Genomic DNA, 57,671 nt, shown 5'->3' with positions numbered 1-57,671 from the left:
TGTTTTGATAATTTTTAAGGTAAGGTTTTACAAAAGGTGCGTCATCACAAGAAAAATGGGAGGTTAAAAAAACTTTTGGTTAAGTAGAAATTTTTAAAAACTATTATTGGCTGTTCGAGAAATTATTCGTTACTTTGCACCCTGTTTTGAAATAACACCAAAATTAAGAAGAAATGTCAAGAGTTTGCGAGCTTACAGGAAAAAAAGCAATGGTGGGAAATAACGTTTCTCACGCGATGAATAAAACGAAACGTAAATTCAATGCGAATTTGATCAAGAAGCGTTTTTACATTCCAGAAGAAGATCGTTGGATAACGCTAAAGGTGTCTACTGCGGCATTAAAAAATATAAACAAGAACGGGATCTCTGCTGTACTTAAAGAAGCTAGAGAAAAAGGTTTCTTAAATAAATAATTCTCCTTTTATAAAAGATATTAGAAATGGCGAAGAAAGGTAACAGAGTACAGGTAATCTTAGAATGTACAGAGCACAAAGCTTCTGGTCAGCCAGGTACATCAAGATACATCACGACCAAGAACAAAAAGAATACACCAGATAGAATGGAGTTAAAGAAATTTAACCCTATTCTTAAGAAAATGACGGTTCATAAAGAAATTAAATAATAAGACATGGCAAAGAAATCAGTAGCATCGTTACAAACAGGGTCAAAAAGATTGACTAAAGCCATCAAAATGGTAAAATCTCCAAAAACAGGAGCATATACCTTTGTAGAATCTATTATGGCTCCAGAACTTGTAAATGACTTTTTAAAGAAAAAGTAATTTCCTGTTAAAAGATATTTAAAAGAAGCCGTTTCAATTGCATTGAAATGGCTCTTTCTTTTTATATTTAGGCGGTCTTTGTGCTAAGGCAAAAGATTTTTAGAAATCATGATATAGAATTTAAGAAATGGCACTTTTTAAAAATATATTTTCCTCTGAAAAGAAAGAGACTCTAGATAAAGGATTAGAAAAAACCAAAACTAGTTTTTTTCTAAGCTTGGTAAAGCAGTTGCGGGTAAGTCCAAAGTTGATGATGATGTTTTGGATGAGCTTGAAGAAGTTTTGGTAACTAGTGATGTTGGTGTAAAGACAACTATAAAGATTATAGAGAGAATCGAAAATCGTGTAGCAAAAGATAAATATCTAGGTACAGATGAGTTGAATAAGATACTGCGAGAAGAGATTGCAGGGCTACTATCCGAAACAAATGTTGGTGAGGCTACAGATTATGAAATTCCAGAAGGTAAAAAGCCTTATGTGCTGATGGTCGTTGGAGTAAATGGAGTAGGTAAAACCACCACAATTGGAAAATTAGCATATCAGTTCAATAAAAAAGGTTTAAAAGTAGTACTAGGGGCAGCAGATACTTTTAGAGCCGCAGCAATAGATCAACTTCAGGTTTGGGCAGATCGAGTAGATATACCGATTGTAAAACAAGAGATGGGAAGTGATCCCGCCTCTGTAGCATTCGATACGTTACAATCTGGGGTAAATCAGGATGCAGATGTCATCATAATTGATACTGCGGGTCGATTGCATAATAAGATCAACTTGATGAATGAGCTGACCAAAGTAAAACGAGTAATGCAAAAGGTGATAGGCGATGCTCCTCATGATGTGTTACTGGTTTTGGATGGTTCTACAGGACAAAATGCTTTTGAACAAGCAAAACAATTTACTGCCGCAACAGAGGTGACTTCGATGGCAGTTACCAAATTAGATGGAACCGCCAAAGGTGGTGTAGTGATTGGAATTAGTGATCAATTTCAAATTCCTGTAAAATATATTGGTGTAGGAGAAGGCATAGAAGATCTTCAGGTTTTTAATAAATACGAATTTGTAGATTCTTTCTTTAAATAAAAGAATCTCTCTCAATAGTTAAAAAGGCATTTTGAACTCTTCAAAATGCCTTTTTTCGTTAATTTACTTTGGTATATAAGAAGAAGGCGTTGCAAAGTGAATCCGCTAAATGATACCAAATACACTAATTTCACTTCAATATCATACTTAAATAGTAGAAGTATACTCACTAAAATGCCTGTATAGATTAAATATGGTGAAAATGAAGAAGCAAGCTGTTTTGCATTGAGTCATTTTCTTATTGTTAGGTCGAGAATTATAACATTTATAAATAGAGAAATAAACATCACAAGGTTAAAAATTAAAAATCAGTGTAACATTTCAATTCGTCAAAACATAAATATAAGATGTCGCAACTATAGTTTAACCCTTAGCACGTAAATTTCATATGATGATTTTTAAAAAAGTAATCTAATAGGTATAGTAGTTTTTGTTACTCTTTTATCATGTATTCATATTCAAGCTCAATCCGAAAGTGATCAATTGCTGTGTAGAGTTTTGGATTCAAAAACAAAATACCCTGTCTATTATGCTACTATTAGGTTTTCAGGAACTAATAAAGGACTAATTGCTGATGACAAAGGGGAGTTTAGACTTTTGCCATACTCCAAAACAAATGAATCAGCCAAGATTACTATATCATCTATTGGGTATAGAACAAAAGAAATCTACTTGAGTGAGCTTCGCAAGGATCAAGTAAACATCATTCAACTATTGCCAGACGTTGAAGAATTGGAACAGGTGATGTTGGTCTCTAAAAAAAATGCCAAAAACAAAAAGGAGAAACGACCTAATGCAGAAGCGATTGTTGTAGAAGCCTTAAAAAAACTATCCGCCAATCATACCAGAAAGCCCTCTTCGTATATCGCCTATTACAGAGATTACCAACAACCTATAGATGACTCTTATGAAAAGGTGCGTAAGAAAAACGAAGGTGTGGAGTATCTCAATCTTAACGAAGGGATTGTAGAAGTGTTCGATGCTGGTTTTGGTACCGATTATTTTAACAATCAACAAAATCAGACTCTGGTCTATAAATATCATAAAAATGAAACTTTTGCCAGGGATAATACACTGTCGATTCCTTACGACAATAAAAGAAAAAAATATCTTGAGAACGTGAAAATTCCACCGTTTGGAGGAAATGAGTTAAGTGTGCTTAATGTAACCAATGCCATTCGGAATCATAATAAGGTGTCATTCTCTTTTGTGAATGTGTTTAGGGCGAATTTTATTCAAAATCACTTTTTTGAAGTAAATGGGATTAGTTACCGCAATGGACAGCCAATTTATGAGATTATTTTTAAAGCGCAAGAAAGTGTAGCAGGAAGAAAATACTTAGCTAAAGGAACTATTTTTATCGCTAAAGAAAACTATGCCATTCATAAACTCAATTATCAGGTGTATGAAAAAAGATTTAAAAAAATGCTGTATGGAGTTACTATGGAATACACCCCTATTGGCGAAAAAATGTATTTAAATTACATCACTTTTAATAATCGATTTCAGGTGAAAAGTGATGATTATTTCAAAGTGAAAGAAAAAAAGTTAAATGTCAAGGATCTATATTTCAATAATGAGTATTTCTATGTAGAAGATATTTTTTATGATGTTTATTTCAATAGAAAAGTAGATGAAGCATCAATTGCTCCGATTCATAAAAAATTTAAAGCGACTTATTCCTATAAAGAAGAGAAGATAGTGGTAAAAGAAGTGGTGGTTTTGGATGATCGGGTAAGAGTGTATTTGGATAAAAAACAATTGTTTTCTTTGCCTAATTTTAATGAAAAGACTTTCCCTGATGAGATCAGATTAAAAATTAAGAATATTAAAGATGTCGATGGGAATGTGTTGAACAAAACTCCTGATATTAAACTAAATCAGTATCGAGAAATGTTTGTGCAAGAGGTGTTTCCGGAAAAAGATTTACCTGAAGATGTTAAAGTGATGAACAAACATACACCCTTGGCAACTTCTGAAATCAATGAATTCGAAAGGAAAAATGAATATTGGTTGAACACCCCATTAAAGAAAAATAAGACTCAATAGATCGTCCCAATGTGTGGTTGATCCTATTTTGTAAGGATATTGTTATTAAAGCGTTAAAAGAAAGAGTGTTAAGAGTATTTCTTAACCTCTTTTTTTATTTTAAGGTGAGTAATTAAAGATTTGGTTATGAACAGTAGGGGAGTACTCTTGGTTATTTTCTATTCAGTATTTTTTTTATCACTTGTCCATGCTCAAAATATCAGTACAGATCAGTTGATATGTAAAATAATAAATCAGGATTCCAAAACTCCGGTCTACTATGCTACGATAAAATTAGTAGGGACTAATCTAGGAGTTGTGGCAGATGATAAAGGACAATTTAGGTTGCCCGGGGATTTGGAAATGTCCAGTAAAATTAAGGTGTCTTCTATTGGATATGTTTCAAGAGAAATTTCAATTTCCGAATTGAACAAAAAAAATACGAATATCATCTATCTTACTCCAAGTATCGATCAGTTAGAAACAGTAACCCTTAAATCAAAGAAAAAAAGGAAGAAACTCTTATCCGCAAAACAGATAGTAAAAAAGGCAATAGCTAATATTGATAATAACTACCCACTAACCCCATTTTCCTATATTGCCTATTACAGGGATTACCAACAACCAGCAGATAGTTCGTATATCTCTCGGTCAAATAGGCAGTACATACCTGAGTATATTAACCTTAATGAAAGTGTAGTTCAAGTATATGATGCTGGTTTTGCCACAGACAATATGACTCATCAAAGAAATCAAACTGTGTTGTATAGTTATGTGGAGAATAAAGATTTTGAAAGGGACAATTCTTTATCTATTCCGTATGATAATCACAGTAAAAAGTATTTAGAGAATACAATTATCCCTGCCTTTGGAGGAAATGAGTTTAATATCTTACTACTAACTGATGCTTTGAGAAACCACGACAAACCATCGTTCTCATTTGTTGAAAATTTAAGAGAAGATTTTGTTGCAAACCATAGATTCGAATTGAATCAAATTCGCTTTTTAGACACTATTCCGATTTATGAAATAGACTTCTTTACTAACGCATATGCTTCAGGACCGCAACACTATGCTACAGGAAAGATATTCGTAAATACAGAGAGTTTTGCGATCCATAAATTGAGCTATACGGTGTTTGAATCCTTCAAAGATGCTCCGTTATATGCGATAACCATCGCCTACAAAAGTGTAGAGGAGAAGATGTATTTGAATTATATCACGTTCAATAATAGGTTTGAAGTATTTAAAGACCCCGAGTTTAAAATTGAGAATGTAGTATACAGTCCGCAAGAAAATATTCTAGATGTTTTCTTTAATAATGAATTGAATATCGACTTTATCACTAGTCGTTTAAAACGCCCTAAATTGAAACACAACGGAAAGGATGTTGGTATCACTAGTCTTTTGGTACTCGATCGACAAATTCAAATCAAATTAGACGATGTATCAAGATTAGGCATGACGGATGAAGAATCCAAGCATTTATCTAGAAGTATAGGTTTGATGTTGAAAGGAGTCAAAGATATACACGGTAATGTATTGCATGATATCCATAAATTGCTTTTGAATCAATACAGAGAGATATTTGTTCAGGAAGTTTTTCCAAACATGGAAATCCAGGAAGGATATGAAGTGATGGATAAGTATACTCCTTTGTCTAAGGCTGAAATCAATGATTTTGAGGATAAAAGTAAGTATTGGATCAATACTCCGTTAAAAAAAATAAAAAACATTGATTACTTTTCGTAAACGCCTATTTTTAGAAACCATAAGGTAAACACAAAAAGCATAAACTCTCTACTAATGAAAAAGATTGGTCTTCTATTAATTGTATTTTTTAGTTTTTTAGCATGTAAACAACAAAAGGAAACTAAACCTGTTGTCGAAAAGCAGCCTACGGTAACTTGGCAATCCTACGATGAAACAGCAGACCTGGCAAAAACTCTTGAGTTAGAGCAGGAACGAATGCATTTAAAATTGGTCAACTCTAAAGTTTATGATAAGAACAATATTTGGAAGGGAGTTGAACAGGAACTGGACTATTTTACTCCAGAAAAATATAATGCGCTGAAGGATGTAATTCTGGAAAAAGACATTCCAACATTACAGCAAAGTGTAATCGACGGTAAACTCACCTATGAAGACCTCACATTGTTTTATATCTATAGAATACGCAAATACGAAAGTGATAATAACTTGTCTCTTAATGGGGTGATTTTGCTGAATCCCAAGGTGGTAGCACAAGCTAGGGCTTTGGATCAAGTAGATAAATCGACTATCGATATTCATTCTGTGCATGGTATGCCGATATTACTGAAGGATAATATCAATACCGAAGGAATGATTACTACAGCAGGGGCTGTTGCTTTGCAAAATAATACAACGGGTGATGCTTTTATTACCAAAAGGCTATTGGATCAAAAAGCTTTGATTTTGGGGAAAGCTAATCTAAGTGAATGGGCGTATTTTATGTGTTCTGGATGTCCAGTTGGCTATAGTGCAGTAGGAGGACAAACCATGAATCCTTATGGTAGAATGGTTTTTGAATCCGGAGGGTCTAGTTCTGGTAGTGGAGTTACTGTAGCGGCAAACTATTGTGTAGCTGCTGTGGGGACAGAGACTAGTGGGTCTATCTTGTCACCTTCAAGTCAAAACTCGGTAGTGGGACTAAAACCTACGATTGGGGTATTGAGTAGATCGGGAATAGTTCCTATTTCCAGTACTTTGGACACCCCTGGGCCTATGACGAAAAACGTAATTGATAATGCCATTCTTTTTGATGCCTTGGTAGGGAAAGATGATCAAGATGAAGCTTCTGTAGCCGTAGAGGCCTCTTTTGTTGATCAGCTTAAGAATGCAACGATAAAAGGAAAGCGCTTTGGAGTGATAAAAGGATTATTGGAGGACTCTATCTATAACATCGCTGTAGAAAAACTGAAAAAAGCAGGTAGTGAGATTGTGGTGTTAGAACCAGAACAAACTCCGTTACCGGGTTTTTTGAGTATTCTGAATATTGATATGAAAAATGACTTGCCTAAGTATATCAGTCAAAATACAGGAGATCAGGTAACTATTAAAAATATTGAAGATGCTATTGCATTTAACAGAGAAGATTCTATAATCAGAATTCCTTATGGACAGCAATTGTTTGAAGGTATTATGCAGGATCCAACTACAGCAGAAGAGTTAGAAGAGATCAAAGCAAATCTTAAAAAAATGGCACGAGCTTATTTTGATGTGCATATAGATAAACATCAACTGGATGCCGTACTTTCTATTAATAATTACCATGCAGGATATGCTGCTGTTGCAAAATATCCAGCATTAACCGTTCCTATGGGGTATTCTGAAAAAGGAGAGCCAAAAGGACTTACTTTTATAGCCAAAGAATTTTCTGAAGGTCCATTGCTTCAGTATGGATATGGGTATGAGCAAGTTTCTAAAGAGAGAAAAATGCCGTCAAATTATGTAGAATAAGCCAAAGTACATTTTCAATAAATATTTATAAAGGGGATATCAATTATCCCCTTTGTACTCTCAAAAAATTAAAATTAGATCTCCAATCCCAAACAGGATGATATTACGTATGAAAAAAATATCTATCTATTTTTAGAGATTTATGTAAACCATGCTTCACACACAAATCAGTATTTCACTTTCTTGCACCTTACCCCCTTTTTTCAAACTCAAAAAAAATGGTGCCATGATGAAAGTATTATGTAACATATTACTGCAAAGGTTTCATAAATAAGAATTCTATTTTTTGAGATTATCTTTTTTGATTATTATGTCCTGGTAGTCTACCAATTCATTCGTATTCTGATTATCTTATTTGTTGAAAAAACAATTCATCTTTACTAACTCCTGGTCCTGTTCGTTCGTCCAGCATGATTCGTGTATCTTGTACCTTTTTTACATTCCAGTTATTACCCAACTTGTCGAGTGGAGGAGTACTGCCAAAATCTAATATAGCATTAAGCCCACCATCAGCACGAGTAACCACCGACCAGGTTCCGTCAAATACTTCACCTGTTGATGAATCTTCTATAGAAATCGAACCATCTGCTAAAAAGGTGAAGACAAAGTCTCTATAGTTTTGAGTTTCGTTACTCTCATTGTCTTTGTATTTTTGAACTTCCCAAGTGCCTTGAGTAATAGCTTTACTAAAATCATCGATAGTGCTATCATCTTCATCACAATCTTCCAAAGAATCCTCAATTACCTCTTCTAATTCATCAGTTCCGTCAATAGTAATTTCCGTATCATTGGTAAACACAATAGTAATCGGAAAGTTAATGTTAGCTACATCTCCTTCTTTCAGATCTTCTAGAAATCCAAACAATTCTCGGTCATTATTCATAGTCAATATTTGGGCAATTTCATTTTCCGAATCAAAATAGGAGATCTCAAAAGGATATTTAAAATCAACACATTCGATATTGGTGTCGTCTGCAGTGCAGGTGGTTGTCACAGATTCTAATTCCGAATTACTGGTAATTACTTGTTCTGTATAGTCGCTAAAAACAATGGTAATCGGATAAATGATTTCCAAGGTATCCGTATCATCACTTGACCCTGAGAAAATATCTTCAATGATCTGAAAATCTTCCTCAGAGCTTATGATCTGTTGAGTGCCATTTGCAATTACGGTAAGGGGCAATTTTACGGTAAAGCAGGTAGAATTGTCAATTATATTATCAATTGATCCATCATTAGCACTAACTTTAGACATTAAATCAGCAACTTTAGAATTTGCTTCTATAATTTGATTAGGGTTAGCTTCTACCAATAAATCAGACTCATTCCTGCAAGAAACGAGTATCGTAAATACAATTGAGGGCAAAAAAAGTAAAATGATTTTGGTTTTAGTTGTCATGCGCTAGTTTTAAAGCGTTACATCTATATAACAACTTACTCCCGAAAATCCCTTTCTATTTTTGGTTTTTTTCTTTTACGTTTAGATTTTTTATTTTTAGAAAAACGATTTACCCCTAATTATGCAAAAACAACTACTAGATAATGTTTGTAATGATTCGGTGTTTTCGGATATTTATAAAAAATATTCTAAGGATTTATTCGATTTTCTTTATTATAAATTTGGAGAAACATTTTCTCCGGAAGATAAGATGCAGGATGCATTTTTGAAACTATTAGATAAGTGTAAAGAGGTTACTCCCGAAAAGGCGAAAAGTTTTTTATTTACTGTCGCCAATAATACGATGCTTAATGCTATTAAGCATCAAAAAGTAGTACTGAAGTATAGACAAATAAAACCTAAAGAGTATACTAATGAATGCCCGGAATTTATTTTAGAACAGGAACAATTTCTTCAAAATTATCAGAAAGCTTTAGGTACTCTTACTGAGGATCAACGAGTTGCTTTTTTGTTGAATAAGGTGGAGGGTAAAACACAGTCAGAGATTGCTGAAATGCAAGGAACCACACGAAAGGCAATTGAAAATAGAATTTATGTTGCGTACAAAAAATTGAAAGCAAGTCTTGATGGTTTTCAATAATTTGAGTGTAATGAAAGGGAAATCAAGAACTTAGTTGTTATATTATAAAAAGAAAGAGATTTTGATATGGATAGAGAGTATCTTATTAAAAAGTGGTTGGCAGATGAATTAACACCAGAAGAGCTTCAGGCTTTTAAGGAGTTGGATGATTATGACTCTCATGTCAGAGTAATGAAAGGAGCAAAATCATTTAAGGCTTCAGATCATACAACTATTCCTGCTGCAGATGTTTTTCTGTCAAAAGCAAAATTAGAAAAGAGAAAAAGGAAATTCAAAAATTTCAGATACGATCGTGTTTTGAATATCGCCGCTGTCCTGGCGTTATTTATTGGTATAGGAAGCGTTTTCTTTTTGTCGAGAAGTAATACCGTGGAAACTGAAATCGGTGAAAAAGAAAATATTGAACTCCCCGATGGATCCTCCATAATGTTGAACTCAGGATCGTCTGTTACCTACAAACCTGGGAAATGGAGCGCAGAACGGATGGTAGAGTTAGAGGGTGAAGCTTTTTTTAAAGTAGGAAAAGGAAAAAGGTTTGACGTAGTAACACCGTCAGGAATTGTTACTGTACTAGGGACCGAATTTAATATCAAAAACAGAGAAGGTTATCTGGAAGTTACTTGTTATAAAGGTTTGATTAGACTAAAAAGTGGAGATTTGGACCTTAACATTAGAGCTGGTAGTACTTTTACAATGATCAAAGGAAAAACCAAGTTTGAAGAAATTGAAGAAGTATCCCCGGATTGGACAAATAATATCAGTGTCTTTGATAGTGTTACTTTTGAAGAGGTTTTAAAAGAGTTTGAAAGACAATACGAAGTAACCTTTTCTCTAGAAAATGTTGACGTTAATCGAATATTTACAGGTGGTTTTGTCCATAATGATTTAGAAGATGGTTTAAAATCAATAACTTTACCTTTAGATTTAATCTATTCTATTGATAAAAAAGGTACAATTACACTCAAAACGGCCAAGGAATAATACTGCAAATATATTTTGCCTTGGGGTTCTATTGTTTTTTTTAGGGAGTTTTATAATCAGTGGCCAGGAGGATAGTAATACAGAACCACTCTCTACTGTATTTACTGTCTTAGAAAAGAGATTTGAGTACAGATTTACCTTTGCCAATGAAATTATTGAAGGTGTTCGTTTGGTACCACCTGCTGAAAACCTTTCTTTTGAGGAAACATTAAGTTATTTAAAAGCAAATACTAATCTTACATTTACAATTATTAATCAAACGTTTGTTTCCGTTAATAAAGACCGTACATCTTTAATTACAATTTGTGGACAAATACGAGATATCGAGACGGGAAAAGGAATAGAAGGAGCCGAAATTATAGGAACACAACGATCTACCATAAGTAACGAAAATGGCTTTTTTCAAATCGAAGTAAGTGTGAGTAATGTAGTTTTCTTAATTAATCATATAGGATATCAACCATTAAATTTTGTACCAGATCAAAAACAGGATGAAAATTGCGAGGAGATACTTTTGACTCCTCAAACATTTAACCTGCAAGAAGTTATTCTTAAAAACTATATTACAAAAGGAATAGGGAAAACTGATACTGGAGCGTTAACAATCGATTATTCTAATTTTGGAAGCTTACCAGGGCTCATAGAAGCAGATGTTCTACAAACCATTCAAGCTTTGCCAGGTGTCCAAAGTGTAGATGAAACGGTGTCTAACATTAATGTAAGAGGAGGAACTCATGATCAAAACCTTATTCTATGGGATGGGATCAAAATGTATCAGTCTGGACATTTTTTCGGTTTGATTTCAGTATTTAATCCCAATATTACCGCAAAAGCTTCCTTGCTAAAGAATGGAACTTCACCCGAACATTCCGGAGCAGTATCTAGTACTATTGTTATGAATTCTCAGAAAAATATCAATGACACACTTTCTTTTGGATTTGGAGCTAACTTGATTAATGTAGATGGCTTTATTGATATTCCTACAGGTAAGAAATCCTCGTTACAAATTTCCGCCAGAAAATCCATCAGTAATCTCTACGAAACACCAACCTATTCTAGGTATTTTGATCGTATTGCACAGGATAATGAATTGGATAATAATGATCAAAATGTGATGAATTCTGATTTTGAATTCGATTTTTACGATACAAATCTGAGATGGAATTATCATATTTCTGAAAATGACAAGGTAAGACTCAATTTTTTGCTGATCAATAATGATTTAGTGTTTTCAGAAAACGCTACAATCAATAATATAGAGGCTTCTAGGCAGAGTAATATATCTCAAAACAGTATCGCTGGTGGAATATGGTATCATAGAAAGTGGAGTGATAAATTCGAATCGTCAATTCAATTGTATGAGACAAACTATGAGTTAAAAGCAACCGATGTGAATCTCCTACAAACCCAAAGATTTTTGCAAAAAAATGTGGTTTCCGAAACTGGTGTTACTCTTAAAACTATATACAAGCTAAATCAAAATTTATCCTTATTAAACGGATATCAGTTTGTAGAAACAGGAATTACAAATTTGAATGATATTGATACGCCTATTTTTGTTGATCAGGAGGTTAGGGTGGTTAGAAATCATGGTGTTTTCTCTGAATTAATTTACAAACCCCAACAGAAATCTAAAACTATACATTTAGGAGTTCGATATAGTTTTATAGATAAATTTAATAAACATATTATCGAACCTAGATTAAGCTATAATCAAAAACTAAATTCATATTGGAGTCTCGAGATTTTGGGTGAAATGAAACATCAAACAAGTTCTCAAATCATCAATTTTCAGAACGATTTTTTAGGGATAGAAAACAGGAGATGGTTTTTAAGTGATGAAGAAGAAATTCCTATTGTAACCAGTAATCAAGTTTCTATTGGCCTACAGTATAATAAAAAAGGATGGTTGATTGCCGGAGAAACGTATTACAAAAAAGTTAATGATATCACAGCGAGAAGTCAGGGATTTCAAAATAAATTCGAGTTTCAAAGAGGAATAGGGGATTATGCCGTAAGTGGATTGGATGTACTGGTTAATAAGCGTTTTGAAAATATAAGCGCTTGGTTAAGTTATAGTTTTGCAGATAATAATTATACCTTCAATACTTTTGAAGATACTAATTTTCCTAACAATACGGATATTACTCATGCCATTACCTTTGGGAGTTCTTATGCTTTAAGAGGGTTTAAGTTGTCGGCAGGGATCAACTGGAACTCTGGTTTGCCAACTACTCAACCTTTGACAGCAGATCCGGTTTTGGATGGAAATATTGATTTTGGAGAAGCTAATGCTGATCGCCTTAAAAACTACTTTCGTTTTGATATATCTGCCATATATGATTTTCAGTTAACTAAGAATATTAAAGCCCATGCAGGTGCGTCTATATGGAATTTGACAAACAACCGAAACGTTATTGGAAACTACTACAGGCTGAATGATCAAAATATTCCGTTGGAAATGACAAAAAACGCTTTGCGATTAACTCCAAATGCGGTGTTTCGTATATCTTTTTGATCTAGTTAATCAGTAAATTAATTTTTTGCCATAGTTCATTATCAAAGCTAGAAGGGCCAAGAAATGATGCACCTGCATTGTCGCCCAAACGTACAATAACTAGATTTTGACTAGGGACTACGTAGAGTTTCTGGTCATCTTTACCCAAGCCTGCAATTAAGTCCTGCGGAGCATCAGGAATAAGTTCTCCGTTGAACTGAGTTTCAGAAGCAGGGACTCTGTAGCTGGATGATCCGTTAAGCCACCACAGATAACCGTAGGCAGCGTTCAAGTCTTGGGATATTGAAGTCATGTCTTCAAAATATTGAGTGTCAGTCAGAATGTTGGTATTCTCCCAGCTACCTTCATTTAGGCTCAATAGTCCAAATCTTGCCATGCTCCTTGCTGTACTGTAAAATACATGAGCATATCCTAATCGAAGCCAGGTACCATCCATACCAATAGGACTACCTATTTTTGAATTAAAGTAATTATTGTAACTCGTATTTACAGCCGAAGAAACAATATCGGTGAGCAAAGTATATGCAGCGTTGTGATAGTACCAAAATGTTCCTGCCTCATTCAAATAAGTAAGGCAATCTGCATCTGTGCAATTGGTGTTCACAACATTATAATCCAAGCCAGTAGTCATGGTCAAATGATTTCGGATGCTGATTTGTGATTCTTGAGTGTCTGTAATATTGGCCCACCCACTTCCCAGATATAACGAAGAGGGTTCATCAATTTGTAAAAGCCCCTCTTGCTGAGCAATCCCGGTGAGGGTGGCAGTTAAGGTTTTTCCTGCAGAATACCAGGGGTAATTTTCAGAAGCAGAACCACCATTAAAGTATTTTTCGACAACAATCCTTCCGTTTTTCAAAATAATGAAAGCTTTGGTGTTGTTATTTTCTAAAAAGTCATACAAAGACTGTTCTTCATCTCCATTCCATCCCAAATCAGATATGGAAGCTTTTTCCCATTCCTGGGTGGTAACTGGCGGAAAATACATTTGACTTAAATCCGGAGAATCTGGCGGGAGCTCGCTGGTATTATCATCTTCAGAACATGATAGTATACCAAAACCAACCAAGGCTAATAATAGGTAGACCTTTTTCATAGGGTAGTAATGTTTGTAGATTTGGACTCAGTAATATACAAAAGGTTTAATTAGCCTAATAATCTTTAACATATTGTGCTCCAATTTGTATTCAAACTTGGTTTAATCATTGTATCTTTGCACACCTTTATCTGAAAGATATGAGAACAAAGACATTAAAAAAGAATAAGATCAATGTTGTAACACTTGGTTGTAGCAAGAATGTATATGATAGTGAAGTGTTGATGGGTCAACTAAAAGCAAACAACAAAGAAGTAGTTCATGAAGAGGAAGGAAATATTGTGGTGATCAATACTTGTGGTTTTATTGCAAATGCCAAAGAAGAATCTGTAAATACGATTTTGGAGTATGTGCAGAAAAAAGAAGATGGAGTTGTTGATAAAGTGTTTGTTACTGGTTGTCTTTCAGAAAGATACAAACCCGATCTAGAAGAGGAAATTCCAGATGTAGATCAATATTTCGGAACTACCGAATTGCCCGGTCTGTTAAAAGCACTTGGTGCAGATTACAAACACGAGTTGATAGGGGAGCGGCTTACCACAACGCCAAAAAACTATGCGTATCTCAAAATTGCTGAAGGATGTGATCGTCCTTGTTCTTTTTGTGCGATCCCTTTGATGAGAGGAAAGCATAAGTCTACTCCAATTGAGGATCTGGTAATAGAGACCGAAAAACTGGCAGCAGATGGAGTAAAAGAGCTGATTTTGATCGCTCAAGACCTTACCTATTACGGTTTGGATTTATATAAAGAACGAAAGTTAGCCGATTTGCTTAAAGTGTTGGTTAAGGTAGAAGGAATCGAATGGATTCGTTTGCATTATGCTTTTCCAACTGGTTTCCCGATGGAAGTTCTTGAGGTAATGAAGCAAGAACCTAAGATTTGTAATTATATCGATATTCCGTTACAGCATATTGCGGATCCGATACTAAAATCCATGCGTAGAGGCACTACCAAAGCCAAAACCACCAAACTGCTGCAAGAATTTAGAACGGCAGTTCCAGAAATGGCTATAAGAACAACGCTTATCGTAGGGTATCCGGGAGAGACCCAAGAAGACTTTGAAACCCTAAGAGATTGGGTGAAAGAAATGCGTTTTGAACGCCTGGGTTGTTTTACCTATTCGCATGAAGAAAATACCCATGCGTATTCGCTTGAAGATGATGTCCCGGAAGAAGTGAAAATGGAAAGGGCGAACGCAATTATGGAAATTCAGTCTCAGATTTCCTGGGAGTTAAATCAACAAAAGATAGGACAGGAATTCAAAATTGTCGTAGATCGTAAAGAAGGAAATTACTTTGTAGGAAGAACAGAGTTTGATTCTCCTGATGTTGATAATGAAGTGCTCATTGATGCTTCAAAACAATATCTAAAGGTAGGAGAGTTTGCTACGGTTAAAATTTATGAAGCCGAAGATTTTGATTTATACGGTGAGATCGTTTAATCTTCTTGTTCCTTATCAAAATATATCTTGTAAATAAAAAGAAGCTCTTTTTTGAGCTTCTTTTTATTTGATATTTATATGAAATGAGATTATAGTACCTCAAACAATTCACTTATCGGTTTGCGTACTTTTTTGCTGTTTTGTGTACCATCTTCACTAGAGCGATATCCTATAGTTGCGATTACTGCTGCCGATAATCCTTTTTCTTCCAGCCCTAAGATTTGTTCGTATTGTTCGGCCTCAAAACCTTCCATAGGACAAGCGTCAATTTTTAGTTCGGCACAGGCGGCAAGTAAATTTCCAAGTCCAATATAGGTCTGTTTTGCAGTCCAGGCTTTGACAACATCTTCTGGTAAACTACCTATTTTGGATTTCATAAAATCTCCATATCCAGATAGGTCGTCAACATTTAATCCTTGAGTATCTGCTTTCAACTTTAAGTATTCGTCGATTACTTCAGGTTGTACTTTGGTGTAGTTGCAAAATACAATCAAATGTGAAGCATCTACTATTTGTGATTGCCCCCAAGATGCCGGTTGTAACTTCTTTCGTAATTCCAAGTCCTCTATGATCAATACCTTATAGGCTTGTAGTCCATAAGATGAAGCAGATAATGAAATAGCTTCTTTTATATTGTCAAGGTCTGTTGCTGAAACTTTTTTAGTATCATCAAACTTTTTTGTGGCATAACGCCATTTTAAATTTTCTACTAGTTGCATGTTAATATGTTTTAAATAGACATTGGTACTTCTATTAGTAATAATTTTGATGTGCTGTTGGATTGGAATTCAACTTGATCCGTATCCCAAATACCGTATCCATCGCGTTGATTTAGCTGTTCTCCTTCTACGGTTATATCTCCTTCCAAAACAAAAACATAAACTCCGTTTTCTCCATTTTTAAGAGGATATGAAAAAGTATCTCCTTTTTCAAAAGTCCCCATATGAAACCAGGCGTTTTGATGTATCCATACCCCTTGATCATCTTTGTTGGGAGAGAGAATCTGTTGTAAGTTTCCTTGTAAATTCCTTTGATCAAGTGTTATTTGATCATATCTGGGGGCTACGTTTTTTTTGTCTGGAAACACCCAAATTTGAAGAAACTTGACCTCTTTGTCTTTGTTTTTATTGTATTCGCTATGGAAAACACCGGTTCCTGCACTCATCACCTGAATGTCTCCTTCTTTGATCACCGTAGTATTCCCCATGCTATCCTGATGTTCGAGATCGCCTTCTAATGGAATAGAAATAATTTCCATATTGTCGTGAGGGTGTTTCCCAAAACCCATTCCTGGAGCTACAGTGTCATCATTAAGAACACGTAGTGCTCCAAAGTTGGTTCGTTCGGGATTGTAGTAATTAGCAAAACTAAAAGAGTGGTAGGAATTCAACCATCCATGATTTGCTTTTCCTCTTGTTTCTGCTTTGTGCAATGTTGTTTTCATTGTGTCACCTTTCTTTTATAAATTAGTTTGCAGTACAAAGTTGGTGATACTATAGTAAAGAAGAAATGCGAGAACACTGGATAGGCATATAAAAATCCGATATATATCCTATTTTCCATATTGAGAAGGAGATATACCGGTGATTTTCTTGAAAAAATTGCTGAAGTTAGAAGGTTCAGAAAATCCTAATTCATATGAAATTTCTTTGGTGGTAAGATCCGAGAAGTACAGCATTCTCTTGGCTGCAATTATGATTCTGGATTGCAAGTATTCTTTGGCGGTTTTACTAATTAAAAGCTTAATAGTGCGGTTCAAATGATCGGGAGTAACATGTAACTCTTCTGCATATTGATGTACCTTGTGCCATTCAGAAAAATGATTTTCGACCAGATTTTTATAGGCTTTAAGGATAGTGGTGCCGGCATGTACCTGTTGTGGATTTTTTTGTTCCAAAGTACATATGTTGTTACAGGTGATTAGAAAAAGTTTCAAAAGAGCTCCTATCGCAGACATCTTAAATTTGGTTTCCGAGCTTAAGGTAGTTAGCATCTGATGGCTGTACTGATTCAAAATATCAATTTCTTGTTCATCAAGAGGTAATGGGGGCGATTGCCCGTAATCAGTAAATAAGTTAATGTCTTCTATAAAACAATAGTCGATATGATTCTCTTCCAGAAATTCTCTTGAGAAAGTAATAACCCATCCATTGGATTGCTCTTTTTCTATAATTTGGTGTACTTGTCCGGGACTTACGAAAAAAATAAGGTTATCGGAGAGTTGATATTCATTAAAATCGATAAGATGAATACCAGAAGCTTTTTTTGCGAAAATTATGGTGTAAAAATCATGACGATGTGGTTGATCGGTATTTCCTTTTTGTTGATCATAAATATCCTCCATTCTCCGGATATTAAATAAGAGTTTATTATTGGAGTGATCAATAAGCTCGTATGTTGGGATAGATGAAGGTTGCGTCATAAATATAAAAATGAAACAAAAATTTAGTTTCAAGATACGCGTTTTTTGCTTTGTTGATTGTTAGGAGTATGTTATTTGTATAAGGAAATGTTTGTTCTTGTAAAAATGATGAGGTCATGATCATCCTAGTAAGGACTGTAAGAATAGTAACGAAATACTATTAAATGTGAAAGGAGGTCAATATTGACCTCCTTTTTATGTGTATACTACTTATATTTTTTTTGGCTAATTCAAATAGTACTGTAGTATTGTATTATAAAGTTGTGATTAATAAAGAACTACTCCACTTGCTAAATTCTGTGTCAGAACATTTAGTTCTTACAATCACGATGTACTCTGTAGAAGATTTTAGGTTGTTGATAGTTACTGTATTTGTTTGAGTTGATATCAATTCAGAATCGTTAATGATAGCTGTAAATGTGTCATCTAATGATACTGGCTTCTCAGCATATCGGATTTCCCATGTAAGACTTTGAGAATTTTCAGCATCCCAAGTTACATTTACTTTTTCTGTAGTAACTTCTCCAGCAGTAAGCCTTTGTGGTACGATACATAAATCGGTTACATCTTCATTATTTGGATCAACACCAATAGTATCTGTTTCTTCTGTATTTGTTTGATCAGTTTGCAAAGGTGCAATATCAAAATCTTCTGTTTCGCATGAGATGAATACAGAAATAGCAGCTAGTAGAATGGGTAATTTTTTTAACATGATTGAGATTTTTTCGTTTAGTTTTTGTTTTTGAAATCGGGGACAAAATTATCTAAAAATAGTATTCAAAATACCCTTTGAAATTGTGGCTAATGTTTTGCGATCAAATTGTAAATTGAAGTATTTTTATAAGAAAATTGATAGGAATTAGAAAACGATAATGGTTCTCTTGACGATATTAAAAATATGATTAAAAAAGCTTCATTTTAATAAAAAATAGACAACTTGAAAAAAACGCAAAAAGGATTAAAATTAACAATAGTTTAATATTGGAGCCTTTTTTGAGGTTTAAATTATTGTTTTTTCAATGAAATATTGAATTTAATGATAATTATTCAAAACCGACTGTATTTCTTTATTTGTATAAATTGTTTTGATTAAAAGGAATGTGTACTTGATAAAAAACAACACAGAAATACGGTGTTTTTTACCTAAAATTTATCGTGTAATGGGGGTTCAATAAAACAAATTTTACACTTGGGTTTAATAAAAATGTAACTGTGTATCGTTCGTGGTTTTGAAATGCTTATTAATTGTTCAGAATGATTAGTTTTTGCCAAATCTTTCTACTTAATCCTGTTGTCAGTGTTTCTATCTCATTTACTGCGCTTACTACGGCTTCTTCTGGTAAACTTTGAGAATATAGTGCGGCTACTTTTCCTACCAAAGCGGTTGCTTCGGAACAGTAGTCCAGATATCGTTGTAACTCAAACTTGGTAAGTGTTCGTTTTGGAGAATGTTCGGTAGCAGATTCTGGATTATCATTTACATAAGGATCTTTGGTAAGCTGGTGCATATCGATAACATGAGCAATTACTCTAAGTTCATTTAGAGATTTTAAAGCTTTCCTGGTTTTAAGGCGGGATTCTAAAGACACTAAAAAGAAAATAGCTGCACCTACAAGTATGATGTCATTGAAAATAGCCTCAGAGACGGTGACCACATTAGCCAATGTGGTATTTTCAATTTTGAGGTCAATTAACGTAATACTATACAGTAACCCGGCTATACCTATTAGTATAATAAGGTAGGAAAAAAATCGTAACGAAATATTGGGCCTCGATATCCAGTGAATATTATGTTGACTTTGCTGGGCAATGGTCAAAAACTGAAGACATATCTTTCTTAGGTTCGAATTTGGAAATCGATCGGCAACTCTTTTTCAAGTTGGTCAATAGTGTTTATTATTTTTTCCGACTCGAGTCGTACCGTATCATTCATATGTCAAATTGATCTTGTTTTGGTAAATATAAAAAAAGCCGAAACAAATAGTTTCGGCTTTACAATTTGTATATGAGTTTTAAGACTTAGGAACCGGAAAACCTCTGTCCTTCATCAATGCCTCTATATTTGCATCACGACCTCTAAACTTTCTATAAGCTTCAGCAGGATCCATAGCATTTCTTGGAGCGAATAAATATTTAACTAATTTATCGGCTACTTCTTTGTCATAAAATCCTTCTGGAGCTTCTGCAAATGCTTCGGCAGCATCAGACGTAAGTACATCTGCCCACATATAGCCATAGTAAGCTGTTGCATATCCTTCTCCAGAAAAAACATGTCCAAAATGAGGAGTGCGATGACGCATCACCAATTCTTTAGGCATTTTTAGTTCGGCTAGAGTTTCTCTTTCAAATTTATCTACATCAATATTAGATGGATCTGCAAGATGAAATTTCATATCCATTAAGGCAGATGCTAAATATTCTGTAGTAGCAAAACCTTGATTAAAAGTTGCTGCTTTTTTAATTTTCTCTACTAATGCTTTTGGGATAGGCTCTCCCGTCTTGTAATGCATCAAGTAATTATCAATCACTTTGTCTGTAGATAACCATCTTTCTAGTAACTGAGATTGAAATTCTGTATAATCTCTAACTCCACCATTTAGTGTAGGATATCTCACTTCGGAGGCAAAGAAATGTAGTGCATGACCAAACTCATGGAAAAATGTTTCTGCATCATCCCAAGATACCAAAACAGGCTCGCCGGGAGCGGGTTTTACAAAATTGGAGTTGTTCGATCCAAGAACTGTCTTTTTACCATCAAAGGTCGTGTGGCTTCTATAAGTAGTCGCCCAGGCACCAGAACGTTTTCCTTTTCTTGCAAATGGATCCAAATACCATAATCCAATGTGTTCTCCTGTAGTCTTGTCATTTACTTCCCAAACTTTTACATCAGGATGAAAAACAGGAACTTTTCCTTCTGCGATTTCTGAGAATTTGAAATTAAACAACTCTCCAGCCACAAAGAACATGGCTTCACGTAGTTTATCTAATTGTAAATATTGTTTTACCTCGTCTGAGTCTAGGTCGTATTTTTTTACGCACTTTTTCGGCATAGTAGCGGTAGTCCCAAGGTTCAATAGTAATCTTATCCCCATTAGCATCGGCAACGGCTTGCATATCTGCTACTTCTTCTTTTACACGTGCAATCGAAGCAGGCCAAACGGCATTCATAAGCGTCATTGCATTTTCTGGATTTTTGGCCATTCTGTTTTGTAATCTCCAATCGGCATAATTGTCATATCCCAAAAGGCCTACGCGTTCTTTTCTAAGTTTAAGAATTTTAGAAATATTTTCATTGTTATCATGATCATCTCCATTGTCTCCTCTAGAGTAGTAATTTTTCCATACTTTCTCTCTGAGGTCTCGTTCGTCTGAGTAGGTTAAAAAAGGATCCATAGACGATCTGGTATTTGTAACCGCGTATTTACCTTCTTCACCACGATCTGTAGCTGCTTTGGCATACGCCTTAATCAAAGGCTCTGATAATCCACTAAGTTGATCCTTGGTAAGATAGGTAACATACCCTTCCTCATCTGCCAAAATATTATTAGAGAAATTAGTATATAGTCCAGACAATTCTTTATTAATTTCGGCATACCTTTTTTCTTTTCGGCGTCTAGTTCTGCTCCATTCATAGCAAACTGCTCGTATACCAGTTGTACCACTCTCTGTTGATCTGCTTCCAAAGGTGTCTTTTGTGAGCTTTCGTATACCGCTTTGATTCTTTGAAATAATTTCTCGTTTTGCGAAATTTTAGATCTGAAATCAGATATTTTTGGAGCCATTTCTTTTTGTACCTCTCTAAATTCTGTAGAGGACATATTACTGCTTAGAATACCGTAATAAGTAAAAGCTCTACTTAATTCTTGACCAGAACGTTCCATAGCTTCAATGGTGTTTTTGAAGGTTGGAGGCTCTGTGTTGTTCGCTATTTTTTCGATTTCCTGTAGATTGATTTCCATTCCTTTTTCAAGGGCGGGTTTGATATCAGCTACCTTCATTTTATCAAAGGCAGGAGTACCTCCATAATCTCCAGTCCACTCTTCTAATAAGAGATTTTTTGTTTCTTCGGTTTTCATGCTTTCTGCTGTCTCCTTCTTTTTATCACAACTCGATAGCAATACTGCGGTTAGCAGTAGCATCGATGCTGCTTTTTTAGGAATGTGTTGGATATTCATTGAGTTATATTTAATTGATAATATGTTAAAGTCTAAATTTATTATTATTGGCAAAGAAAATAGCATTGACAAAGAATAACTTTCCATTTTCCCAGAACGATCTAAACAAAGGATCGTCTACCATATAGATCATACTACCGTCACCAATTCGAGCTTCGCCAAAAACCAAGGAATTGTCCAATGTTTTTAATGCATCTTCTCCTGCAAATCCCGAAACATTTTCTGGCTTTTCTATATATGAAATGTTGTACCCATCTTGTAGTAATTGATAAGAAGAACTTCCAAGTTTTAGACTAAAATAAGTATCATCATATCCAAAAGCCATAGGATGAGAGGTGTCTACTTTTGTTTTAAAAATACTTCCGGTGATAAAGCCTTTTACACTTTCATTTTCTCTTTGATCATAAGGGATTAGGTTACCAGTAGTTTCCGCCTTCTTGTCTTCAGATGTGTTCTTTTTGAGATCAAATCCATCTTGGTTAGAAAAAGCATCTACTGCACTGGCAATTGCAATCACTTTACCTCCTGATTGTACCCATTTTTTGATTTTAGCAAGGGTGCTTTTATCTAGGTATCCGTTGTAATACCCGTTAGGCATAATCAAGACATCAAATTGCCTCAAATCCACATCTTTAAAGTAATTTGTGTTTATTGAGGTAACCGGAAATTCTAATTGCTGTTCGAAAAAATGCCAAATAGCTCCATAACTCAAAGAAGAAGTGTACTTACCTTTTAATAAAGCAATTCTTTGATTGTTGATTAGTTTCACATCAGGAGATCCAAAATCCACACCTTTATTGGCAAAACTGGTTGATGCTGCGTGCAACTTACGTTGGTGTTTATTGGCAATATCCACAACAATTTGATCATAGTTGACAACCGTTTTATTATCACTTTTGGTAATGATTAAGCTCCCTTTTTTAAATGCGTTGCCATTATTTGAAAAGTCTTTTTCCGTAAATCGTACTTTAATCTTTTTTTGAAGTAAATCAGCCAAAAACTGAGCATCATCTATACTATTCCATTTTGCAATATACCCAGCACCCGATGTATTTGTAGTGTTTGCAGTATTGAGTGGTTTTGAAGTACCATTTGCAGGAACGAATGAAGTAGAAGCCACTGCATTCAAACCATAGGCATGGGGAATACTCCAGGCGGTAATGTCATAAGTAAGAGGGGTACTTAATTTTGCATTAGGCTCAAAAAGAACTTTTACCATAGTGCCTTTAGGCTGATTGGTGCTCACTACCAATGCGCCACTCGCATTGATACTGCTCTGGTTGTTTGTATAGAAATTAAAACCAGATACTTTTGTAGCATTGGTGAAACCATATTTTATTTGGTGTTTGTCCAAAAGTTTGGTAAGTGCTTGAATTTTATCTTGCTCACCAGTTAAGACATAGCTTTTGTACTTGAAATTAGTATTAGCAAAAAACTTTTTGAACTCGGTGTTTAGTTGTTCTGCATTTTTTGACGCCATTTCGATGGTGGATAGACCCGTGGTGGTATGGTGTAACGCCCTATCCTTAAGAGTAAGTACAAACCCTTCATCAGTTTGTATCCCAAGTCCTGCACGACCATGTCCTGCCTGCTCATAGGTCATACCAATTGCCCCCATAAAAGTAGGGTAGGTGTCTCCATAACTCGGATATAACAAATCAAAACGTTCTCTGGTAAAAAATAACCATCCTTCTGCGTCAAAATACTTAGCATTATTCTTACCAATTTGTGTCTGAAAATCTCTTTGCCATGGGGTAATCACTTCGTGAAATGGTTCTGCCGCTGGAGCAAAGTAATACGGTTCGTTGATCCCCTGCTCATGAAAATCTACATGTATATGAGGCAGCCATTGATTGTAAACCTTTAATCGCTGTTGTGTTTCAACTTGTGTAGCCCATGCCCAATCTCTGTTCAGATCAAATAGATAGTGATTAGGTCTTCCTCCTGGCCATCTTTCGTTATGTTCTACAGCTACCTGATTGGTGTTGTATGGGGTTGCTTTTACCTCATTATACCAATTTACATATCGATCACGACCATCGGGATTAATACAAGGGTCGATGATCACTATTGTGTTTTGAAGCCAATCGGTTTTAGTAGTAATCAATTCATAAATGGTCTGCATTGCAGCTTCAGTACTCGACGCTTCATTTCCATGTACATTATAACTCAACCAAACAATAGCTTTTTTTGATGAGGAGACACCTTCAACTATACCGGTGTTTTTTAGATGATCTTTGCGTAAAGTTTCTAGATTATTCAGGTTTTCTTGAGACGATACAATGGCATAGGCTAATGCTCTTCGTTCATTGGTTTTTCCATACGATTGAAAAGTAACCAAATTAGAATTGTCTGCAACATGTCGAAAGTAATTTACAACATCAGCATGACGTGTAAATTGTTCTCCTATCTCGTATCCAAGAAACTCTTTTGGAGATTGTAATTTATTTTGAGAGTAAGTTATTAATGCTGAAACGACAAATAGCGCGAAGAATGTTTTTTTCATTGATGATTTGATAATTAGAAATTGTAAAATACCGAGTTAAATTTAGGATATAATCTGTATTAACTAAAATTTAGGATTTACCATTACAATCTAATGTATATTTAACCTCTCAAAAAAAGTTTTCTATGCCTAGTGAGTGTATTCCGTTTAAAGAAACGAATTACTTTTCAACATTAATTTGTGATTATCTGGATCAAAAACCCGAATTGCAATCGCTGTACCACCGTTTTCCGAAAATTTCAGAATTTGAAGATCAGATCAAAGAAAAACAAGATTCTTTTTCTTCTCAGCATAGAGCGGTGTTGGTAAATGCACTCCAAAGACAATATCAAGGGTATGATTGTTCTGAGGAAACCAAAGAAAACTTGGAATTACTTACAAGATCAACCACATTTACGGTTACGACCGGTCATCAGCTTAATCTTTTTACAGGACCACTGTATTTTTTATATAAGATTGTTTCCGCAATTAATCTTGCTAAAGAATTAAAAGAAAAGTATCAAAACTATGATTTTGTACCCGTGTATTGGATGGCTACAGAAGATCATGATTTTGATGAAATCAATTATTTCAATCTATTTGGTAAAAAAATACAATGGAATCGAAAAGACGGAGGAGCAGTTGGTGTTTTTGATACCAAAGGTTTGGACAAAGTGTTTGAGGTTTTTGCTTCAGAAATAGGGACAAGTATCAATGCCGATTATCTAAAATCACTTTTCAAAAAAGCATATTTAGAGCATGAAACATTGACCCAAGCCACTCGATTTTTAGCGAATGAACTTTTTGCTGCCTATGGATTGGTAATTATCGATGGAAACGATAGTGAACTAAAGCAACTTTTTGTTCCCTATATGGAAAAGGAATTAATCGAAAAGACCGTTTATGAGCAAGTAACTCCTCAAACAGAAACGTTGAAAGAACTAGGGTATAAAGTACAGGTTAATCCTAGAGAAATTAATCTGTTTTATCTCGATAAGAGCATTCGAGAACGTATTGTTGAAGAAGAGGGGGCTTATGTGGTTAATGAGACAGATATCAAATGGACACAGAAAGAACTTTTACAAGAACTTAAGGATTACCCCGAACGATTTAGCCCTAATGTGATGATGCGTCCTTTGTATCAGGAGGTGATTTTACCTAATTTGTGTTATATAGGTGGAGGAGGAGAGTTAGCGTACTGGATGGAATTGAAAAAATATTTTGAAACTGTAGCTATTCCTTTTCCTATGTTGCTGTTGCGTAATTCAGTACTTATTCAGACCGAAAAACAAGCCGCAAAAATTAAAAAACTGGATGTCTCTGATAAAGAACTGTTTTTGAAGCAACATGAGTTGATTAATAGAAAGGTGCGTAGGATATCAAATATCGATATCAATTTTGATCCACAGCGCCAACATCTTAAAGCACAGTTCGAAGAGATGTATGCTTTGGCAAAACAAACCGATGTTACTTTTTTGAATGCTGTAAAAGCTCAGGAAATTAAGCAGCTCAAGGGGTTGGATGTACTAGAAAATAGATTGTTAAAAGCACAAAAACGTAAACTAAGTGATCAAGTTAAACGAGTAACGGTGTTGCAAAATGAGTTGTTCCCTAATCAGAGTTTACAAGAACGAACGGTCAACTTTTCAGAAATGTACCTAGAATACGGAGCCCAATTAATACCTACACTAATAACACATTTACATCCTTTGGATGGAGAATTTACCATTTTGAAATGTTAGATGGTTAATCGTCGATTAAGGAACCAAATATGAGTCCTTCCATTCCCCTTTTTCTTTACGGAATAAGATACGAAGATGGTTAGGGCGTTTAAGTCGTAAATATTCAATTTTACTAGGAATAAGTCGAATAGCAGTAAAAAAGTTGTCTTTATCCAGAAACTCTATGTTTTGTGGATTGTTGATAGCTTCGCCGGGGGCATGTTTTGATCGGTAATCTTTTCGTGATTTTTCTGGAATTTGTTCCCAGATGCTTTTCAGGATTTGGGGATCTTCTACAATTTCGGCTTTTGCTTTTATCGATAATTGAATCAAACGATCCGAATCCAAAAAAAGTAAACTTACAATATCATGTTCTCTGATATGGGTTATTTTTTTAGATCTTTTGTCGGTATAAATCACCATATTGAGATCATTATCTGTCTCCCGTAATACAACGGTTCTTAATCTTGGTGTTCCATTAATACTACATGTGCCGAGGGTAAAATATCGAAAAGGATGACCAACCGTTTTGGAAGCTTCCTGTAGATCTCGTAGTATAGAAGAAAAGATAATTGGTGTCATGGGAGTGCGTCAAGATTCTGTACTATAAAATTAACTAAAATCATAGAACATAAAAAGACATCTTGGTTAAGATGTCTTTATTAAATGAATATTCTATTTTTTATTAGTTGTCACAGGCTCCTTCTATGTCTTTTGAGATGGTTTCAGTTTCGATTAATCGGTTGATGAGGTTGGTTCCTCTTACAGTTACTTCGATATAATCACTTTGCACATCTGTGATCACTCCCGTAAAGCTGTTAAATGCAAATTGCGTGGTTATTTCTTCTCCAGATAATGCTTTGCCGTCTTCTTGATAGTTTCCTTTAATTCTAAAGCGTTGCACATACGGGATTCTTACATTTTCATAGGTTTGATATACATCTGCTACTGTAATAGCAGTTCCCGGGGGTACTTCCTGAGTGCGTTCTGTAGAAATTTCTGTGGTTCTGGTTTCTTCAAAAGAACCGGATCTGGTGCTCGTAGTTGTTCGAGATTTACTGAATGAGTAGCTGCCTGTCACCGAACTTCGTACAGAGCCTCCTGCACCAAAGAATTTTGTAGAAACTTCTGCTTCTATGGTTACCGAAACCGAATACTCTTGTGTAGTGCTTACAGACATCGATTCTTCCCATCCTAGAACTTCTTTGGTTTCTAGCGATTCTGATCGCCCGATAGTTTGTTGTAAGGTTCCACTACTACAATTTCGTAAGGTACTGTTATAGGCTTCCGAGGTTGCCGATGGAGGAAGAATGGGATGCATGAACTTTGATTCAATAGGCTGTATGTCCCAATCAATATCAAATGATAGAATTCTGAAATATGCGGGTTCGGAGTTGGTGTTGCCTGCATTAAGGCGGTCGTTAATCAAAAATAATGGATTGCCCGTAAATGTTGGAGTTATGGTATATAAACCCGCTTCTACTTTTTCAATTCTGAATTTATAATTTGGAGGAGCGCCAGTGTTGTTGCCTCCATTTCGAATTAAATTAGCTTTGCTTTGAATACGAAGTTCAGAATTTGCCGGGACGATATATAAATAATGGATATCGTCCCCATTGTGAACAGCAATAGTAAACACTCCTTCTTCTCCAGGAATTTCAGCAAATCTGTAAGTGGTAAAGGTTTCTGTGTTTTCAGAATTGTAGTCCAAATCATCTAGCTTGCTGGCAACTATTGGCGTGTTAAGTAGGACAGTATTTGGAAAAAAATGGAGTTAGGCGCCCCGTAAATTTCATTAGAGTCCTGGTTTACGATTTGAACATAATGTCTCACGTCCTCTCGAAGATTTACTTTTGCATAACGATCTTCTAAGTTGTCTGCGGGAATATGTTCTTCAGATGGGCTAGAAGTAAATGAGAGTTTTGTAATGGATTTTGTGGCTAGTTCATTCTCATTTTCATCAAGAACACGAACAGAAATAGGAACCCCGTCTTTGAGTTCGGCCTGGGCTTCTTCAGATAAATCTTCGTTTTTTAGCGATAAAGTAGCTAGATTGTTAAACTCATCAAAGGATATCTTTTGGCTGTAATCGCCAGTGGTTGCAGTTACTGTAATATCTGCAAAGGTAGGTCGATATCCTTTTCTGGCAATGTCTCGTGCATTAATGCTGATACCAATTGCTCCAAGATCTGTCTCAAATTCTTCTAAATCTATTCCCGGTAGTTCTTCTACTCCAATGGTTGGAGGTGGTAGTTCGTTTCCATCATCTTTACTGCACCCCAATATTAATAGGGATAACAAGGTAAGTAGTAATACTTTTTTTGTGTGATTTTTCATAATACGTCTATTATTAATTACTGTGTTTTGACATTTATGTGTTTTATGTATGGAAGTCTTTAAACAGATCACCTATACGACATTCCAAAATTGCTTTAGATAAGTGCTATTTAAAAGACCATAAATACCGAAAATGTAAAACCGTGGAAAATACTTGTTTTGTAATGGTTACTACGTGTTAATGGTTTGATAGTTAGTTGGTAAGGTTTTTTTGAGTAGCTTTAATGTTGAAAAATGTTAACTCCTAATAATCACACAAATGGAAAATGCAATCACACAACAAAAAGAAAAAAGTACTGCCACATATTTCAAAGATTGTCGAAATAATTGGTGTAAAGAAGATGTGCTAAAATTAGCGAGACATTTTCATAAATGGGATAAGCTTACCGGACAGCATTATAGAGTGGATCATTTTATTTTGAGTAAAGAAGATATTAAAAGGTTGAATAAGATAAAAGCTAATCAACCCATTGAGAATGTCAAGATTTGTTTAGCGCTACAGGATGATAATGTTGAGGAAGTTACGTTTTGCCCTTTTTTGATGATTAACGACAAAGAAGATCTTGTTTTTGAATTTATACCGATCGTAAAAGTTGGATTGACAGCAGAGTATGTTCCGGAAACTTTTAAGAAAATGATTGGTGATAACTGGAACGAAATAGACATGCACTTGATCGATGATTTGTTTCATTGCAATGATGTCAATGCCAGAGTGAGGGTATTACATTATTCAATAGGAAACGAAGATGAAACAGATCAAAAAATTATGAGATACATAAATGAGATTCTTGGTAATATCACAGGAATCACATTGTATCCAGGAGTGGATATGAACAAGTTTTCTAAAAAAGATATGATTTCTTTTACGCCAACATTAGGATTTAATGCCAAAGGAATTAAAGAAAATCATATGGGACTCAAAGGAGTGATAGAAACAATGTCCGGCCCCGATGAGACATTGGTAGAGTATCTTACACCATGTCCTCCTACCTGTACTTAATACTTGGTATTTCATGATATATGAATTTTAATTGTTGATTAGATGAGTGAACAAATGTTTAAGAACCTAACCCTGGTTGCCTTTGTATTGTTGTTTGTTCCAGCAGTAATATTTTTGGCGAGATCCAAAGTTTTGGCAGCTGTGCAAAAAAAGTTAGCCATCCTGGTTTTGGTGACACTTTTGGTTGAGGTAGTTTCAAGGATATTATGGTATAAAAAAATAAATAACCTACCTATTTATCATTTTTATACGGTCATCGAATTTCTTCTAATTCTCAATATATACAAAGAACCTTTACGTAAAGTGTTTGATGTAAAATACCTTGTCATAATTGGTGTTGGTTTTACCGGGTTTGCGATACTGAACACAATTTTTTTCCAGGATTTGTTTACCTTTAATTCTAATGTAACCACCCTTATGGGATTGCTCGTTGTTGTTTTTGCTTTGAGTTACTTTTATGCTTTACTTAAAGAGGTTAAGTATAGTGCCTTGGAGACGAATCCTATGTTCTGGATCAACTCTGGTTTTTTGATCTATTTTTCTAGCAATTTAATACTGTTTTATATGAATAACAGCTTGTTCAAAGAAGTGTCTGAGGCTAGTTTGATTCTTTGGGGATTGCATGCCATCGTGAATATCGTATTAACCATTTTTTATACCATTGCGCTATGGGTGCGTCCGAAGAAGCTATTACACTGAAGATTATCATCATTGGTATGGGTGTGATTTTTATGTTGTCTTTATCTGTAATAATATTTTTTATTATTTATCAAAGACGTTTGCTTGCGCAGCAGAAGAAACATCAAAAAATCGAGTCAGATTATCAAAAAGAACTACTAGAGACTGCCATCCTAAGCCAGGAAGAAGAACGGAGTAGAGTAGCCAAAGAGCTTCATGATGAAGTTGGAGCCATGCTCACTACAACAAAGTTGTATTTTGGGCAGATCACACCGTCCTTGCCTGCAAAAGAGTTAGAGGAGATCACCAATAAGATGGCGGCTTTTTTGGATGATATGATTCAAAGTGTTCGAGGGATTTCTCAGGATTTGCGACCAGTAATTTTAGAAAAACTTGGGTTGATCGAGGCTTTACAGAGTTTGGTACAAACCATTAATGATACAGGGAAAATTCGTATAGATTTCAAAGATAATACCAGTAAAATAGTACCTAAACCAAAAGAGCTTAATTTATATAGAATTGTTCAAGAATTGATTAATAATACCCTAAAACATGCAAAAGCCAAGAACATTGGTATAGAAATCAAACACGAAAATGACGCTCTGGTTCTATTGTATCAGGATGATGGTGTTGGTTTGAATCATAAAGGCCTTTCAAATAAAAAAGGGTTGGGCCTTAAGAATATAGAAAGTCGACTTTCGGTTTTGTCAGGTACCATGAATTTTTTGAAACCCAAAAATGGAATGGCAATTAGAATAGTATGTTAGTGTATTTTGAAATTTAACACCACCGTAAAAATGGCAACAATAAAACTTGGTTTGATAGATGATCATAACCTTTTTCGAGAAGGGATAAAATCATTGTTGAATAAAATCTCAGACATTCAGTTGGTATTGGAAGCTGTGAGTGGTAAAGATCTTCTTGAGCAACTGGATCACATAGTTCCTAATGTGATTCTACTAGATCTGGAAATGGAAGAAATGAATGGTGTGGATACCACAATAGCGTTGAAGAAGACATTTCCAGACATAAAGATAATTATCCTCACCATGCATAAAGAAGAACGTATGACTTCTTATCTCATGGAAATAGGAGCCAATGGGTATCTTTTAAAAGATACGAACCAAAAAGAATTAGAAGAAGCAATTCGATCGGTATATGAGAAAGGAGTTTATTTTAATTCCTTTGTGTCTCAAGCATTGCTGAAAGGACTTAAGAATAAGGCTAATAAACCACCTGCCATAGGGAAAAATTACCAACTCACATCCAGGGAGTTAGAAGTGCTGGAATTGATTACCAAAGAATACACTACTACCGAAATTGCGGAGCAATTGTTTTTAAGTACTCGTACCGTAGAAGGGCATAGAAAAAACCTAATCAGCAAACTTGGGGTGAAGAATACTGCGGGTTTGATAATGAAAGCAATAAAAGATAAAATTATTTCTGTTTAACGTTGTGAATAGTGTAGCCAAGATCTAAAATATTTGTAGCTTTTCTAAAATTACTAGTTGGACATAAAATTATACCGATTAGGATTTCAAGGTTATCAATTTAATTTTATTTTTGCCTATGCAAAACAACAAGGTACTTATTCTGGACTTCGGTTCACAGGTTACACAACTTATTGGGCGTCGTGTGAGAGAGCTCAATATCTACTCAGAAATACATCCATATAACAAACCTCCAAAAGATATTGACGCATATAGCGCAGTGATATTATCCGGGAGTCCTCTTTCTGTTAGAGGAGACGATGTTGCACATCCTGATCTTTCCGAAATAAAAGGTAAAAAACCATTACTTGGTATTTGTTATGGTGCGCAATACCTCGCTCATTTTGGGGGCGGACAAGTAGCCGCTTCGAATACTCGTGAATACGGTCGAGCAAATTTATCGTATATCAATGGAAATGAACTATTTGAAAATATTTCCGAAGGTTCACAGGTTTGGATGAGCCACAGTGATACCATCAAAGAATTACCAACAAATAGTGTGCTTTTGGCAAGTACCCATGATGTGAAGAATGCCGCATTCAAAATAAACGAAGAAGATACTTATGCAATTCAGTTTCATCCAGAAGTGTATCATTCTAAAGATGGAACACAGTTATTAAAGAACTTTTTGGTAGATATTGCTGGTGTAGCTCAGGATTGGACTCCAGATTCATTTGTAGATGAAACGGTAAGTAAGTTAAAAGAACAGCTGGGTAATGATAAAGTAGTATTAGGACTTTCTGGAGGGGTAGATTCTTCAGTAGCTGCAATGCTACTGCATAAGGCTATAGGAAAAAACCTGTATTGCATTTTTGTGAACAATGGATTACTTCGTAAAAATGAATTTACAGATGTATTGGCGCAGTATAAAGGAATGGGACTTAACGTAAAAGGAGTAGATGCTTCGGCACGCTTTTTGGAAGCCCTAGCTGGTGAAAAAGATCCTGAGAAAAAACGCAAAGCTATTGGGCGCGTATTTATAGAAGTTTTTGATGATGAAGCTCATGCTATTGAAGATGTAAAATGGTTGGCACAAGGAACAATATATCCAGATGTAATAGAGAGTGTTTCTGTCTCTGGAGGCCCTAGTGCGACGATCAAAAGTCATCACAATGTAGGAGGATTGCCAGATTATATGAAGCTAAAAATAGTAGAGCCTTTAAAGATGTTATTCAAAGATGAGGTAAGACGAGTAGGAGCTTCTATGGGAATGAATAAGGAACTATTAGGGAGACATCCTTTTCCTGGTCCGGGACTTGCAATTAGAATTTTAGGGGATATTACTAGTGAGAAAGTTCGTATTTTGCAGGAAGTTGATGCTATTTTTATAAATGGTCTTAAAGAAAACGGACTATACGATAAAGTATGGCAAGCAGGAGCGATATTGCTACCTGTACAGAGTGTTGGAGTTATGGGAGACGAAAGAACCTATGAAAACTGTGTGGCACTAAGAGCGGTAGAAAGTACGGATGGAATGACGGCAGACTGGGTAAATCTACCTTATAAGTTTTTACAAAAAACTTCGAATGCAATAATAAACCGGGTAAAAGGCGTTAATAGAGTAGTCTATGACATCAGTTCGAAACCGCCTGCTACGATCGAGTGGGAATAAGAACGATACTATAATACTCCGGTTTTTTGAAATTGGGAAACAAAAGATAAGTTTAGATGAAAAAGTATTTATTGATTTTTTTACTGTTTTTTGTAGCGTTTTCGTATGCGCAGCAATATAAGAGTCATACTGTTGTAAAAGGAGAAAATGTATACAGAATAGCAAAGCAGTATAATACTACTCCAGAAGCCATTTACAAGATCAATCCTACAGCCAAAGATGGTATTCAGGAAGGAGAGATTTTGGCTATCCCAATTACAGATGATCAAGAATACAAAACTCATGTGGTCGAGCAAGGGGATACAGTGTATAGCCTGTCTAAGAAATATGAAATTACCGTCGAAACTATCTACTTACTCAATCCCGAAGCCGTAAATGGTATTAATGTTGGTCAAATTCTTAATGTAGGAAAAGCTGAAAAGAAAGAGGAAACAAGCATTGAAAATACCGAAGGCAATAAACAAGAGATTTTGGATGGTCTAAAGGCAGAAGATCCAGAAAATAGAAAGGTGGTTCGTTACATTACACATAAGGTAAAAAGAAAGGAAACCTTATATGGAATTGCAAAAAAATACGATATCACTGTAGAAGACATTAAAAAATTCAATAAACGATTGTATTCTGAACAAATTAAGAAGAAAGACAAATTAAGAATACCGGTTTATGAGAAAAAACAAGTTCAGGAGACCGTTATTGATAGTGTTGATTCTCGATTATCCAGAACGACAAAATATGTTATAAAGCCTAAGGAAACCAAATTTGGTATTGCTAGACGACATGGGATTACCATGAGCGAATTAGAGCAGATGAACCCAAATATGGATCCTAATTTTCCAATTGGGATGGAGATTACAGTTCCAACAACCATTTTTGTTTCTCTAAAAGATTCTTTGCAACCAGGATTCCAATTATATGAAATACCTCCAAAAGAGACGATGTTTAATTTGGTAAGAAGGTTGGATATTTCGGCAGATTCTCTGTTGAAAATGAATCCTTATATCAAAGATGGTTTAAAAGCAGGAATGGTAATTACAATTCCAGAGCAAAAACCGTTAGATACCTTAAGTGTAGATGTAATAAGAGGAGAACGATATATAGATTTGAGCAGTAAACTGTACAATTTTAAACCTAAGAAAATTGCAGTGATGCTTCCGTTTAGTGTAGATACCTTGGATCTGAATGCCAGGCAAGAAATAGAAGAGCAATTAAAGAATAAACAAAGCTTACGGATTTCTTTAGATCTATACAGTGGTGTCTTGATGGCAATTGATTCTGCAAAGACTAGAGGAATTACTACAGAATTAAATGTATATGATACGCATAAGAATAACAATGGTGCACATATCAAAAGAATTTTACAGGAAAACAATTTTGACGATACCGATGTAGTTATTGGTCCTTTGTATCAATCTAATCTTGAAGTAGTAGCTGCAGAGCTAAAAAAGTACAATACTCCAGTGTTTTCTCCTGCTTCAAGAAGAGAATCAAGTTTGTATGACAATTTCTTCCAGACCAGACCTTCTAATGAAATGTTACAGGAAAAAATAATTTCTTTCGTAGAAAAAGATACTACCGATAAAAATATCATTCTTATTGTGCAACAAGGTAAAAAATACGAAGAAATTAAGGAAAAATTAATAGCTAAATTCCCTGGTGCTAAGGTTGCAAAAATAGAAGAAGGGAATTATTTATATGCTGTTCGTTTGGATGCAGTGTTGGATAAAAATAAACCGAATTGGGTTTTTCTAGAGTCTAGCGATGTGGCTATGCTGAGTAATGTTATCCCTCAACTATACGCTAAAGCTGAAAGTCATAAAATTACCCTATTTACAAGTGATAAAAACACGTCTTTTGATGATGATAATATTAAGAACGAACACTTGTCAAAACTGCATATGCATTACCCTTCTGTGGATAAAGAGTTTGATGATGAAGATGAGGAAGAAGGTGAAAATAGTACTAAAAAGGTATCTGATTTTGAAAAGAAATATAAAGAGCGATATGGTGTGTTTCCCAACAATTGGGCCGTACGTGGGTTTGATATAGCTTATGATGTTCTTATGAGATTAGGTACAGCAGATGATGTCTATCATGCTGTTTCTTTTGAGGGAACTACCGAATATGTAGAGAATAAGTTTAACTACGCAAAAAAGCCTTTAGGAGGATATTATAATAAAGCAACTTACCTTATAAAATTTGAAGATGACTTGAAGCTCAAAGTGGTAGAATAAAGCCATCTTCAGAATAGTTACTTGTAATAATCAGAAAAATTTTATTTGATTCTTAATAAAATTTAAAATTTCCCTGTAAAAAAAATGTATTTTTTTATATATTTGATACTGTTAAGGTTATCTTAGAAAGATCATTCGGATTATTTTAAGGTTCTTGGCACTATAATTGATTGTAAGGAATACAATTGGAATTTTATCCAAATTAGATTTCAGAGCCGCAGTATTATTGGGATACGAAGCTTTTTGGAATTTACAAAAAGACTGTTTTATACATAGCAAGCAATATTTGCCCCATATTGTCTCTTCAGCAGTATAAAACGGAAAGTATAACTTTGGTTGGGCATAATTGTTACAATTATGATGAAAAACTTTATTGTTATTTTATTTTTACTTTTTGCCGGTAACAATAATGGCTATGTGGGGAAATTCTCGTACACGGAAAGAAGCGAGCTGGCTTGGTCTGATTTTAGAGGCAGACCCCATTCCACAAGTCACTTTGATGCAAGTGTGAATACAGGCATAACCTATCAATGGTCTTACGGGAAAGATAAAGGAGATATAGAATTAGATTACCAGGTAGATAGTTTTTGTTACCCTTCTCTATCATGGGTTAAAAGAGGTCAAATGTCAGATTATCTATTGTCTCATGAGCAATTGCACTTCGATATATCAGAGCTTCATGCTAGAATCATGAGAAAGAGATTGAAAGAGTACGATGCAGGCGGCAATATACGTAGAGATTTGAATAAAATGTATAAGCTTGTGGAGCGCATGAGAATTAATATGCAGGAACGATATGATGAAGAGACCGAACATTCCAAAAATAAGGAGGCACAAGCAAAGTGGCAGAAAAAAGTAGAAACCTTAATGTGGTTTTATCGCGAGTACGAATAACATTCCATCTTAATTTTAGCCTACACTTACCGATACTTGAATTCACAACTTCAAAAAGACTTTCTGATAGCCTTAGCTAATGCTAAAATGCCTTTTGGCAAATATAAAGATAGATATCTCATCGACCTTCCGGAGTATTACATTGTTTGGTATAAGAATAAAGGATTTCCAAAGGGAAAACTCGGGCAACAAATGCAAACGGTTTACGAACTCAAAGTAAACGGTTTAGAATATTTGGTACGAAATATTAGAAATATGTAATATCACATGTTTACAAATTGAAATCCCGCCAATTCCTGATTTCTTAGATCTATTTCTGTTTCGTTGAGCAGAATACCATGCTCTACAAAAGCCTTCAGGTTTGCTAGCCAAAATGTCCATCCATTACTACAACCGTGATGTATGTTGAGCTTGCTCTCTTCGTCCAGAGGGATGTTAAACTGTTTCAGAGTCACTAATGTGATACCTTCTCTTTCCTCTAATTCAACAGAAACCTTCGAAGACTCAAAAGAAATCTCTATGTAATTCCTGTCATTTGCTTCCAAAACTTTTCCGCTTTCAGAACCATCCCAATTGTGCCATTGCCAGGTATAGGTGTCTCCTTTTTGAATGAGTTCGGTTGGATTTCGTATTTTTCCATCAGGGTTTTGATAAGTAGCCTTTCTTAAAAACCATGAAGTAATCCCTTCTTCGGTAGCCCATAAGTGATATAGTGTTCTGCTAGTAGTTTTGATATAGATCTTTTTGATAAATGAGTTCCATTCTAGTTTTTGCATGATAACTTGTGTTTTGAATACGAATAAAGATAAATAAAAAGTGTGTTAAAATGGATTGATGTTGTTGTTAAAGCATTGTTTTTTAGGAGGCTGTGGTTGTAATTCGTTAAAATATTCCCAGCGAATATTTAGTTTAAAAATGAATTCTGTAAGTTTATTGAAGAAACACAAACTATAACTCATCTTTGAATATGAGAATGCAGTACTTATTTTTTTGGATTATTCTTCTTTTTACAGGAGTTTCTTCATTTGCCCAAGACCTTCAGGAGGGCCCTTTTTCTCAACTAATTATAAGAGGAGCGACTTTAATCAATGGAAATGGATCTCCCCCTCGAGGGCCAGTAGATATTGTTATTGAAAAAAATATCATTAAGGATATTGTAGTTGTTGGATACCCTGGAGTTGCTATTGATGGAGCAAAACGGCCAAAATTAAAAGTTGGAGGTAGAGAGTTACAGGCCGAGGGAATGTATGTGCTTCCTGGTTTTGTAGACATGCATGGTCATATTGGAGGTGAAGCACAAGGAGCAGATTGGGATTATGTTTTTAAGTTATGGATGGGGCATGGTATAACTACAGTTAGAGAACCTAGTGGTCGAGGGGTGGATTGGACCATGAAACTGAAACGCCAAAGTGAGAAGAACGAAATCGTTGCACCAAGAATTTTTGCTTATACAGGTTTTGGGCAGGGTAGTAACAGTCCTATTAGTACTCCTGAAATGGCAAGACAATGGGTGAGAGAAAATGCTAAGAAAGGAGCTGATGGAGTCAAGTTTTTTGGAGCAGCACCAGAAATTATGAAAGCTGCCTTGGATGAAAATAAAAAGTTGGGACTACGTTCTGCATGTCATCATGCACAAACGGATGTAGCAAGATGGAATGTGTTGCATTCTGCCCGAGCCGGTTTGACAAGTATGGAGCATTGGTATGGCTTGCCTGAAGCTCTTTTTAATGATAAAACAATACAGCATTATCCTTTGGATTATAATTATCAGAATGAACAAGATCGATTTGAAGAGGCTGGTAAATTGTGGAAGCAGGCAGCAGAGCCGTATTCTGACCATTGGAATCAAGTGATGAACGAACTTATCGATTTGGATTTTACGCTGGATCCTACTTTAAATATTTATGAGGCTAGTAGAGATTTGCAAAGGGCACGCAGAGCGGAGTGGCATGAAGAATATACTTTGCCTTCATTATGGAGATTCTACCAACCCAGTAAAATTTCTCATGGCTCGTATTGGCACGATTGGGGAACAGAACAGGAAGTGGCGTGGAAAGAAAATTACCGTTTGTGGATGACCTTTATTAATGAATATAAAAATAGAGGAGGTAGAGTAACAGTTGGGTCTGATTCAGGATTTATATTTCAGCTGTATGGCTTTGCATATGTAAGAGAGTTAGAATTGTTACGAGAAGCAGGATTTCATCCTTTAGAAGTCATTAGAGCGGCTACACTGAGTGGAGCAGAGGCTTTGGGTTTTGATGATAAAATCGGTTCGGTGGAAGTTGGAAAATATGCGGACTTTGTTGTGGTAGAAGAAAATCCTTTGAAAAACTTTAAGGTGTTATATGGTACCGGGGCGATTCGACTCAATGAAGCAAATGAAGTGGTGCGCGTGGGCGGAGTAAAGTATACAATTAAAGATGGTATTGTTTACAATGCGAAAGCGTTATTGGGAGATGTGAAAAAAATGGTAAAAGCGGCCAAAGAAAAGGAAGGTTTTACGATTCGTCAACCAGGGATTAAAGAATAAAAAAATGCGTCTTTTCAAAGACGCATTTTATATATTGATATTATTGCTTATTGATTATGCAGATTCGGTAACTTCCGAAAACAAATCTACATCCACTTGATTCTTTGTAAGATCCTCAAAAGTTTCTCTTTTACGAATTAAATGAGCTTCGCCATTATACCATAAAACTTCTGCTGGTCGATAACGAGAATTGTAATTGCTAGCCATAGAAAAACAGTAAGCGCCTGCGTTTTTAAACGCAATGATATCACCTTCGGTGATCTCAGAAATTCTTCTGTTGGTAGCAAAGGTATCTGTCTCGCAGATGTATCCTACAACCGAATAAAAACGTTCTCTTCCATCAGGGTTAGAAACATTAACGATCTCGTGATGAGAATTGTAAAACATCGGTCGGATTAAATGATTAAATCCACTATCGATCCCTGCAAAAACTGTTGAGGTCGTTTGTTTTACAACATTCACTTTGGCCAAAAAGTAACCTGCTTCACTTACTAAGAATTTTCCTGGTTCAAAACCAAGCGTCAACTCTTTTCCATATTCCTTGCAAAAAGTATTGAAACGTTTTGTTAGTTTTTCTCCAAACTCTTCGATATTGGTTTCTATATCCCCTTCTTTATAAGGTACTTTAAATCCACTACCGAAATCAATAAAATCTAAGTCTTTGAAATTACTTGCGGTTTCAAACAGAATTTCGCTAGCATACAAGAATACCTCTACATCCAAAATATCGCTACCCGTATGCATATGGATACCATTGATAGTCATATTGGTGTTTTCTACGATTCTTAAGATATGTGGTATTTGATGAATCGAAATCCCAAATTTACTATCGATATGTCCTACCGAAATTTTGCTGTTTCCTCCTGCAAGTACATGAGGATTAATTCGGATACACACTGGAGTGTTAGGATGCTTTGATCCAAATTGCTCAAGAATAGAAAGATTGTCGATATTGATTTGTACGCCTAACGCAGATACTTCTTCAATTTCTTGTAAAGAAACGCCATTTGGTGTAAAAATAATATCTTCTGGTTTTACTCCTGCTTTCAATCCTAATTGTACCTCCTGTATAGAAACAGTATCTAGTCCTGCACCCAAAGAATTTATTAGCTTTAGAATAGCAATATTAGAAAGGGCTTTTACGGCATAGTTCAATTTTACCCGTTTGACCTTCTTAAAGGCATTAGAAAGGCGGTTGTACTGTGCGATAATTTTTTCGGAGTCATACACATAAACTGGACTCCCGTGCTCTTTGGCTACTGCTAATAAATGTTCATTTGTCATTGCGTCACAATTTAAGCCTACGAAATTATCAATAAAAAAATATAAATCGATAGGGGATTGCAAAAAAATCTATTGCTTAAGTAGATTTTAAGATTTTTAACGGCTGTTTAAGCAGGATAACGAGGAGTAATTAGTAATTTTAATAAAAAAAACATGTTGCCTCTTTTTCCTTTACAATTAGTAGTTTACCCTGGAGAACGACTACCTCTGCATATTTTTGAAAAAAGATATCAGCAATTAATTTCAGATTGCGAAGATGAAGGTATCACTTTTGGAGTTCCGACGTTTATCGATAAAAAATTGGAATACGGGACAGAGGTAAAATTGCAAAAAGTTGCAAAAAGGTATCCAAATGGAGAAACAGATGTTGTTTGTATTGGGCAACGAATTTTTCGTATCAAAGAATTTTATCATGAGTATCCTGGTAAATTGTATGCTGGAGGCGAAGTAGAATTTCTTGACGATAACAGTGGTAGTGCCGAAGAACTTCAGGAAGAATTACTTAAAAATATAGCGATCCTTTATGTAGAGCTTACTATTGATAACCCTCCGGTTTTTGATATTCCTTTTGTAAGTTATCAGGTAGCCCACAAGGTAGGTTTGGCTTTGCATCAGGAATACCACATGCTTACACTACGTAGTGAACTGGAGCGATTAAATTATTTGATAGGTCATCTCAAAATTACCATACCCGTTGTGAGAGAGATGAATAGGGCTAAAGAGGTGATCAAAATGAATGGCCATTTTAAGAATTTTGATCCCCTGGATTTTGATGATTTTAAGATGTGATTTTTTCTCTTTTTTTACTCTAAAAAAGATTGGCACAGTATCTCCACTTTTCCTATTTTTGAAACTCCTTAAAAAAGGTAATTTTTACAGCTCTTAATACACTATTAAGATCTGTTGATAAACGTAATAAATAAGAACAAATGAACTTACACGAATATCAGGGTAAAGAGATATTAAGCAGTTTTGGAGTACGTATCCAAAGAGGAATTGTGGCTCAAAATGCAAACGAAGCAGTTGCTGCAGCAAAACAACTAACTGCCGAAACCGGTACTGGATGGCATGTTATTAAAGCTCAAGTTCATGCAGGTGGACGAGGAAAAGGTGGAGGAGTAAAGCTTGCTAAAAATTTGAAGGAAGTTGAAGAGATTGCAGAGCAAATCATAGGAATGAATTTGATTACTCCACAAACTTCTGCAGAAGGTAAAAAAGTACATCAAGTACTAGTAGCAGAAGATGTGTATTACCCTGGTGATAGCGAACCAGACGAGTTCTATATGTCAGTATTGCTGAATCGTACTACAGGGCGTAATATGATTATGTACTCTACAGAAGGAGGTATGGATATCGAAACTGTTGCCGAAGAGACACCACATTTAATTTTTACTGAAGAGATTGATCCTTCTGTTGGAATTTTACCTTTCCAGGCAAGACGTGTTGCTTTTAACCTTGGTTTAAGTGGAGGAGCATTTAAGGAAATGGTGAAGTTTGTAATGGCTTTATATACTGCTTATGTGAAATCTGATGCTTCTTTATTCGAAATCAATCCTGTTTTGAAGACTAGTGATGATAAGATCATGGCGGTTGATGCAAAGGTGACTTTGGATGATAATGCATTGTATAGACATAAGAATTATGTTGACATGAGGGATATTCGTGAAGAAAATCCTATCGAGGTTGAAGCTAAAGAAGTAGGATTAAACTATGTAGACCTAGACGGAAATGTAGGTTGTATGGTGAATGGTGCTGGTTTAGCAATGGCTACTATGGATTTGATCAAGCAAGCTGGAGGAGAACCTGCAAACTTCTTGGATGTAGGAGGTACAGCTGATGCAAAACGTGTAGAAACAGCTTTCAGAATAATCTTGAAAGATCCAAATGTAAAAGCAATATTGATTAATATTTTTGGTGGTATCGTAAGATGTGACCGTGTTGCTCAAGGGGTAGTAGATGCCTATAAAAATATGGGAGATGCGATCAATGTTCCAATCATTGTAAGATTACAAGGAACAAATGCAGACATAGCAAAAGAATTGATTGATAACAGTGGTCTTGATGTGCAAAGTGCTGTACAGTTCCAGGAAGCTGCGGACAAAGTGCAGGAAGTTTTGGCATAATAATATAGCATCACTTTCTAAAGATATAAAGCGGCTTATTAGCCGCTTTTTTTATAACCTAAACAATATGAAACAAAATATCAAAACAATAGTAGAAAGCTTAAACATGGCGCCGCATCCTGAAGGTGGTTTTTATAAAGAAACGTATAGGAGTGCTCGCACTATACCCCGAGGTGTATTAGGGGATGAGTTTACCGGAGATAGAAATTATTGTACTGGAATTTATTTCTTGTTGACTTCTCAAAATTTTTCCGCTTTCCATAGGATCAAACAGGACGAAATGTGGCATTTTTATACAGGTTCTTCTCTATATGTGCATGTTATAGATCCTGATGGAAATTATCATCGGCAAACCTTGGGGATAAATTTTGATAATGGAGAATTACCGCAATATGTTGTTCCTGCAGGTTCTTGGTTTGCTTCCAGTGTTAAGGATGAAGATGGTTTTTCCTTGGTTGGATGTACGGTTGCTCCAGGTTTTGATTTCGATGATTTTGAACTGGCAAATAGAAAATCTTTAATCGAAACATTTCCTGATCATAAAGAGTTGATTAACCAGTATACGAGGATATAGGTTATTTACCGATGATATAGTTGATGCTTACTGTTGCTAATTCAGAATTTGGGAATTTAGAAAAATACTTTTCATCACTTTTCAACTGTACTTCGTCGATCACCTTAAGAAACGATTCAATTTCAAGAATATACTGATCAGAAAAACCATGTGTAGCATCATAAGCAGTTGCCGCTGTTTTCCCTAGGTTTTTTGCTGTTAAACTTACTGCTATGGTATGTAGTTCGATAACAATTAAACCAAATTTTTCAATGTAGGGCTTCCATTTTGAGAAATGATCTTTTAAGTTGCGTTCTACATCATTGTTATGAAGTCTTTTGCCTCTGTAAGCAAATGCTCCGGTAGAAAGACTTGGAGCATCTAATTTTGAGGAAGGAGTGTCCCAGATACGGTTGTGATCCAGAAAAGTTCTAACAGATAGTAAATCCTTTAACTCAATGTTGTAATTTTCTTTTAAATCCTTTTGTAATAAGTCCGGGTCACTAATATCTCCCCAGATTACCTTGGCCCAAATATCAGCCTGTATGAGATTTGCTCTGGTCACTTTTAAGGCTGCTTTATTAAAATCGGCGCCTACTAAAAATAAAGGGTAGTCATCAAGATGTTTTCCGCGTAGCGTCTTCGATTCGATAACTTCAAATAAGTGGATCAAAAATGCGCCATTTCCGCACCCCATGTCCAAAATCCCTTTGGGCTGCTCATCCAACGGCTTGTTGAATAAACTAATGATGATTTCGTCAATTTTTTTGAAATAAGTAGCATGTGCACCTCCACTTCCCCAAACATTCATTTCACGATCAACATGGGTTTCATTTTCGCTTTGTGTGCGCCATAGTACATTGGGATCTCCAAACAATAGGTGGTCTATTTGGCGAAACATGGGGATGTAAGAAACAGTAACGCCATATGCCGAAGCTCTCTTTGCAAAGAAGAGCCCTTTCTCGGTAAACGTATAGTTTTCATTAGATTTGCTAAACCATCCTAAATAGGATAGGAAAGTAAGGATGGTATCAAAACTATCCGGAAAACGATGGTACTCGTCTGCACTAAAGGATGCTTCCATGAAATATTTGTGAAACATTCCGCCCATACCCAAGTGCACGGTAGTTGGGCCCACTAGGACGCCTTCAATATGCTTTAAAATTTGATCTTGTATTTGGGTTACCTGCTCATCAAAATTTTTGGCAAGATCAAAACGATTTTTGTATTTGTCAAATAGCTTTTCAAGTTTGTGAAAAGGCTTCAGCTCAAATTTACGTGGATGAAATTGACCTGAATATTCTAATAATTCAACAATCTCCTTATAGGTAGAAAACATAGAAAAAGCAATTTGTGATTTCTCGTTTGTGGAAATCGTCACATCATTGTTATCTACATCGTAAGTTAACCAATCTTGTGCTCCTAATATACGTAAAGCCACATTCAAATACCCTTCGTTTGCTTTAAGGGCTATTGCCATTTGTGAGATTGTAGTCTTTTCGTGTTCCAATAGATAATCAGTTACCTTATTTTTCAGTAACGAATATGCAATAGGTACAACTGCAATACCGTCTAGGTGACGAAATAACTCTTCTCTATATTGTTGTTTTTGGGCGGTTGTAAGCATATATTTTGATTGATTCTTTAAACTTTTTGTTATAGGGATTTCTTTCTCTAGTGAATCCAATAGTTGTAGTTTATTGCTAATCCTTTTGATTGTTATCGGTATTCTTTTTTTCGGGCATAGGGCCTCTTAGGTGAATGATTAATCCATTCAAAAAATTGCGAAGAATCTGGTCTCCACATGCTTTGTATTTTGGATGATTTTCATTTCTAAAAAAAGCTCCAAGTTCACTTTTGCTGACCTTAAAATCTACTAAAGCACATATTTTTACGATGTCGTCATCCCGTAGTTTATGTGCAACTCTGAGTTTTTTGAATATATCATTATTAGTAAGAGGCATAGTTTTGAAGAATGTTATGTTTGTTATGTCAATGTTGTAAATATAATTTGAAATTTAGTAATTTCGACAAAAAGTAAACGGTTAATGCATAACAAAGAAGAAAAGTTAAGTCTGCTTTCTGAAATGATTCAGTTTGCAAAGGCAGATAAAGATTTCAAAGAACAGGAGTACCATTTTATTCTAGCGGTTGCTAGTCAGCTAGGAATAAGTAAAGAAGAAATTGATGAATTGAGTAACAATGCTGTAGAGAAAAAGAATTTACATCCCGAATCTCAGCGGATTCTTCAGTTCCATAGATTAGTATTATTGATGAATATCGATCAGGAAGCGTCTCCTACAGAAATACATCAGATAAAAGAAATTGGATTGCATATGGGGTTACGGCCAGAGGCTATAGATACTGTGCTCGAACGCATGCATGATTACCCTAATAAAGTAATTCCTCCACAGGAATTGATTTCTATTTTTAGTCGTTTTTATAATTAAAAAATATATTCATTATGAGAAACATATTCTTGTTAGCACTGCTACTAGTGCCTTTTTTTTCAATAGCTCAACAACAGGATGGAAGTTATATTTTGACAAAGGGGAGAAAAAATTAAAATTGTGCCTGGCGAAAAAATAGTAGTTAATGAGTTTGGTGAAATTTCATATACGACTAAGTTAAAGTATAAAAAAATTGATGGAGATTCTGCAAAGTTCGGTGGAAAATCAAAAGATATAAAACTCAAAAAAGTGGATAAGGTGATTGATGGTGATAGGTTATATATTCCTTTTCAGAAAAAAGATGGCAAGAAATTGAGAATGTGTAGAATAATAGCAAAAACAGATGGGTATATCTTGGGCCACTATGACATTAAGGAAACTAGGGGTCATGTTGATGGTTCAGGAACTTATGGATTAAATAGAGAACGATTCGTAATTCTTGATCACGAGTATAATGTTTTGGAGGATTATAAGATTTATTCTGGGAAAAAATCTGAAAAGAAGAATGCCGAAGGCTTTGCGAGTATTAAAAGTAAATTTGGAAACTGCCTAAACAGAGAAGATTATTACGATATAGTTCCAATCAAGTTCATACCGATGAAGTTTGGAAGAATGAAAATAGAAAAAGGAGAGTCTCGAGAGTTTCTGTATAATGTAAACCAGTTGGACTGCAAAGGTTAATTTTTCCATTCGCAATAAGCAAAACCTATTACCTGTGTAATAGGTTTTTTTATGTCGATAATTCAGTAAAATTGTCATTTTGTCACCATTTATTGATGCAATCAAGACAAAATGACACTAAAATTCAATTGGAACTCAAATTGCTATGTATAAAGTGAATTTGAAATTAAGATTAACCTTAAAAAATACAATACGATGAGTTTAATAAAAAGAACAGACAGATTACCGTTTATTTTCGAAGATTTTTTTAATACAGATTGGTTTGGAGGAACAAACGTGAGCAAAATTGGATTCAATACTCCAGCGGTAAACGTTAAAGAATCAGATAATGATTTTTCTGTAGAGCTAGCAGCTCCTGGACTTGTAAAAGATGATTTTAATATTGAGTTAGACAACGATGTATTACACATATCTGCAGAGACAAAATCTGAAAAAGAGACCAAGGAAAATGGAAAATATACACGTAAGGAGTTTGGATATAGTACTTTTAAAAGGTCCTTCAATCTTCCAGATACTATCGATGGATCTAGAATTGAAGCTGCTTACGAAAATGGAGTGCTCCTAGTTACGCTCCCTAAAAAAGAAGAAGCAAAAGTACAACCCAAAAGGTTGATTGAGATTTCATAAGTTGATTTGAGATTTTATTTAGTTGATTAATGTTAGTTAAAAAGCGCTCTTTTAAGAGCGCTTTTTGTTTTTTAAAATATATGTTTTAGGAAAAAGTACAAAGCATTTCTGTAGATCATTTATAAATCCAACCAGTTTTTGAAATTGGAGGTACGTTCGCGAGAAACGATAATTTTTTCTTCATTTTGTGGTTTCAGTTTGAGTAATAATCGACTATTAAAATAACTGTGTATTTCTACCACTGCGGCTACGGCTACCATAAATTTCCGATTAATCCGGAAAAATTGTACAGGATCTAGTATCTCCTCAAGTTGATCGATAGAATATTCGATAGGATAATGTTGACCGCTATGTGTGTATAAAAAGATCATCCCGTCATGAGATTTGAAATAAGCGATTTGCTCTACCCCAAAAGTGTTGAATTGGTTCCCAACCTTAATCATGAACCTTTTTTTATACTCCTTATTGAATATTTTTTTGATACGCTCCAGTTGTACATCATCAATTTTTGGAGCGGTATGAGAATGGTTTTTTCGGTATTTATCCAGTGCATTCTTCAAATCTTTCTTGTCGATGGGTTTTAATAAATAATCTAACCCATTGTATTTAAATCCTCGGATGGCATATTCATTATAGGCCGTAGTGAAAATTACCGGAGGGTGGTCTTCAAGAAAATCCAGAATATCAAATCCGTAGCCATCATTCAATTGAATGTCTAGAAAGATAAGATCAGGCAAAGCATTAGATTCAAACCACAAACGACCACTTTCTACCGAAGTGATTTTCTCTAGGATTTCTATTTCAGGCGCCAACTCTGCGATTAAAGTCGCCAAACGCCTGGATGCAATATTTTCATCTTCAATGATTATAGCGGTCATATTATGATACTTTAATGATAGGGACTTCTTTCATATGCTTTGATAAGATAGGTAGTGTAACTTTGAAATACCCGTTATCCGTTGTGATATCCACTTTTTGATTCGTATAAAATGAATATCTCTTCTTTATATTCTTTAATCCCAGCTTGGTAGATTCTTCCTTGTGATGTCTTATATGTATGTTGTTTTGTATAACGATACTTGTTTTATCAATCGAAAAAATATGTATTTCTAATGGTTTTTCCTTGGAAAAGGAATTGTGCTTCAAGGCATTTTCGACCAACATTTGCAATGATAAGGTGGGGATAACAAATTCTTTAGGATTTACAGTTACATTGGTAGTAATAACCAACGCTCCTTCGTGTCTTACATTCATCATAAAAATAAACGAATCCAGAAAGCTTAGTTCTTTTTCAAGGCTGACCAAATCTTCTTCTCGATTATCTAATATGTAACGATAGCAAGAAGCCAATCTGGAAACAAAGTCTGAAGCTAAATCCCGATCTTCATACATTAAGGAGGTCAATGTATTTAAACTATTAAACAAAAAGTGCGGACTGATCTGATTTTTCAGAGATCTATACTTGGAAGTAACAACTTCTTTTTTGAGTTTATTCATTTGGTTTTCTAGCTCTTTCTTTTGCTTTAAAGCAAAGTAGAACATATTAAAAAGTATGGCAGCAAAACCCAGAACAACAGCTCTGAAAAAATCAATCCTGAATCGTAACCAGGGATTGTCTACATCGATCTTACAAAGTTGATTAAATTCAAATATAGCCAGATAATACATTAACGCTGCAATGGGAAGCATAATCATAAGATTTAGCGATAGAATCTTTACCCCATTAAACATGTCCAATCCTCTTTGAGATTCTTTTTTTAGGTTTCTTCGTATTAACCAATCGTTAGTTTCCCAGGATAACATTAATAGAAAGAAAGCACTGAAATAATAAAATATCCCCGTAGCATCAAATAGAGTATTGTCATCATCATCGTGATTGATGGTCAGTTTGACCAAAAAATAGATCATATTGACAATCAAAAAGCGGACTAGAAATTTTTTAGTGTATTCTTTCGTGATCATTCTTTACCTCTTAGTATGTATAAAGATACGTAACCCGTGAACAACAATAATCCATTTTAAAGTTCAATTGTTGAATTAGCAGTTGAATTGTATAAATCTCTATTTGATCCGGAACAAGCTTGATGAACAAACAATTTTCCTGTTTAGAGTAAAATGTTACGTTTCAAAAATAAAAATAGCAATTCAAGGATTTTGAGTTTGGTATCAGGGGGTTAACAGTCAAATTTGAGTAAATCAAAAAATAAATTATGAAAAGAATAGTTTTGTTGATCTCAATTTTGACAATGACTACATCCGTAGCTCAGACCGGAGTAATAAAAGGATTGGTCATCGATAAACAATCAGAAAGTCCGTTGGTAGGGGCAACTGTCGAGTTATTAAATAGTGAACAGGTCAATGGCGTGATTACTGATATTGATGGGTATTTTACTTTAGCAAATGTACCATTTGGTAGACAATCCATTCGGGTAAGTTACATAGGTTTCGAATCGATCACTATCCCAAACATTGTGGTGACATCAGGTAAAGAAGCAGTGATAAACGTTGCTTTGATCGAGTCATTTGATCAGTTGGATGAAGTAATAATTACCTCAGAAACGAGTAAAGCACAGGCAATAAATAAACTTACTTCGGTTTCTGCCAGGCAGTTTGGTCTTGAAGAAGTGACAAGATTCTCTGGAGGGAGGAGTGATGTTGGACGGCTAGCGGCTAATTTTGCAGGGGTGTCTGCTCCCGACGATAGTAGAAATGATATCGTGATTCGAGGAAATTCTCCGGTAGGATTACTTTGGAGATTAGAAGGGGTACCTATACCGAGCCCAAATCATTACTCAACTTTGGGAACGACAGGAGGGCCGGTTTCTGCTCTAAATCCTAATCTATTGAAGAATTCAGATTTTATAACCTCGGCGTTTCCGGCTGAGTATGGAAATGCCATCGGTGGAGTATTTGATCTCGGATTCCGAAAAGGAAATTTGGATGAATATGAATTTTCTGGACAGGTTGGAATTTTTACCGGAGTGGAAGCTATGGCAGAGGGTCCTCTAGGAAAGAATAAAGGCTCTTTTTTGGTCGCAGGAAGGTATTCGTTAGTCAGTATTTTGGGCGTTGGTGCAGGGGGTACTTCGGCGACTCCCAATTATTATGATATTTCATTCAATATTGATTCCGGAAAAGGGAAATTAGGAAATTTATCACTTTTTGGGATTCTGGGGAACTCTGATATCGAGTTTTTGGGGGATGATATAGACGAAGATGATCTCTTTGCTGCAGAGGATGAAAATACCTTTGTGGACTCCGGTTTTGGAGTGGTGGGGCTAAAACATCAAATCAATCTGGGTAAGAATTCTTTTTTACGGACCATTGCTGCAGGATCATTCTCTATTAATGATTTTATTGCGGATCGATTTATCGATAAGGATACTCCCGAAGAACGGATTATTCGATATACCGAAGCGGATAATACCGAAACAAGATATACCTTTTCGACACTTTTTAATACCAAGTTGAGTCGTAAAGCTACCTTAAGAACTGGGGTTTTATTAGAGAATTTTCAAATCGAAGCTTTAGAACGTGACCGTTTAGAACAACCTGACAATGATGGTGATGGTGATCCTGATCTGTTCACATTTACAGATATAGATGAGAATTTAAGTATTGTTCAACCTTATGTTCAAGGACAGTTGCGACTTACCGAAAAATTAACACTCAACGCGGGCTTGCATGGGCAATATAGTACACTTAACGAACAATTTGTATTAGAACCTAGAGCTGGACTTTCTTATAAAGCAGGGCAGAACCATCGTATAAGTTTTGGATATGGTCTACATCATCAATCCGTATCATTACCCTTGTTGTTTTTGAATGAAGAGATTAATGGAGAATTAGTACAAAGTAATGTCGACCTTGATTTTGTGAGAAGCAACCATTTCGTTTTAGGGTACGATGCGAGGTTAGGGAACAACTGGAGAAGTAAAGTAGAAGTGTATTATCAAAGCATTGATAATGCTGCGGTAGAACCTTTTTCATCTAGTTATTCGTCATTGACCGAGGGAGCAGATTTTGGTTTTCAGAACGATAGAGTATCCTTGGTCAATGAAGGAACAGGATTTAATCAAGGTATTGAACTTACCCTAGAGAAATTCTTTAGTGATGGATATTATGGACTGCTAACCACCTCTGTTTTTGAAAGTAAGTACGAAGGTAGTGATGGTATCGAACGAAATACTCCGTTTAATAATGGATATGTTTTAAATCTTCTGGCAGGAAAGGAGTTTAAGACGGGAGTTTCTGGTAAAAATGTGTTGTTTTTTGATACCAAATTAACCCTTTCAGGAGGCAGGTATTTTACACCAGTAAACCTCGAAGCTTCACAACAGGCAGGTTTCGAAGTATTAAGAGAAGACTTAGCGTTTAGCGAGCAGAATGATGACTATTTCAGATTGGATGTAAAACTAGGGTATAAAATCAATAGTAGATCCAAAAAGAGATCTCATCAATTCTATGTGGACCTTCAAAATGTGACGAACAATGAGAATATTTTTGTAAGGCGATATAATAGATTGACCAACAGAGTGGATCAGGTGGATCAAATAGGTTTTTTTCCAGATTTTGGATATCGATTTCAGTTTTAAGGTATAGGTTAGGAGTGATTTAGGTTTGTTTGAAATAATTCCTTCTCCCGTAGCAATTTCTTATTGCCGTCATACCCCCTAGGGAGGAGGAATTATATTTTGAGATAGATAATACTATGAAACAAATACAGATAATAATACTAGTGGTTTTCCTTTTGGTCTACGCATTTTATAAACGATTGGAAAAGTGGTACACTAAAAAAATCAAGAGTGATGAAAAAAACAATAACAATAGTATTTTTGTTATGCCTAGTGCTTATTGGTGTAATAAAAGTGTTGGGGCAACCTACAAAAAGAGACTATATGAAAAGTGAGTTAAATAGAATAGAAAAATATCTGATTCATAGGGATAGTTTAGATAAAGAAGTTTCCAAAGTTGCAGTGGCGTGGCACTTGGATCATAGTCTGAAGGTGATTAATGGGATCTGTGATACCTTGCAGAATTCAGACCCTACTCGATATAAAGGTAATTTTAATATGCCTCGATTATTATCGTTTACTTTCGGTTATATCCCCAGAGGTAGAGCACAATCTCCAAAATCGGTTTTACCTCCGGATACTATCGAAACAGATGATATTGTAGCACAATTAGCCACAGCCAGAGATAAGCTCGATCGTCTGGATGGACTGGATGAAAAGTCTCATTTTAAGCACCCTGTTTTTAATCGATTAAATAAAAAACAAGCAAAACGCTTTATAGAGATCCATACGAAGCATCATCTCAAAATTGTCAGCGATATTTTGAAAGAGTAGCTTATAAATTAAGAATGGCGTTTAATACTAGTTTTAGAATAGCGATCATGTTAAAATATTGAATTGGTTATTGCTATTCGTTTGTGTTCACTTTTCTAAAACGTTACCATGAATAAGTTGTTTTTTTTATAATTTTTGATAATAAAAGACACATTTGTCAAATAGGTGAGATGGTGTGATTCATTTTTGTAATAAAAAGTATCAACTATCACCGAGAAGCATTTGAATTTGGTGGATATACTTTTCCTTTTCCTGATCTGTAAGCCAGCTTGCCGTAAAGCTATTTTTGGCCAAAGTGGCGATCTCTGCTTTTGACAATTGAAGCGCTTTGGCGGTCTCTAAATAATTTTCATTCATATAACCTCCAAAATAAGCAGGATCATCAGAATTGATGGTAACCAAAAGGTTTTTCTCCATCATTTTTGGTAAAGGATGTTCTTTTAGATCTTGTACCACTTTTAGTTCCAAATTTGATAACGGGCATAGGGTAAGGGGTATTTGCAAATCTACTAGCTTCTGTACGAGATTTTCATCATCCAAACATCGATTCCCGTGATCGATTCGAGTTACTTTCAGCAAATCAAGAGCTTCCCAAATATACTCAGCGGGCCCTTCTTCACCAGCATGTGCCACAGTAATAAAACCTTCTTCCCGGGCTTTTGCAAAAACTCGTTCGAACTTTGAAGGTGGATTTCCTACTTCAGAAGAATCTAATCCTACGCCACTAATCCAATCTTTGTAGGGTAATGCTTCTTCCAAAGTTTTGAAAGCAGACGCTTCATCCAAATGTCTCAAAAACGACATGATTAACTTAAAAGTGATCCCATATTCTCGTTGGCTATCTTTAAGAGCTTTATAGATCCCATTGATCACAGTTTCAAAAGGAATTCCACGATCAGTGTGTGTTTGAGGATCAAAAAAGATTTCGACATGTACCACATTTTGTGAATGTACTTTAGTGAGATAAGCCCAGGTAAGATCGTAAAAATCCTGTTCTGTAATCAGTACATTAGCCCCCTCATAATAGATGTCCAAAAATTCCTGTAGGTTATTAAAACGATAGGCTTTTTTTAATTCTTCTACAGAAGAGTAATTAATGATTTTGTTATTTCTTTTAGCGATTTCAAACATCAATTCAGGTTCAAAAGTCCCCTCTATATGTAAATGAAGCTCGGTCTTTGGTATTTTTTGGATAAACTCTTCTATAGTCATGAATATGTCGTTTTAATCGGGTCTACAAGAAGAAATTAAACTTTTTGATCTTGAATTTTTCCTTGAAGCATCTTGATTTCATCTCTTAGTCGTGCTGCAGTCATAAAATCGAGTTCTTTTGCTGCTTTTTCCATTTCTTTTCTTACGTTTCGAATTCTAGTCTCTAATTGTTCGATGGTGTAATAAGCAGTTTCTTCTTCTGCAGCTTTCAAGGTTGGTGCATTCTCAAAGGTATATGGTTCAACCTTTTTTCCAGCCAGAGCATTATCTAATTTCTTTTTAATTGCTTTAGGAGTAATACCATGTTTAGTATTGTATGCAATTTGCTTTTCACGTCTGTATTCTGTAGCGTCGATGGTCTTTTGCATACTGTCCGTAATCTTATCAGCATACATGATAGCTTTTCCATTGACGTTTCGTGCGGCTCTTCCTACGGTTTGTACCAGGGATCTTTTATTTCTTAAAAAACCTTCCTTATCCGCATCAAGTATAGCGACCAAAGATACCTCTGGTAAATCCAAACCTTCACGTAATAGGTTGACCCCGATCAGCACATCAAAAATCCCTTTTCGAAGATCTTGCATGATTTCTACACGTTCCAGAGTATCTACATCACTATGGATATATCTACATCGAATATCAATTCGAGTCAAATACTTGGTTAATTCTTCGGCCATTCTTTTGGTGAGCGTAGTCACCAAAATACGTTCATCTTTATCGATACGTTGCTGCATTTCTTCAATCAAGTCATCAATTTGATTCAAACTAGGCCGAACTTCAATTTCTGGATCAAGTAGCCCGGTGGGTCTAATGATTTGCTCTACAAAGGTTCCTTCACTTTTTTGTAGTTCATAATCCGCCGGAGTAGCACTTATGTAAATCACTTGATTTTGTAAGGCTTCAAATTCTTCGAATTTTAAAGGTCTGTTATCCATAGCAGCTGGTAATCGAAATCCAAATTCAACCAGGTTCTCTTTTCGTGACCGGTCCCCACCGTACATAGCATGAGTTTGTGGTATAGTAACATGACTTTCATCTACAATCATTAAATAATCATCTGGGAAATAGTCCAACAAACAGAAAGGTCGAGTTCCCGGTTCTCTGCCATCGAGGTAACGAGAGTAATTTTCGATACCAGAACAGTACCCCAATTCTTTGATCATTTCAAGATCAAAATTGGTGCGTTCTTCTAGTCGTTTAGCTTCAAGATGCTTGCCTATATCTTTAAAATACTCTACCTGTTTTCCGAGATCCAGAGCAATTTGATCAATTGCATTATTCAAAACCTCTGGAGAGGTAACAAACATATTAGCCGGATAAATGTTTAAGCGATCATATTTTTCGACTACCTCATTGGTCTGCACATCAAAAGCTTCAATTTCTTCGATTTCATCTCCAAAGAAATGTACTCTATAGGCATCATCAGCATATCCTGGGAAGATATCTACAGTATCTCCTTTAATCCTAAAGTTACCGTGCTTAAATTCTCCTTCTGTTCTAGAATACAAGCTCTGTACCAGTCGATGCAAAAGCGCTGTTCTCGATACAAACTGTCCTTGTTGTATTGAGATTACATTTTTTGGAACTCCGCTGGATTTCCGATACCATACAAACATGACACGGATGCTACTACCAAAACATCCCTTCTTCCTGATAGTAATGATGAGGTAGTGCTTAATCTCAATTTTTCAATTTCATCATTGATCGAAAGGTCTTTTTCTATATAAGTTCCTGTAGTAGGAATGTAGGCTTCAGGTTGATAATAGTCATAGTAAGACACAAAATATTCGATAGCGTTCTCCGGGAAAAACTGTTTGAACTCAGAATAGAGCTGAGCAGCCAGTGTTTTATTATGTGCCAAAACCAAAGTTGGCCGCTGTACTTTTTGTATAACATTGGCAGCGGTAAAGGTTTTTCCCGATCCTGTAACTCCCAATAAGGTTTGATATTTTTCTTCGGCTTCTATCCCTTCTGCCAACTGTCTGATAGCTTCGGGTTGGTCCCCGGTGGGCTTAAATTCTGATTCTAACTTAAACTTCATGTATCCGTTCTTTTGCAAGATAAAGATACGTAATAGAAGGTATAGATTTATCGAATTAAAGAGAAACTTCCGGTAACAATTCTGCCATCTTCCAACTGTACTCTAAACCAATATTCTGCAGAAGGCATTAATCGCCCATTGTAGGTTCCGTCCCATCCGATTCCGTCAGGTCTTAATTGCTTGAGTAGTTTGCCGTAACGATCAAAAATATGGATAACTGCATTTGATAAAACTTGAGAAGATGCCCCGATCACATTCCAGTTTTGATGAAAAGGATCTCCGTTGGGGGTGAAATACTTGGGGAAACCAACTACTATTATTGCTCTCGTTACTTCAGGTAAACATCCATTTTTGTCCCTTACGTAAATTGTGTGTGCACCTGGAGGGACATTGGTAAATGTTGGACTGTCTTGATATGGACTTAAAAACCCATTGATTTCTATTGCATATTCATAATCTCCGGATCCAATGGCATTTACAGTAACCGTATTGTTGTCTCTGGCATCGTTAATTTCTATCGATTCAATAGTCGGGATACTCGACCCCACAACTTCTATTGTTCTTGTTTTGGTACAACCAGTTTGGACCGCAGTCACATCAACTGTATAACTCCCTGGTTGATTGATTTGTATGGTTTCTGAAGTTTCATTAGTAGACCATAAAAAGGTAAAGTCAGAAGGATTTGTACTGATCCCTAATCCCGAATCCAGTGTAATGGAATTGGCATTCTCACACAAAAATTGTTGATTTTCTACTTCGATATCAGGAAGAGGATTGACAAACAAACGCACCTGGGCAATAGCAAAACAATCATCGTCATTTTGTACTACTTTGGCATATACAATATCATCTCCCTGAGAATTTTGCATGCTATTGGTAATGGTGGTTATCGGGTTGATATTCAAAAGTGCATCATTTGTGGAGGTGAAATAAAGAACGGTGCTACCTGGTGTAGCGATTCCGGAAAGGATTTGAGCATCTGCCTGTGTTAAATCAAAAGCCACAAACCCGTCTTCTGTGCCGTCGTCATCACAAGCACGTAGGTCAACATCATTAATACTTGCATTAGAAACCTGCAAGGTAATGGGGGAGATGCTAAAGCAATTCGGATTCTGTGTGTTCGTTACCCGAGCAAAAATCTGTTGATTGTTTTGATTGTTTTCAAATTGGGTGGTTTGTGTTATTTCAGGGGTTCCAGTCTGTGCAGCAGGTAAATCGATAAAGAATTGTGTGGTAAAATCGGTATTCCCCAAAGTTAATTCGTTGATAAGTACACTTAGATCAAAAACAGTGAGATTGTCACCTAGCGTTTCGTATTCATCACATTGAATTAAGGTTGTTGGAATCACAGCAGGGACTTCAAAAAAAGTAACATTGGCTACACCTATCAAAGGACAACTACCATCATTGAGATCAATTTCGAGTCTGTAATTTCCGGTAGTTGTGATATCCAGAAAGTTTACAGCGTTTGGGATTTGAACGTCATTTACAAACCAACTGTAGGTTGCCCCTGTGATGTTTTGGTAACTTAACCTGAAGGTTTCCCCTTCGCAAAGCATAAGGTTCACATCATTAGGGTCTCCCATATTGATGATATCGATGGTTTGTGCAAAAATGGATTGTATAAAAGGGGGTAGTCCTAGACGTGTACCTCGATTACCATCGGTATTGACCAATATTCCTCGTTCTCTATAGATGACATTTGCTGGAGTTTCTTCGGGATTTTCAATTACCCCCAAATAATCTCCTTGGGCACTAAAAAAGTCAAAAAGTGAACGATATATCTTGCCATCGGGGCCTAGCTGTAGCGCACCTTCACTAAATGATGAAGCACTAGCGCCATTTTCATTCAAGATTCTAGTTCCGCTAGACGGTATTTGAGCATCGGGTAGTGTTAGGTCATATTGTATCAAAAAACTAACGCCGCTACCTGCATCATCTGTTCCGATGGTGGCATATAATTTATTTCCGCTTTGCGAAAACTCGACTCCATAGGGGGCACCACCATCAAAAAGCTCAATTTCGTTACTTACCGTTCCGGTGGCATTGTTAAAATCGTATAGAAGTACTTTTCCTGGGCCATTTCCGGCTGTTACTGTGGTTAATCCAAAGTGGGCTACGGCCAGTTTATCACCTTCGGGAGAGGCTTTAAGGTATCCCAAGGCATTTCTTCGATACCCGGATATCGGTACATTAACACCTACTCTAGAGGTTACAGGAGTAGCGTTTACTCCAGTTTGTGTAACACTAAACGCATAAAACGTATCTGCAAAATGCGTGATGACCCAAAACGAATCGCAATCGTCACTTTTTACTGCAGTAATTTTTT

The 57,671-nt window shown here is 35.5% G+C and carries 47 protein-coding genes and 3 pseudogenes (1 of these 50 running past the window's edge); 29 read left to right on the top strand and 21 right to left on the bottom strand.

Annotated features, from left to right (window positions below):
* Positions 1-173 precede the first annotated feature (173 nt).
* From rpmB to AC0L3Q_RS17380, 7 genes and pseudogenes are all read left to right on the top strand, one after another.
* Positions 174-413, top strand: a complete 240-nt coding sequence (rpmB, locus tag AC0L3Q_RS17410) for a 50S ribosomal protein L28 (RefSeq protein ID WP_073320538.1) — start codon at positions 174-176, stop codon at positions 411-413.
* Positions 414-439: 26 nt separating this feature from the next.
* Entirely contained in the window at positions 440-622 is a 183-nt protein-coding gene (gene rpmG / locus AC0L3Q_RS17405) for a 50S ribosomal protein L33 (protein WP_013070733.1), read from the top strand.
* Between the two features lie 6 nt (positions 623-628).
* Positions 629-781 (top strand): DUF4295 domain-containing protein, encoded by a 153-nt coding sequence (locus AC0L3Q_RS17400; protein WP_073320536.1) that lies wholly within the window; start codon positions 629-631, stop codon positions 779-781.
* A 127-nt stretch (positions 782-908) separates the two neighbouring features.
* Positions 909-1,861 (top strand): annotated as a pseudogene (gene ftsY / locus AC0L3Q_RS17395) (signal recognition particle-docking protein FtsY).
* Positions 1,862-2,359: 498 nt separating this feature from the next.
* Positions 2,360-3,910 carry a carboxypeptidase-like regulatory domain-containing protein gene (locus AC0L3Q_RS17390; RefSeq protein WP_473281407.1) on the top strand — a complete coding sequence of 517 codons (1,551 nt, stop codon included), beginning with the start codon at positions 2,360-2,362 and terminating at the stop codon, positions 3,908-3,910.
* 126 nt (positions 3,911-4,036) lie between these two features.
* Positions 4,037-5,641, top strand: coding sequence for a carboxypeptidase-like regulatory domain-containing protein (locus AC0L3Q_RS17385; RefSeq protein WP_473281405.1), 1,605 nt, complete (start codon positions 4,037-4,039; stop codon positions 5,639-5,641).
* A gap of 54 nt (positions 5,642-5,695) precedes the next feature.
* Entirely contained in the window at positions 5,696-7,369 is a 1,674-nt protein-coding gene (locus AC0L3Q_RS17380) for an amidase family protein (RefSeq protein ID WP_473281403.1), read from the top strand.
* A gap of 346 nt (positions 7,370-7,715) precedes the next feature.
* On the opposite strand, the gene AC0L3Q_RS17375 is transcribed toward AC0L3Q_RS17380, so the two are convergent.
* On the bottom strand, positions 7,716-8,768 hold the full coding sequence (locus AC0L3Q_RS17375; protein WP_473281401.1) for a hypothetical protein: 1,053 nt from the start codon (positions 8,766-8,768) through the stop codon (positions 7,716-7,718).
* Positions 8,769-8,889: 121 nt separating this feature from the next.
* Here AC0L3Q_RS17375 and AC0L3Q_RS17370 point away from each other — a divergent pair, with 121 nt between their 5' ends.
* The 3 genes from AC0L3Q_RS17370 to AC0L3Q_RS17360 all read left to right on the top strand — a co-directional run bounded on the left by AC0L3Q_RS17370 (position 8,890) and on the right by AC0L3Q_RS17360 (position 12,907).
* Positions 8,890-9,408, top strand: coding sequence for an RNA polymerase sigma factor (locus AC0L3Q_RS17370; RefSeq protein WP_473281399.1), 519 nt, complete (start codon positions 8,890-8,892; stop codon positions 9,406-9,408).
* A 66-nt stretch (positions 9,409-9,474) separates the two neighbouring features.
* The gene (locus AC0L3Q_RS17365; protein WP_473281396.1) at positions 9,475-10,389 is read left to right on the top strand and encodes a FecR family protein; all 915 of its coding nucleotides are present in this window, start codon (positions 9,475-9,477) and stop codon (positions 10,387-10,389) included.
* Positions 10,346-12,907 carry a TonB-dependent receptor gene (locus AC0L3Q_RS17360; RefSeq protein ID WP_473281393.1) on the top strand — a complete coding sequence of 854 codons (2,562 nt, stop codon included), beginning with the start codon at positions 10,346-10,348 and terminating at the stop codon, positions 12,905-12,907. The genes AC0L3Q_RS17365 and AC0L3Q_RS17360 overlap by 44 nt, the downstream gene beginning before the upstream one ends.
* Before the next feature lies 1 nt (position 12,908).
* Here AC0L3Q_RS17360 and AC0L3Q_RS17355 read toward each other — a convergent pair whose 3' ends face one another.
* Positions 12,909-14,003, bottom strand: coding sequence for a serine hydrolase domain-containing protein (locus AC0L3Q_RS17355; RefSeq protein WP_473281391.1), 1,095 nt, complete (start codon positions 14,001-14,003; stop codon positions 12,909-12,911).
* 140 nt (positions 14,004-14,143) lie between these two features.
* Between AC0L3Q_RS17355 and rimO the strand changes: the two genes are divergently transcribed.
* Positions 14,144-15,445 (top strand): 30S ribosomal protein S12 methylthiotransferase RimO, encoded by a 1,302-nt coding sequence (rimO, locus tag AC0L3Q_RS17350; protein WP_473281388.1) that lies wholly within the window; start codon positions 14,144-14,146, stop codon positions 15,443-15,445.
* Positions 15,446-15,534: 89 nt separating this feature from the next.
* On the opposite strand, the gene AC0L3Q_RS17345 is transcribed toward rimO, so the two are convergent.
* From AC0L3Q_RS17345 to AC0L3Q_RS17315, 7 genes and pseudogenes are all read right to left on the bottom strand, one after another.
* Positions 15,535-16,164: an NAD(P)H-dependent oxidoreductase gene (locus tag AC0L3Q_RS17345; protein WP_473281386.1), complete on the bottom strand. Its 630-nt coding sequence runs from the start codon at positions 16,162-16,164 to the stop codon at positions 15,535-15,537.
* Between the two features lie 11 nt (positions 16,165-16,175).
* A complete protein-coding gene (locus AC0L3Q_RS17340; protein WP_473281384.1) occupies positions 16,176-16,889 on the bottom strand; it encodes a pirin family protein in 714 nt (237 codons plus the stop codon).
* A 108-nt stretch (positions 16,890-16,997) separates the two neighbouring features.
* Entirely contained in the window at positions 16,998-17,867 is an 870-nt protein-coding gene (locus AC0L3Q_RS17335; protein ID WP_473281382.1) for an AraC family transcriptional regulator, read from the bottom strand.
* Between the two features lie 253 nt (positions 17,868-18,120).
* The gene (locus AC0L3Q_RS17330) at positions 18,121-18,579 is read right to left on the bottom strand and encodes a fibronectin type III domain-containing protein (protein ID WP_473281380.1); all 459 of its coding nucleotides are present in this window, start codon (positions 18,577-18,579) and stop codon (positions 18,121-18,123) included.
* Positions 18,580-19,108: 529 nt separating this feature from the next.
* Positions 19,109-19,531, bottom strand: a complete 423-nt coding sequence (locus AC0L3Q_RS17325) for a hypothetical protein (protein ID WP_473281378.1) — start codon at positions 19,529-19,531, stop codon at positions 19,109-19,111.
* Positions 19,532-19,879: 348 nt separating this feature from the next.
* Positions 19,880-22,006, bottom strand: a pseudogene (locus AC0L3Q_RS17320) (M3 family metallopeptidase).
* 61 nt (positions 22,007-22,067) lie between these two features.
* Complete coding sequence (locus AC0L3Q_RS17315) at positions 22,068-24,548, bottom strand: M14 family metallopeptidase (RefSeq protein ID WP_473281376.1); 2,481 nt, start codon at positions 24,546-24,548, stop codon at positions 22,068-22,070.
* A gap of 125 nt (positions 24,549-24,673) precedes the next feature.
* Between AC0L3Q_RS17315 and bshC the strand changes: the two genes are divergently transcribed.
* Positions 24,674-26,269: a bacillithiol biosynthesis cysteine-adding enzyme BshC gene (gene bshC, locus AC0L3Q_RS17310; protein WP_473281373.1), complete on the top strand. Its 1,596-nt coding sequence runs from the start codon at positions 24,674-24,676 to the stop codon at positions 26,267-26,269.
* Between the two features lie 15 nt (positions 26,270-26,284).
* Here bshC and AC0L3Q_RS17305 read toward each other — a convergent pair whose 3' ends face one another.
* From AC0L3Q_RS17305 to AC0L3Q_RS17295, 3 genes are all read right to left on the bottom strand, one after another.
* The gene (locus tag AC0L3Q_RS17305; protein WP_473281371.1) at positions 26,285-26,830 is read right to left on the bottom strand and encodes a pyridoxamine 5'-phosphate oxidase family protein; all 546 of its coding nucleotides are present in this window, start codon (positions 26,828-26,830) and stop codon (positions 26,285-26,287) included.
* Positions 26,831-26,933: 103 nt separating this feature from the next.
* A complete protein-coding gene (locus tag AC0L3Q_RS17300) occupies positions 26,934-27,959 on the bottom strand; it encodes an ETX/MTX2 family pore-forming toxin (protein ID WP_473281369.1) in 1,026 nt (341 codons plus the stop codon).
* A gap of 20 nt (positions 27,960-27,979) precedes the next feature.
* Positions 27,980-28,585: a hypothetical protein gene (locus AC0L3Q_RS17295; protein WP_473281367.1), complete on the bottom strand. Its 606-nt coding sequence runs from the start codon at positions 28,583-28,585 to the stop codon at positions 27,980-27,982.
* A 259-nt stretch (positions 28,586-28,844) separates the two neighbouring features.
* On the opposite strand from AC0L3Q_RS17295, the gene AC0L3Q_RS17290 reads away from it, so the two are divergent.
* The 8 genes from AC0L3Q_RS17290 (at position 28,845) to AC0L3Q_RS17255 (ending at position 36,751) form a co-directional block, all read left to right on the top strand.
* Positions 28,845-29,585, top strand: a complete 741-nt coding sequence (locus tag AC0L3Q_RS17290) for a hypothetical protein (protein ID WP_473281365.1) — start codon at positions 28,845-28,847, stop codon at positions 29,583-29,585.
* Positions 29,586-29,627: 42 nt separating this feature from the next.
* Positions 29,628-30,284, top strand: coding sequence for a hypothetical protein (locus tag AC0L3Q_RS17285; protein WP_473281363.1), 657 nt, complete (start codon positions 29,628-29,630; stop codon positions 30,282-30,284).
* Positions 30,254-31,030 (top strand): sensor histidine kinase, encoded by a 777-nt coding sequence (locus tag AC0L3Q_RS17280; RefSeq protein WP_473281361.1) that lies wholly within the window; start codon positions 30,254-30,256, stop codon positions 31,028-31,030. The genes AC0L3Q_RS17285 and AC0L3Q_RS17280 overlap by 31 nt, the downstream gene beginning before the upstream one ends.
* Positions 31,031-31,060: 30 nt before the next feature.
* Positions 31,061-31,714, top strand: a complete 654-nt coding sequence (locus tag AC0L3Q_RS17275) for a response regulator (protein ID WP_473281359.1) — start codon at positions 31,061-31,063, stop codon at positions 31,712-31,714.
* A gap of 118 nt (positions 31,715-31,832) precedes the next feature.
* Positions 31,833-33,365: a glutamine-hydrolyzing GMP synthase gene (guaA, locus tag AC0L3Q_RS17270; RefSeq protein ID WP_473281356.1), complete on the top strand. Its 1,533-nt coding sequence runs from the start codon at positions 31,833-31,835 to the stop codon at positions 33,363-33,365.
* A gap of 56 nt (positions 33,366-33,421) precedes the next feature.
* On the top strand, positions 33,422-35,596 hold the full coding sequence (locus tag AC0L3Q_RS17265; protein WP_473281354.1) for a PBP1 and LysM peptidoglycan-binding domain-containing protein: 2,175 nt from the start codon (positions 33,422-33,424) through the stop codon (positions 35,594-35,596).
* A gap of 507 nt (positions 35,597-36,103) precedes the next feature.
* Positions 36,104-36,490 (top strand): DUF922 domain-containing protein, encoded by a 387-nt coding sequence (locus tag AC0L3Q_RS17260; RefSeq protein WP_473281351.1) that lies wholly within the window; start codon positions 36,104-36,106, stop codon positions 36,488-36,490.
* Between the two features lie 36 nt (positions 36,491-36,526).
* A complete protein-coding gene (locus tag AC0L3Q_RS17255) occupies positions 36,527-36,751 on the top strand; it encodes a DUF3820 family protein (RefSeq protein WP_073320473.1) in 225 nt (74 codons plus the stop codon).
* Positions 36,752-36,753: 2 nt separating this feature from the next.
* Here AC0L3Q_RS17255 and AC0L3Q_RS17250 read toward each other — a convergent pair whose 3' ends face one another.
* Positions 36,754-37,266, bottom strand: coding sequence for an SRPBCC family protein (locus AC0L3Q_RS17250; RefSeq protein WP_473281348.1), 513 nt, complete (start codon positions 37,264-37,266; stop codon positions 36,754-36,756).
* A gap of 197 nt (positions 37,267-37,463) precedes the next feature.
* Here AC0L3Q_RS17250 and AC0L3Q_RS17245 point away from each other — a divergent pair, with 197 nt between their 5' ends.
* The gene (locus AC0L3Q_RS17245) at positions 37,464-39,023 is read left to right on the top strand and encodes an amidohydrolase family protein (protein ID WP_473281346.1); all 1,560 of its coding nucleotides are present in this window, start codon (positions 37,464-37,466) and stop codon (positions 39,021-39,023) included.
* Positions 39,024-39,077: 54 nt separating this feature from the next.
* On the opposite strand, the gene lysA is transcribed toward AC0L3Q_RS17245, so the two are convergent.
* On the bottom strand, positions 39,078-40,307 hold the full coding sequence (gene lysA / locus AC0L3Q_RS17240; RefSeq protein WP_473281344.1) for a diaminopimelate decarboxylase: 1,230 nt from the start codon (positions 40,305-40,307) through the stop codon (positions 39,078-39,080).
* Between the two features lie 153 nt (positions 40,308-40,460).
* On the opposite strand from lysA, the gene AC0L3Q_RS17235 reads away from it, so the two are divergent.
* The 3 genes from AC0L3Q_RS17235 (at position 40,461) to AC0L3Q_RS17225 (ending at position 43,004) form a co-directional block, all read left to right on the top strand.
* Complete coding sequence (locus AC0L3Q_RS17235; protein ID WP_473281342.1) at positions 40,461-41,096, top strand: LON peptidase substrate-binding domain-containing protein; 636 nt, start codon at positions 40,461-40,463, stop codon at positions 41,094-41,096.
* Positions 41,097-41,236: 140 nt separating this feature from the next.
* Positions 41,237-42,430, top strand: coding sequence for an ADP-forming succinate--CoA ligase subunit beta (gene sucC, locus AC0L3Q_RS17230; protein WP_473281340.1), 1,194 nt, complete (start codon positions 41,237-41,239; stop codon positions 42,428-42,430).
* Between the two features lie 67 nt (positions 42,431-42,497).
* The gene (locus AC0L3Q_RS17225) at positions 42,498-43,004 is read left to right on the top strand and encodes a cupin domain-containing protein (RefSeq protein WP_473281338.1); all 507 of its coding nucleotides are present in this window, start codon (positions 42,498-42,500) and stop codon (positions 43,002-43,004) included.
* Between the two features lies 1 nt (position 43,005).
* On the opposite strand, the gene AC0L3Q_RS17220 is transcribed toward AC0L3Q_RS17225, so the two are convergent.
* A complete protein-coding gene (locus AC0L3Q_RS17220) occupies positions 43,006-44,610 on the bottom strand; it encodes a class I SAM-dependent methyltransferase (RefSeq protein ID WP_473281337.1) in 1,605 nt (534 codons plus the stop codon).
* A 76-nt stretch (positions 44,611-44,686) separates the two neighbouring features.
* Positions 44,687-44,947, bottom strand: a complete 261-nt coding sequence (locus AC0L3Q_RS17215) for a DUF1456 family protein (RefSeq protein WP_473281335.1) — start codon at positions 44,945-44,947, stop codon at positions 44,687-44,689.
* 84 nt (positions 44,948-45,031) lie between these two features.
* Between AC0L3Q_RS17215 and AC0L3Q_RS17210 the strand changes: the two genes are divergently transcribed.
* The 3 genes from AC0L3Q_RS17210 to AC0L3Q_RS17200 all read left to right on the top strand — a co-directional run bounded on the left by AC0L3Q_RS17210 (position 45,032) and on the right by AC0L3Q_RS17200 (position 46,741).
* Positions 45,032-45,433, top strand: coding sequence for a TerB family tellurite resistance protein (locus AC0L3Q_RS17210; protein ID WP_473281333.1), 402 nt, complete (start codon positions 45,032-45,034; stop codon positions 45,431-45,433).
* A 120-nt stretch (positions 45,434-45,553) separates the two neighbouring features.
* Positions 45,554-46,114, top strand: a complete 561-nt coding sequence (locus tag AC0L3Q_RS17205) for a hypothetical protein (protein ID WP_473281331.1) — start codon at positions 45,554-45,556, stop codon at positions 46,112-46,114.
* A 195-nt stretch (positions 46,115-46,309) separates the two neighbouring features.
* Complete coding sequence (locus tag AC0L3Q_RS17200; protein ID WP_473281329.1) at positions 46,310-46,741, top strand: Hsp20/alpha crystallin family protein; 432 nt, start codon at positions 46,310-46,312, stop codon at positions 46,739-46,741.
* 119 nt (positions 46,742-46,860) lie between these two features.
* Here AC0L3Q_RS17200 and AC0L3Q_RS17195 read toward each other — a convergent pair whose 3' ends face one another.
* Both AC0L3Q_RS17195 and AC0L3Q_RS17190 read right to left on the bottom strand, forming a co-directional pair.
* Positions 46,861-47,619: a LytR/AlgR family response regulator transcription factor gene (locus tag AC0L3Q_RS17195; protein ID WP_473281327.1), complete on the bottom strand. Its 759-nt coding sequence runs from the start codon at positions 47,617-47,619 to the stop codon at positions 46,861-46,863.
* 1 nt (position 47,620) lies between these two features.
* The gene (locus AC0L3Q_RS17190; RefSeq protein ID WP_473281325.1) at positions 47,621-48,703 is read right to left on the bottom strand and encodes a sensor histidine kinase; all 1,083 of its coding nucleotides are present in this window, start codon (positions 48,701-48,703) and stop codon (positions 47,621-47,623) included.
* 248 nt (positions 48,704-48,951) lie between these two features.
* On the opposite strand from AC0L3Q_RS17190, the gene AC0L3Q_RS17185 reads away from it, so the two are divergent.
* Positions 48,952-51,336 carry a carboxypeptidase regulatory-like domain-containing protein gene (locus tag AC0L3Q_RS17185; RefSeq protein ID WP_473281323.1) on the top strand — a complete coding sequence of 795 codons (2,385 nt, stop codon included), beginning with the start codon at positions 48,952-48,954 and terminating at the stop codon, positions 51,334-51,336.
* 213 nt (positions 51,337-51,549) lie between these two features.
* On the top strand, positions 51,550-52,089 hold the full coding sequence (locus AC0L3Q_RS17180; RefSeq protein WP_473281321.1) for a DUF1569 domain-containing protein: 540 nt from the start codon (positions 51,550-51,552) through the stop codon (positions 52,087-52,089).
* A gap of 201 nt (positions 52,090-52,290) precedes the next feature.
* Here AC0L3Q_RS17180 and AC0L3Q_RS17175 read toward each other — a convergent pair whose 3' ends face one another.
* The 3 genes and pseudogenes from AC0L3Q_RS17175 to AC0L3Q_RS17165 all read right to left on the bottom strand — a co-directional run.
* Positions 52,291-53,301 carry an adenosine deaminase gene (locus tag AC0L3Q_RS17175; RefSeq protein ID WP_473281319.1) on the bottom strand — a complete coding sequence of 337 codons (1,011 nt, stop codon included), beginning with the start codon at positions 53,299-53,301 and terminating at the stop codon, positions 52,291-52,293.
* Between the two features lie 35 nt (positions 53,302-53,336).
* Positions 53,337-55,342, bottom strand: a pseudogene (uvrB, locus tag AC0L3Q_RS17170) (excinuclease ABC subunit UvrB).
* Between the two features lie 47 nt (positions 55,343-55,389).
* On the bottom strand, positions 55,390-57,671 hold the 3' portion of the coding sequence (locus AC0L3Q_RS17165; protein ID WP_473281317.1) for a T9SS type B sorting domain-containing protein. 544 nt of this gene lie beyond the right edge of the window; only the last 2,282 of its 2,826 coding nucleotides appear in the window; the start codon falls outside the window, past its right edge; its stop codon occupies positions 55,390-55,392.

This window comes from Aquimarina sp. KJ22-3, assembly GCF_055808215.1.
This window is presented reverse-complemented; position numbering and strand designations above follow the sequence as displayed.

What these genes read in the sequence shown, in the direction of transcription:
- rpmB (WP_073320538.1), top strand. Translation starts at nt 174, where the DNA reads ATGTCAAGAGTTTGCGAGCTTACAGGAAAAAAAGCAATGGTGGGAAAT.
- rpmG (WP_013070733.1), top strand. Translation starts at nt 440, where the DNA reads ATGGCGAAGAAAGGTAACAGAGTACAGGTAATCTTAGAATGTACAGAG.
- AC0L3Q_RS17400 (WP_073320536.1), top strand. Translation starts at nt 629, where the DNA reads ATGGCAAAGAAATCAGTAGCATCGTTACAAACAGGGTCAAAAAGATTG.
- AC0L3Q_RS17385 (WP_473281405.1), top strand. Translation starts at nt 4,037, where the DNA reads ATGAACAGTAGGGGAGTACTCTTGGTTATTTTCTATTCAGTATTTTTT.
- AC0L3Q_RS17380 (WP_473281403.1), top strand. Translation starts at nt 5,696, where the DNA reads ATGAAAAAGATTGGTCTTCTATTAATTGTATTTTTTAGTTTTTTAGCA.
- AC0L3Q_RS17375 (WP_473281401.1), bottom strand. Translation starts at nt 8,768, where the DNA reads ATGACAACTAAAACCAAAATCATTTTACTTTTTTTGCCCTCAATTGTA.
- AC0L3Q_RS17370 (WP_473281399.1), top strand. Translation starts at nt 8,890, where the DNA reads ATGCAAAAACAACTACTAGATAATGTTTGTAATGATTCGGTGTTTTCG.
- AC0L3Q_RS17365 (WP_473281396.1), top strand. Translation starts at nt 9,475, where the DNA reads ATGGATAGAGAGTATCTTATTAAAAAGTGGTTGGCAGATGAATTAACA.
- AC0L3Q_RS17355 (WP_473281391.1), bottom strand. Translation starts at nt 14,003, where the DNA reads ATGAAAAAGGTCTACCTATTATTAGCCTTGGTTGGTTTTGGTATACTA.
- rimO (WP_473281388.1), top strand. Translation starts at nt 14,144, where the DNA reads ATGAGAACAAAGACATTAAAAAAGAATAAGATCAATGTTGTAACACTT.
- AC0L3Q_RS17345 (WP_473281386.1), bottom strand. Translation starts at nt 16,164, where the DNA reads ATGCAACTAGTAGAAAATTTAAAATGGCGTTATGCCACAAAAAAGTTT.
- AC0L3Q_RS17340 (WP_473281384.1), bottom strand. Translation starts at nt 16,889, where the DNA reads ATGAAAACAACATTGCACAAAGCAGAAACAAGAGGAAAAGCAAATCAT.
- AC0L3Q_RS17335 (WP_473281382.1), bottom strand. Translation starts at nt 17,867, where the DNA reads ATGACGCAACCTTCATCTATCCCAACATACGAGCTTATTGATCACTCC.
- AC0L3Q_RS17330 (WP_473281380.1), bottom strand. Translation starts at nt 18,579, where the DNA reads ATGTTAAAAAAATTACCCATTCTACTAGCTGCTATTTCTGTATTCATC.
- AC0L3Q_RS17315 (WP_473281376.1), bottom strand. Translation starts at nt 24,548, where the DNA reads ATGAAAAAAACATTCTTCGCGCTATTTGTCGTTTCAGCATTAATAACT.
- bshC (WP_473281373.1), top strand. Translation starts at nt 24,674, where the DNA reads ATGCCTAGTGAGTGTATTCCGTTTAAAGAAACGAATTACTTTTCAACA.
- AC0L3Q_RS17305 (WP_473281371.1), bottom strand. Translation starts at nt 26,830, where the DNA reads ATGACACCAATTATCTTTTCTTCTATACTACGAGATCTACAGGAAGCT.
- AC0L3Q_RS17295 (WP_473281367.1), bottom strand. Translation starts at nt 28,585, where the DNA reads ATGAAAAATCACACAAAAAAAGTATTACTACTTACCTTGTTATCCCTA.
- AC0L3Q_RS17290 (WP_473281365.1), top strand. Translation starts at nt 28,845, where the DNA reads ATGGAAAATGCAATCACACAACAAAAAGAAAAAAGTACTGCCACATAT.
- AC0L3Q_RS17285 (WP_473281363.1), top strand. Translation starts at nt 29,628, where the DNA reads ATGAGTGAACAAATGTTTAAGAACCTAACCCTGGTTGCCTTTGTATTG.
- AC0L3Q_RS17280 (WP_473281361.1), top strand. Translation starts at nt 30,254, where the DNA reads ATGGGTGCGTCCGAAGAAGCTATTACACTGAAGATTATCATCATTGGT.
- AC0L3Q_RS17275 (WP_473281359.1), top strand. Translation starts at nt 31,061, where the DNA reads ATGGCAACAATAAAACTTGGTTTGATAGATGATCATAACCTTTTTCGA.
- guaA (WP_473281356.1), top strand. Translation starts at nt 31,833, where the DNA reads ATGCAAAACAACAAGGTACTTATTCTGGACTTCGGTTCACAGGTTACA.
- AC0L3Q_RS17265 (WP_473281354.1), top strand. Translation starts at nt 33,422, where the DNA reads ATGAAAAAGTATTTATTGATTTTTTTACTGTTTTTTGTAGCGTTTTCG.
- AC0L3Q_RS17250 (WP_473281348.1), bottom strand. Translation starts at nt 37,266, where the DNA reads ATGCAAAAACTAGAATGGAACTCATTTATCAAAAAGATCTATATCAAA.
- AC0L3Q_RS17245 (WP_473281346.1), top strand. Translation starts at nt 37,464, where the DNA reads ATGCAGTACTTATTTTTTTGGATTATTCTTCTTTTTACAGGAGTTTCT.
- lysA (WP_473281344.1), bottom strand. Translation starts at nt 40,307, where the DNA reads ATGACAAATGAACATTTATTAGCAGTAGCCAAAGAGCACGGGAGTCCA.
- AC0L3Q_RS17235 (WP_473281342.1), top strand. Translation starts at nt 40,461, where the DNA reads ATGTTGCCTCTTTTTCCTTTACAATTAGTAGTTTACCCTGGAGAACGA.
- sucC (WP_473281340.1), top strand. Translation starts at nt 41,237, where the DNA reads ATGAACTTACACGAATATCAGGGTAAAGAGATATTAAGCAGTTTTGGA.
- AC0L3Q_RS17225 (WP_473281338.1), top strand. Translation starts at nt 42,498, where the DNA reads ATGAAACAAAATATCAAAACAATAGTAGAAAGCTTAAACATGGCGCCG.
- AC0L3Q_RS17220 (WP_473281337.1), bottom strand. Translation starts at nt 44,610, where the DNA reads ATGCTTACAACCGCCCAAAAACAACAATATAGAGAAGAGTTATTTCGT.
- AC0L3Q_RS17215 (WP_473281335.1), bottom strand. Translation starts at nt 44,947, where the DNA reads ATGCCTCTTACTAATAATGATATATTCAAAAAACTCAGAGTTGCACAT.
- AC0L3Q_RS17210 (WP_473281333.1), top strand. Translation starts at nt 45,032, where the DNA reads ATGCATAACAAAGAAGAAAAGTTAAGTCTGCTTTCTGAAATGATTCAG.
- AC0L3Q_RS17200 (WP_473281329.1), top strand. Translation starts at nt 46,310, where the DNA reads ATGAGTTTAATAAAAAGAACAGACAGATTACCGTTTATTTTCGAAGAT.
- AC0L3Q_RS17195 (WP_473281327.1), bottom strand. Translation starts at nt 47,619, where the DNA reads ATGACCGCTATAATCATTGAAGATGAAAATATTGCATCCAGGCGTTTG.
- AC0L3Q_RS17190 (WP_473281325.1), bottom strand. Translation starts at nt 48,703, where the DNA reads ATGATCACGAAAGAATACACTAAAAAATTTCTAGTCCGCTTTTTGATT.
- AC0L3Q_RS17185 (WP_473281323.1), top strand. Translation starts at nt 48,952, where the DNA reads ATGAAAAGAATAGTTTTGTTGATCTCAATTTTGACAATGACTACATCC.
- AC0L3Q_RS17180 (WP_473281321.1), top strand. Translation starts at nt 51,550, where the DNA reads ATGAAAAAAACAATAACAATAGTATTTTTGTTATGCCTAGTGCTTATT.
- AC0L3Q_RS17175 (WP_473281319.1), bottom strand. Translation starts at nt 53,301, where the DNA reads ATGACTATAGAAGAGTTTATCCAAAAAATACCAAAGACCGAGCTTCAT.